A 57,671-nucleotide genomic window follows, 5' to 3' on the forward strand; every position below is an offset into this window, starting at 1 on the left:
GATGAGCCGGATGTGTCCGGCGGGGATGTCGAGGACGGCGGTGATCGGGGTGGGGGTGTCGAACTTCTGCATGGTGTCTGTTCTCCTGCTGTGCTTGTTGTTTCCGACTTCGCAAAAGCTACGTTGCGTTCAAGGATCACGCAACATGCTCGTTGCGCACAATCAGCATCAGTGCAGGTGAATGCCCAAGTATCGTTGCAACCGTTTTGGTTTTAACGCAACGACCCGAGCCCCGCTCGTTGCATTGGATGGAGAGTGAACGCTATGCTGGAGGCTCAGGGAAGCACGAAGGGAGATCGCGATGCCGGGAGGCAGGCTCACCCAGCAGGAACGCCAGCAGATCGCGCTGGGGGTGGCCGACGGGCTCGCCTACGCGGAGATCGCCAGACGTCTGGACCGGCCCACCTCGACGATCACGCGTGAGGTGATGCGCAACGGCGGCCCCACCGCCTACCGCGCCGACCTGGCCCACCGCGCCACCGAACGTCGGGCCCACCGGCGCAGGCAGGCCGCTCCCCGAGGGCCGCAGGAGCCCTCGCGGGCCCACGGACGCGACCCCGAGGCCGTGCGCGAGTACGAGGAGACGTTCACCACCCTCCTCATGGCCTCGGGCCTGCCCAAGATGATGTCCCGGGTGCTGACCTGCCTCTACACCACCGACGCGGGCAGCGTCACCGCGTCCGAACTCGTCCAGCGCCTCCAGGTCAGCCCGGCGTCCGTCTCCAAGGCGATCACGTTCCTGGAGAGCCAGGGCCTCGTCCGCCGGGAACAGGACGAACGCCGCCGCGAGCGCTACATGGTCGACGACGACGTCTGGTACCAGTCGATGATCGCCAGCGCCCGCACCAACGCCCAGCTCGCCGAGACCGCACGGCAGGGCGTCGGCGTCCTCGGCCCCGACACCCCGGTCGCCGCCCGCCTGGAGAACATCGCCCGCTTCCTCGACTTCATCGGCGAGAGCGTCACCCGCGCCGCGGAGCAGGCCCGCGAGATCCTCCACACGAAGCCCGAAACGACCTCGGGTGGCCCTGCCACGCCGGGTTCGGATCGCGGATAGCAGCACCGGGGCCGGTACGGGCCGAGTCCGTGGCCGGCGCGCCGCTACTCGCCGTCCGTGGGCCGGTCGGCTGCGGGGAGGGCGAGTTCGAGCCAGACGGTCTTGCCGACGCCGCCGGCTCTGGGCTGGATGCCCCAGCTGGCGGCAAGGGCGGTGACGAGTTCGAGGCCTCGGCCGGACTCGTCGTCCGGGTCTGTGCGGAGCAACCGGGGTTCACCGGCGCCGGGGTCGGACACCTCGATGCGCATCAGGCCGTCGAGCAGGACGAAGCGGATGCCGACTCGGCCGTCCGGCGGGACGCGGGCGTGCCGGCAGGCGTTGGTGACCAGCTCGCTCAGCAGGAGCACGGCGGTATCCGTCGGATCACCCGGCACCCCCCACGCCGCCGCCTGCTCGCGCAGCAGCGCGCGGGCGCGACCGGCGCTGCGGGCACGCAGCGGCAGCAGCCACTCCACCTGCGGCGGCCGGACGGAGGGGGCGCAGGTGGTGAGCGCGGGGGCGGGGACCGAAGCGGGTGCTTCGGGGACGGATCGTGCGGTCATCGCTGTCCTTGGTGCTCAGGCCGGTTGCCGGACGGTCGAGTGGCGCTCACCGGCGCGCCATTGCGCCGGTTGCCACTCCCAAGGTGCCGCCGGCGGCCTAGCCTCAGGAGTGACGCCACGGGTACAGAAGGCGTTCGTACCCGGGGCGTACCCGGATGGGACGGGGCCTGGTGATGACCGATACAGCTCAGCCGCCGATGGCGTGGCGCTACTGCGGCAACCAGATCAAGCTCTGGCGCACCCAGGCAGGCGTCAGCCGCGAGGGGTTGGGCAGGGCGGCCAACTACGAGCCGGAGAGCGTGAAGTCGATGGAACAGGGACGGCGGAGGCCGACCCCGCGGTTGCTCGAAGTGGCGGATGAGTTGTGTGGGGCGAAGGGGCTGCTTGCGGCAGCGTCGGGGTACCTCCAGCCGGAGAAGTACCCCGCTCGGGCGCACGAATACATGACCCTCGAAGCTGAAGCGATCGCCCTCGACTGGTTCGAAACACTCCTCATTCCTGGCTTGTTGCAGACAGAGGAGTACGCCCGGGCGCTGATGAGCGGCAGTGTCCGCCCGTGGAAGACGAGACGATCGAGGAACGTGTAGCGGCTCGACTGCAACGTCAGGAGAAGCTGGGCGGCAAGCCCACGACGCTATGCAGCTTCGTGCTCTGCGAGGCAACGCTCCGCACCCTCGTGGGCGGCCGGGATTCGATGACAAGGCAGCTTCAACACCTGCTGAATGTAAGCGAGTTGCGCAACGTGGCCATCCAGGTCCTTACCGCCGAGGCGGGTGCGACACGGCTCACTGATCCTTCTGGAGACACCCGAGCACGACCACTACGTCTTCACTGAAGGCCAGGAGACCAGTGTGCTCTCTGCCGACCCATAAAGGCTGAGCATCCTCACCCAGCGCCATGGAATGATCCGCATGCAGGCCCTCGGCGTTCAGGAGTCTGCGAACTTCATCAGGAAGGTGGCGGAGGAGCTATGAGCGGCACGGAACTTGCATGGTTCAAGTCCAGCTACAGCGATTCCGAAGGTAGCGCCTGCGTCGAAGTAGCTGCCTCCTGGCGGAGGTCCAGCCGCAGCGGCACCGAGGGCGGCGCCCGCGTCGAGGTCGCCGCGCGCCCCGACGCCGTCCATGTCCGGGACTCGAAGGACAGGAGCGGCCCGAAGCTCGACTTCACGCCTGCCGCTTGGGCCGACTTCGTGGCGTTTGCCGCGCGGCAGCCGCTGCCGTAGTACCGGCGCCCGAGGCTCAGCCGGCGGTGGGTGATCCCCGAGCGCTCTTTACAGTCGATCGGTTGGGAAAGCGTTCTTCCCACCCACCCACCCATGCGCCCAACTGTCCATGCGGTCAGCAGGTACGACTATTAGTCACCAGGTCGCCACGGTGTGCATCCGCCGTGTAGCGTGCGCAGCAAAGAACAACCCCCGCCGGTGCTTGCGACACCCCAGGCAGTGCTCACCCGCATCACCCGCGCTGCCCGCTCCGACGCGTACGAGGCGCTGGCCGGGCTCGGCCGGGCCGACTCCCGCATGGCGCTCTCGGCCTCGGAGTGCGCGGAACTGGAGGAGCTCGCCGGGCAGTGGCTGGCGCACGGTGCGACGATCCAGCACTTCACCACCGCCCTGACCGCCGGGCTGCCGCAGACCGTGCACTGCCCGGGCGCACTGGCCCGCAAGCGACTGGTGGCCAAGATGCCGCCCGCTCCCTTGCTCGGCCTGCGGGAGGCCGAGGGGCCGCGCCGTGAGAGGATCTTGGAGTGCGCCGACTGCGGCCGGCCGGGCCGCCCGGAGACGATGCCGCAGGGCAGCTGCCGCGACTGCCGCGAGGGCCGGGCGAACCCCGGCTCGCCCCATCCGGACCGGGAGGGCATCCGCGTCAGGGTCGAGCAACTGCGGGCCGCGATGCAGCGGGGGCGCGGGACGTTCGGGGAGGATCGGCCAATCCCCCCCTTTGGTGAATAATCGCAGGCCAGCACGTTAACCTATGCGAATTCCAAAGGTGAAATAGGTTACAAGCCTTCCAATCAAAGCCGCTCGGTTTGCCCACATGCTGAGATCCGTGCGATAGTCGAGGAAGTCCGGGCGCTGTGAAGCCCCGGGCGCGATCCACGGCCCACCCGACCTGGCGGCCGTCACACATCGCGCGGCACGCACCCCCTTGGCCGGCGCGATGACTTGCAGGGGCCCCCAGACGCCACATCACGGTGACGGGGGCCCCGCGTGGTTTCCAGGCCCGGTCGACCCAGACCCCCATGGCTCGGGCCTCCGGGCACCTCAGGCCCCAGGCACCTCAGGCCCGTTCGCGGATCCTCAGCTCGAACCAGACGCTCTTGCCGCGCGGCAGCAGATCCGCGCCCCAGCGGTCCGACAGCTCGTCCACCACCATCAGCCCACGCCCGGTCAGCCCGCCGGGCTCCGCGACGATCAGGCAGGGCAGCGCCCGCGAGGAGTCCCGCACCTCCACCCGCAGCCAGCCGGGCCGACGCTGCACCTGGAGACCGATGGTCCGCCCGCAGGCGTGCTTGACGGCGTTGGCGATCAGCTCGCCGGTCAGCAACTCTCCTGCCTCCAGCAGCTGGTGGAGCTCCCAGGACTGCAGCACCGAGAGGACCAGCCGACGGGCCAGCGACGCGGACTGCGGCCGGGAGGGGAGCCGGACCTCGTCCGACTCCGCCGGGTCGCACAGCCTGCCGAAGTACACCTGCTCCAACTCCTCGGAGCTGAGCCGTTCCAGGGCCGCGAGTGCCAGCGGCCCGCTCTCCGACGGAACGTCACCGGCCAGACCGGCCCCAGGATGTGCTGACTGATCTGCTTCGCCCCATCCCGCCATGGGCCCATCATTGCGGAACGCATGCGGCCGCGTACGGACAATGAGCAAACGATCACCGCCCGACCGGCATATGCCCGGAGCAACCCGGCGTCATGCCGGGCCGCCCCGTCGGGACCTCCCTGCTACCAGGCGCTCCAGTCCAGGTTCCAGCCACTCAGGCCGTTGTCCGGCTCGACCTGGCCGCGCGTGGAGTTGACCACCTTGACCACGTCACCGACCATCGAGTCCTCGTAGAACTTGCCGGCCACCGAGCTGTCGCTGCCGCCCTTGACGTCCTTGAGGCCGACGCAGCCGTGGCTGGCGTTCTCCTCGCCGAAGACGTTGCTCCAGTAGTTGCCGTGGACATACGTGCCCGTGTCGGTCAGCCGCATCGAGTGCGGCACCATCAGGTCGTACGGTGCTCCGGTCATCCCCGGCAGGGTGCTGGACTGCATCCGCACGATGCCCTCCTTGGCCGAGATCACCATCGTCCCGTTCCAGGTCGGGTGCTCGTCGGAGCCGGAGGTGATCGCGATGGTGGAGTTCTGGCCGCCGCGGTCCACCGTCATCTGGTGGGTCTTCGCGTCGACGGTGGAGACCTGGGAGCGGCCGATGGTGAACGGCTCGTCGCGGTCCACCCCGCCGTACACGCCGGGCGCGACCTCGACGCTCTTGAGGCGGTAGTGGACGGTCACCTTGGTACCGGGCTTCCAGTACCCCTCGGGGCGCAGGTCCAGCCGGCGGTCGCCGAACCAGTGGCCCTTCACCTGGGTGCCGTTGTCGGTGTCGAAGGTGATGTTCTTCGCGACCTCGGCCTTGTTCTCGATGTCCTTGTCGAACGTCACCGAGACGATCATCCCGACGCCGTAGGTGGCGTTGTCGGCGATGTTGTCGCTGGGGCTCGCCTCGTGCTGCGGGGTCAGCGTGGTGAAGCTGCTGTCCGCCGTGGTCGCCGTGCCGGCGTCGTCCGCCGCCTGCGCGCTCACCTTGTACGTCGTGCCGACCGCGAGCGCGGCGGCCGGTTGCCAGCTGCCGCCGTCGGCCGAGACGGCGCCGGCTATCTCCCGGCCGTCCTTGTCGGTGACCTTGACCTGGGTCAGCTTCCCCTTGGCCACCGAGACCTTCAGCGCGCCGCCGGGCGCCACGTCGGTGGCCCCGTTCCTGGGGGATATCTCCAGCACCGCCGCCGACACCTTCGGCTGCGCCGTGGCCGGTGCGGAGGCCGCCGGCGCGCCCGCCGCGTCCGCTCCCAGTGCCGCCTGGGCCCCCGTGGTGCTGCCACCCCCGCTGCACGCCGTGGTCAGTACCAGCACCCCGCCGAGCAGCCCCGCAGCCACACCCGCGCGTATCGACTTCACGTTCGTTCCCTCCCTCGTCCCCTGCTGGATACACGCCTCGGCGCGCGAAAAGGTTGCCCCGGTCGGGCCTCGGATCCGGCTCCGCCGCCGACTCCCGGGTCGGCGGGCCCCGGTGGTGACCCGGCACCCGTCCGGCAGCGGCCTGCCCCGGCCGGCCTGGCCCCATAGTGCACGGATGGACGAACGGCCCGGCCCCGCCGAAGCGGGACCGGGCCGTTCGTTATGGAACCGGGACTACCACTGGCTCCAGGGGAGCGTCCAGCCGCTGAGGCCGTTGTCCGGCTTCACGGTGGCGCTCTTGGAGTTCTCGATCTTCACGACGTCGCCGATCATCGAGTCGTTGAAGAACTTGCCCGCCACCGAGGTGTCGCTGCCCTCCTCGGTGTCCTGCATCGAGACGCAGCCGTGGCTGGCGTTGGTCTTGCCGAACGGGTTCGCCCAGAAGTTGCCGTGCACGAAGGTGCCCGAGTCGGTCAGGCGCATCGCGTGCGGGACGTTCGGGATGTCGTACTCCGCGCCCAGGCCGACGGTCGCCGAGTTCATCCGGGTGACCTTCTCCTTGCTGGAGATCACCATGGTGCCGTTCCACGACGGGTTCTTGTCGTCGCCGAGCGTGACCGGGATGGTCGTGCTCTTGCCGTCCCGGACCACCGTCATCTGGTGGCTGGCGGAGTCGGCGGTGGAGACCTGCGAGCGGCCGATGGTGAACGGCTCGTCCTTGTCCACGTCACCGTAGACGCCGGGCGAGACCTCGACGTTCTTCAGCTTGTAGTGGATGGTCACCTTGGTGCCGGGCTTCCAGTACTTCTCCGGGCGGAAGTCCACCCGCCGGGGGCCGAACCAGTGGCCCTTGACCGTGGTGCCGTCGCTGGCCTCGAAGGTGATCCCCTTGAGGACCTCCTCCTTGTTCTTGATCTCCTTGTTGAAGACCACCGAGACGATCATGCCCACGCCGTAGGTGGCGTTGTCGGCGATGTTGTCGTTGGTGGAGACCTTCTTCGCCGGGGTGAGCGTGGTGAAGGTGGTCGTGGACGCCGTCACCAGCCCGGCCGGGTCGGTGGCCTGCGCGTTCACCTTGTAGGCCATGCCGACGGTCAGCGCGGCGCTCGGCTTCCAGCCCGAACCGTCGGGCGCGATCGCCCCGGCCACGGCCTTGCCGTCCTTGTCGGTGACCTCGACGGTGGTCAGCTTCCCCCCGGCCACCGAGACCTTCACACCGTCGGTCGGGTTGACGTCGAGCGTGCCGTCCTTCGGCTCGACGTTCAGCACCGCCGCCGAGACCTTGGGGGTCTCCGGGGCCGCGGCCGACGCGCCGGCGGACGCCGCGCTGGCGGCACCGGCGTCGGTGCTACCGCCGGTGCCTCCCCCGTCGTCCTTGGACGTACAGGCCGAGCCGAACAGCAGCACCCCGCCCATCACCAGTGCCACGGCGGCGTTGCGACGCGCCCGTCGGGTGTTCGTACATATCGCGGCGTCGGCCGCCTGAACCGGCTTCACTCGGTCTCCCCTCCCGGTATTCACCCTGAATACGCGCTGGTGCCCGGGTTCGGTTGCACCGGACGGAGATCTTTCGCACCGCACATCGGCGCGCCCAGGCAGGATAACCGGGCTCGGTGAGTGAATCTTCGGCGGGAGGCCGGTGTCCTCTCAGTGAATCCCCAGCGTGCTGCCGCTCAACCACTGTGACCAGGGCAGGTTCCAGCCGTTCAGGCCGTTGTGAGGCGGGACACGCTCCCCCTGCGAGCCGCGCACCTCGATCACGTCGCCGGGGATGGTGTGCTCGTACAGCCAGCCGGCCGGGGTGTCCTTGCCGCCGCCCTTGGTGTCGGCGAGGCCGATGCAGCCGTGGCTGGTGTTGGCGGTGCCGAAGATCTGCGGGTCCGCCCAGTAGTTGCCGTGGATGAAGGTGCCCGAGGTGGTCAGCCGCATCGCGTGCGGGACATCCTTGATGTCGTACTCGTCACCCATGCCGACCGTCTGCGAGTTCATCCTGGTCACCCGGAACTTCTCCGAGACCACCAGCGAGCCCAGGTACGTGGTGTGCTCGGGGCTGCCGCCGGAGATCTTCAGGGTCTTCACCACCTTGCCGCCCTGGCGGACGGTGAGTGTGCGCGCGTCCAGGTCGGCCACGCTGACCTGGGAACGCCCCACCGTGAAGCGCACGTCCCTGGTCTGGGTGCCGAACTCGCCCGGCGACCCCTCGACGTCCTTGAACCGCATCGAGATGCTGACCTTCGTCCCCGGCACCCAGTACTTCTGCGGGCGGAAGTCCAGCCGCTGGTTGCCGAACCAGTGCGCGGCCACCGGCACGGCGGGCTCGGCGCTCACCCGGACCGCCCGCTCCACCGTCTCCCGGTCGGCGATCGGCCGGGAGAAGCGCAGCGAGACGGGCATCCCCACGCCCACCGTGCTGCCGTTCTCCGGGGTGAAGAAGGCCACGAAGGTGCGGGCGACCGCCACGCTGCCGAACGCCACGTGCCGCGAGGCCCGGACCCCGTGATCGTCCTCGGCGACGGCGTCCAGGCTGAACCGCCCCGCCAGCGGCAGCAGGCCGTCCACCGCCCAGGAGCCGCCGTCCTCCGCCACGGTGCCGGCCAGCTCCGCGCCCTTGGCGTCGGTCAGCCGCACCGACACCAGCCGCCCCTGCGCCACCGTGACCTTCACCGGGCCCTCCGGGGGCACCTCCTGGGTGCCGTCACCCGGCGTCGCCGTGATCACCGCCCGGGAGGCCGGCGGCGGAGGCACGGCGGGCGTGCCTGCTCCGGCGCCCGCGCCGGAGCAGCCGGTGAGCACGCAGAACGCGACCGCGGCCGCCCGCCGTGCCCAAACCCGCAGTCCGGGGCGCATCCCGGGCCTCCCGCTGTCCGTAAGACGCTCGTCCGACATCGGGGATAACGATGCTCCTCCCGGCTGGACACGACACGAGGGACACGCGCGGGCGCGCGGCCGGTCCCCCGACGGGACAGAATCGTCACCGTCCGTCACGAGATGATCCGCCACGTGACAGCGGCATCCGATCAGGGAACAAGTGTGGAACGGGGTACGGGACACCCCGTGCTGGGAGGGTGCGGCCATGACTGCATGGCAGGAGCTGGGACCGGGTGCACGACGGGGCGAGGCCGCCGACCGCGGCAGACCCGAACCGCGCCCCGCCGCGGCACGGCACGCCCCGGCACCGGCGGAGGCAGCCGGCCCGACGGCGGTCGGCCGGGCGACGGCCGGCCCCGAGCCCGCCACCCCCTGGCCGGGCAGCTGGCAGCCGCTCGGCGCGCGCTTTCGCACCGACCCGGCGGGCAACCGGGGCACCAACTTCGCACTCTGGGCGGCCGGCGCCGAGGCGGTGGACCTCTGCCTGTTCGACGAGGACGGCCGCGAGAGCAGGCACCGCCTCACCGAACAGAACTTCCAGATCTGGCACGGCTACCTCCCCGGTGTCCTGCCAGGCACCCGCTACGGCTTTCGGGTGCACGGCCGCTGGGACCCGTGGACGGGCGCCCGCTGGAACCCCGCCAAGCTGCTGCTCGACCCCTACGCCCGGGCCGTCGACGGCCGCTACCTCGCCCACGACGCCGTCTGCGGCTCGGTGCGCAACTGGCCGGAGCGGGAGGTCGCCGACACCGTCCGCGACAACCGGGACTCCGCCCCCTACGTCCCCAAGGGCGTGGTCGTCCACGACGACGACGACTGGTACGACGACCACCGCCCCAAGACCCCCTGGGCCGAGACCGTGCTGTACGAGCTGCACGTACGGGGCTTCACCATGCGCCACCCCGGCGTCCCGCCCGAGCTGCGCGGCACCTACGCCGGGCTCGGCCACCCCGCCGCGATCGAGCACCTGACCGGGCTCGGGATCACCGCCGTCGAGCTCCTGCCCGTCCACCAGTACGCGGACGAAGACCACCTGCAGACCCGCCGCCTCACCAACTACTGGGGCTACAACACCATCGGCTACTTCGCCCCGCACGCCGGCTACTCCTCCTCCGGCAGCCGCGGCCAGCAGGTGGGCGAGTTCAAGCGGATGGTGCGGGCCCTGCACGCGGCCGGCATCGAGGTCATCCTCGACGTCGTCTACAACCACACCGCCGAGGGCGGCGAACTCGGCCCCACCCTGTCGATGCGCGGCATCGACAACGCCGGGTACTACCGGCTGCCGCTCAACCGCCGGCGCGGCTACGCCGACTACACCGGCTGCGGCAACACCCTGGACACCCGCCAGCCCCAGGTGGTCCGGCTGATCACCGACTCGCTGCGGTACTGGGTCACCGAGATGGGCGTCGACGGGTTCCGCTTCGACCTCGCCGCGGCGCTGGCCCGCGGCAGCGACGGCGTCGAGATGCACCACCCCTTCCTCGCCGCCGTCTCCCAGGACCCGGTGCTCAGCCGGGTCAAGCTGATCGCCGAGCCCTGGGACGTCGGGGCCGGCGGCTACCAGGTCGGCGGATTCCCCCCGCTGTGGGCGGAGTGGAACGACAAGTACCGCGACACCGTCCGGGACTTCTGGCGCGGCGCCCGCCCCGATGTGCGCGAGCTCGGCTACCGGCTCTCCGGCTCCTCCGACCTCTACCAGCGCGGCGGCCGCCGCCCGTACGCCTCCGTCAACTTCATCACCGCCCACGACGGCTTCACCCTGCGTGACCTGGTCTCCTACCAGCACAAGCACAACGAGGCCAACGGCGAGGACAACCGGGACGGCACCAACGACAACCGCTCCGCCAACCACGGCGCCGAGGGCGAGAGCACCGACCCCGCCGTACGGGCGCTGCGCCGGCAGCAGCTGCGCAACCTGCTGGCCACCCTGCTGCTCTCCACCGGCGTACCGATGCTCACCGCCGGGGACGAGCTCGGCCGCACCCAGGGCGGCAACAACAACGCGTACTGCCAGGACAACGAGGTCAGCTGGCTCGACTGGTCGCTGCTGGAGGACCCGGGCTGGCGCTCGCTGCGGGACCTCACCGCGCGGGCCATCCGGCTGCGCCGGGAGCACCCGGTGCTGCGCCAGCGGGCCTTCTTCTCCGGACGGGCCACGACCCCGGGCGGCCGGCCCGACCTCGCCTGGTTCACCGCGCAGGGGCGGGAGATGACGGAGGCCGACTGGTTCGCGCCCACCGCCAGCCTCGGCATGCTGCTCTCCGGCACCGCGATGTCCGAGCGCGACCAGCACGGCGGCCCGCTGCGGGACGACAGCTTCCTGCTGCTGCTCAACGCCGCCGCGCGGCCCGTCCTGTTCACCCTGCCGGGCCGGCCGCACGGCGAGCTGTACGAGACGGTGCTCGACACCGCGCGTACCGACCGGCCAGATCCGGCCACCGGCCGGGGGGCCGCTCAGGTCACCGCACCGCCCACCCCACCGCCCACCGCACCGAGCGCCGATCCATATGCCGGGCAGCCCGCCGGGCCCTACGCCGCGCAGACCCAGCTGCCGCTGCCCGGCCCCTCGCTGCACCTGCTGCGGCTGCTCCCCGCGCCCACCAACGGCCTGCACCACCCCTGACCGCTTGCCGGCCGCCGACGGCCCACGGTGGCGGGCGGTGGCCGGTTCTCGCCGGTAGGTGCGGAAAACCGGGTGAGAAATGTCAGTGCACCGTCCTACCCTCTCCGCGATGGCCGAGAACCAGGAGTCCACGCCGCCGAAGTCGTCACCCCGACCAAGGCAGGAGGACCGGGACCAACCGGACCCGGACCCCGTCCGCCCCCGCGCAGGCACAGCCGCGCCCGCCGGGCAGCCCGGCGTGCCACGATCGACGGTGCGCTCGCTGCTGCGCCTGTGGCCCTACGCCAGGCCGATCCGCGGGCGGATCGCCGCCTCGGTGAGCGCCGCCATGATCGCCGCCCTCAGCGTGCTGCTCGTCCCGCTCGTCCTCGGCCGGATCGTCGACGGCCCGATCGCCCACCACGACATGGCCGCGCTCTGGCCGCCGGCCGGTGTACTGCTCCTGCTCGGTGTGATCGAGGCCGCGCTGTTCTACACCCGCCGGGTGATCCTGGCCCGGCCGCTGGCCGGCCTGGAGACGGCGATGCGCGGGGACCTCTACGCCAAACTCCAGCGGCTGCCGGTCTCCTTCCACGACCGCTGGGGCTCCGGCCAGCTGCTCTCCCGGGCCACCTCGGACATGTTCACCATGCGGATGTTCCTGACGTTCCCGCTGGTGTTCCTGATCGTCAACTCGGTGACGTTCCTGGCCGGCACCATCCTGATGTTCACCCTGGACTGGCGGCTCGCGCTGATCGCCCTGCTGCCCGCCGTGCCGCTGATCGTGCTGACCCGGCACTTCGAGGCGGGCTACTCCGAGGCCGCCCGCCGCGCCCAGGACCAGAACGGCGACCTCACCACCGTGATCGAGGAGTCCGTCCTCGGCATCCGCATCCTCAAGGCCTTCGGGCGCCACCGCACGATGGCCGAGCGCTTCCGCGCCCAGACCCACGAGTTGCGCGGCACCGAACTGCACAAGGCGGGCCTGCTGGCCAACCTCTGGTCGGTCATCGTCGGCCTGCCCGAGCTCGCCCTCGGCTGCGCGCTGGCCGTCGGCGCGTACCTGGTCGCCCACGACGAGCTCTCGGCCGGCACCTTGGTCGCCTTCCTCTCCACCGCGCTGGCGCTGCGCTGGCCGGTCGAGTCGCTCGGCTGGCTGCTCGCCTACTCCAACGAGGCGGCCACCGCGACGGACCGCTACTTCGAGGTCATGGACGAGCCGGAGGCCGAGCAGGCCCCGGCCCGCCCCGGCCCGCAGCTGCCGGGGGACGGCATCCGCCTGCGCGGGGTGCGCTTCCGCTACCCCGACGCCCCGGCCGGCACCCCGGACCTGCTCCAGGGGATCGACCTGCACATCCGCAGCGGCGAGACGATGGCCCTGGTCGGCGCGACCGGCAGCGGGAAGACCACCCTGACGGCGCTGCTCCCCCGCCTCTACGAGGCGACGGCCGGCGTGATCACCCTCGACGGACGGGACATCAGGGACATCCCCCGGGCCCGGCTGCGCGAGCTGGTCTCGGTGGCCTTCGAGGAGCCCACGCTGTTCTCCGCCTCGGTGCGCGAGAACATCCTGATGGGCGCCCCCGACGCCTCGCCCGAGCAGCTGCGGCAGGCGCTGGCGACGGCGCAGGCCGGCTTCGTCGAGCGGCTGCCCGCCGGCGCCGGGACCCAGGTCGGCGAGCAGGGCCTGAGCCTGTCCGGCGGCCAGCGCCAGCGCCTGGCCCTGGCCCGCGCCGTGGTCGGCGACCCGGCCTTCCTGGTGCTCGACGACCCGCTGTCCGCGCTGGACGTGCACACCGAGGCACTGGTCGAGCGGGCCCTGCGGCAGGTGCTCGGCTCCACCACCGCCCTGGTGGTCGCCCACCGGCCGAGCACCGTGCTGCTCGCCGACCGGGTGGCCGTACTCGCCGACGGCGTGATCGCCGCCGTGGGCACCCACCAGGACCTGTTGAAGACCTCCGCGATCTACCGAGAACTCATGTCGGGCGAGGCCGCCCCCGCGCTCGAAGGGAGCCCCGCCCGATGAGCACCAGCACCGTCAGCAGTACGAGCATCGCCACCGAGCCCACCGAGGAGGCCGAGGAGCTCGCGCCACCGCCGGCGGACGAGGAGGACATCCCCGTCCCGCCCGGCGCGGCCCGGACCCTGCTGGGCTCGCTGCTCGGCCCGCACCGCGGCAAGATCGTCCTGGCGATGCTGGTGATCCTGGTCCAGCAGGCCGCCCTCCAGGCCGGCCCGCTGCTGGTCGCCCTCGCGATGGACCGGGGCATCCCGGCCCTGCGCGAGAGCGACTCCGGCCCGCTGATCGCGGTGATCGCCGCCTATCTCGGCTGCGCGGCGCTGAGCACCGTGCTCCAGTGGGTGTTCATCCGGCTCAGCGCGCGGATCAACCAGGACATCCTGCTGGAGCTGCGCGGGCGGATCTTCCGGCACGCCCAGCGGCTCAGCCTGGACTTCCACGAGCGCTACACCTCCGGGCGGATCACCTCCCGGGCGACCAGCGACGTGGACGCGCTGCGTGAGCTGCTCTCCGAGGGCCTCCAGGAACTGCTGACGGTCTTCCTCTCGGTCTTCTACATCTCGGTGCTGCTGCTGGTGATGGACTGGCGGCTGGGCCTGGTCGCGCTGCTCTCCTTCCTGCCGCTCGCCCTGATCGCGCGCTCCTTCCGCCGGCGATCCCGCCGGGTCTACCGGCGCTCGCGGACGGCCGTGGCCACGCTGATCGTGAAGTTCACCGAGACCATGAACGGCATCCGGCCGGTGCAGGCGTTCCGCCGGGAGTCCGCCAACAACGCGGCCTTCGACGTGGTCAACCGGCAGTCGGCCTCCGCCACGGCGGACGGCCTGCTGGAGATCGCGCGCTTCGTCGGTCTCTCCCGCACCACGGCCAACGTGTGGATCACCGGCGTGGTGGTGCTGGGCGCGTTCATGGTCACCGACGGCAGCCTGGAGCTCGGCGCGCTCACCGGCTTCGTGCTCTACCTGCGCCGGCTGTACGACCCGATCGACCAGCTGGCGATGTTCCTGAACAGCTACCAGTCGGCGGCCGCCGCGCTGGAGAAGATCGCCGGTCTGCTCGCGCACGAGCCGACCGTGGCCGAGCCCACCTCGCCCGTCCCGCTGCCGCAGCGCGCGCCCCGGGCCGAAGGGCGCGCCGGTGAGGGGTCCGAGCTCCCGGGGTCGGGCGGGCAGGTGGCGGTGAAGGGCCGTGAGGTGGCCTTCCGGGGTACCCGCTTCGCGTACCGGACGGGCAAGGAGGTGCTGCCGCCGTTCGACCTCGTCCTGCCGGCCGGGCAGACCACCGCCGTGGTGGGTGCCACCGGCGCCGGCAAGTCGACCGTCGCCAAGCTGCTCGCCCGCTTCTACGACCCGACGGACGGCCGGATCACCCTCGACGGCGTCGACCTGCGCGATCTGACCACCGGTGACCTGCGGCGCGGGGTGGTGATGGTGACGCAGGAGTCCTTCCTGTTCTCCGGCACCGTCGCCGAGAACATCGCCATCGGCAAGCCTGGTGCCACCCGCGAGGAGGTCGAGCAGGCGGCTCGGGACATCGGCGCGTACGAGTTCATCGCGGCACTGCCGGACGGCTTCGACACCGACGTCCGCAAGCGCGGCGGCCGGATCTCGGCGGGCCAGCGCCAGCTGGTCGCCTTCGCCCGGGCGCTGCTGGCCGACCCGGCCGTGCTGATCCTGGACGAGGCCACCTCCTCACTGGACGTCCCCGGCGAGCAGGCCGTGCAGCGCGCCATGCGGACGGTGCTGGCCGGCCGGACAGCCGTGATCATCGCGCACCGGCTCTCCACGGTGGAGATCGCCGACCGGGTGCTGGTGATGGACCAGGGCCGCATCGTCGAGGACGGCACCCCCGCCGACCTCGTCGCCGGCGAGGGCCGCTTCGCCGACCTCCACCAGGCCTGGCGCGCCAGCCTGGTCTGACCACCCCGGCCCGGCCCGGACAGGCCGGCGGGCCGGGCGCGGCGGGGCCACACGACAACGCGGTGGAGAGCCGGCCGAACCAGGCTCTCCACCGCGTCACCACCGCTGCGGCCACCTCAGCGCAGCAGGCCCGCGTCCATTCCTGCCGACTCCGGTGGCAGGGCCACCAGGCCCAGCTCCGCCGGGAAGGCCAGCAGCGGATGAGCGGGGAGCACCCGGACGGTGTAGCCGAACGGGCCCGTCCGGCACAGCTCCAGCGAACCCTCGTACCTGGTCCGGCCGTCGATGTCGGGACCGCCGGAGGGCTTGAGGGCGAGGACGGCGGCATCGGAGATGCCGTCCGCGGCGTCGACCTGGCCGGAGACCACCTGGACCTCGACGTCGGTCGGCTCCAGCGGGCCGAGCGAGACCAGCACCCGCAGGGCCAGCGTGCTGCCCAGCTCCTGGGCCTCGTCCGGGCTCTCCGCCTCGACGTGCTCGACCCGCACGGCTGGCCAGGACTCCCGTACCCGGGCCTTCCACTGCGCCAGCTCGCGCGCCCCCTGGTAGGGCGGGCCCCCCTCCGCCGGGGCGGCCAGCTCGCGCTGGGCCAGCGCGGCGGGCGCGTACAGCCGCTCGACGTACTCCCGGACCATCCGCCCCGCCAGCACCTTGGGCCCCAGGGTGACCAGGGTGTGCCGGACCATCGAGATCCAGCGGTGCGGCAGCCCGTCCGAGCCTTGGTCGTAGAAGCGCGCGGCGACCTGGTGCTCGATCAGGTCGTAGAGCGCGGCCGACTCGATGTCGTCCCGCCGGTCGGCCTCCGCGCTGTCCGGGTCCAGCACCCCACCGACGCCGTCCGCGGTGGGGATCGCCCAGCCGTTCTGGCCGTCGTACCACTCGTCCCACCAGCCGTCGAGCACGGACAGGTTCAGGCAGCCGTTGAGCGCGGCCTTCATCCCGGACGTGCCACAGGCCTCCAGCGGGCGCAGCGGGTTGTTCAGCCATACGTCGCAGCCCGGGTAGAGGTGCTGGGCCATCGCCATGTCGTAGTCGGGCAGGAAGACGATCCGGTGCCGGACGGCCGGGTCATCGGCGAAGGCGACCATCTGCTGGATCAGCCGCTTGCCGCCGTCGTCCGCCGGGTGCGCCTTGCCGGCGACCACGATCTGCACCGGCCGGGTCGGGTGCAGCAGCAGCGAGCGCAGCCGCTGCTGGTCCCGGAGCATCAGGGTGAGCCGCTTGTACGAGGGCACCCGGCGGGCGAACCCGATGGTGAGCACCTCCGGGTCGAGCACCGAGCCCACCCAGCCGAGCTCGGCGTCGCCCGCGCCGCGCTGGCGCCACGAGGTGCGCACCCGGCGCCGGGCCTCGTCCACCAGCTGGGCCCGCAGGTTGCGGCGCAGCTCCCAGATCTCGCTGTTGCCGATCCGCTCCAGGCCCGTCCAGCGCTTGGCGTCGCCGGTGGTCATGGCGTCCTCGGCGCGCTCGGTGCCGATCTCGGCGGCGCCGAGCCGGACCACCGCCGGGTCGATCCAGGTCGGTGCGTGGACGCCGTTGGTGACGGAGTCGATCGGGACCTCGGCGGCGTCGAACCCGGGCCAGAGCCCGTTGAACATCGACCGGCTGACCGCGCCGTGCAGGGTGGAGACGCCGTTGGCGCGCTGGGCGAGCCGCAGGCCCATCGCCGCCATGTTGAACAGCTTGGGGTCACCGCCACGCCAGGACTCGGCGCCGAGCGCGAGCACCTGCTCGACCGGGACGCCGGGCAGCGCGGCGTCCCCGCTGAAGTGCCGGGCGACCAGGTCGCGGTCGAAGCGGTCGATGCCGGCGGGGACGGGCGTGTGGGTGGTGAAGAGGGTGCCGGCCCGTACGGACTCCAGCGCGGCCGCGAAGTCCAGGCCGCCGTCGGCCTTCTCCCGCTCGGTGACGGCGGTGCCGGCCGCGCCCTCGGCGGGGCCCGTGCTCCCCGCGCTCCCGCTGCCCTCGGCGATGAGCTCCCTGATCCGCTCCACGCCGAGGAAGCCGGCGTGGCCCTCGTTGGTGTGGAAGACCTCCGGCACCGGGTGCCCGGTGAGCCGGCAGTAGGTGCGCACCGCGCGTACGCCACCGATGCCCAGCAGCATCTCCTGGAGCAGCCGGTGCTCACTGCCGCCGCCGTAGAGGCGGTCCGTGACGTCCCGTTCCGCGGCGGAGTTCGCCTCCACGTCGGAGTCGAGCATCAGCAGCGGCACCCGTCCGACCTGGGCCTTCCAGACCTGGGCGGCGAGGGTGCGGCCGGCCGGCAGGGCGAGGTCGATCCGGCACGGGGCGCCGTCCGCCTCGCGCAGCAGGCTGACGGCGAGTTCGTCCGGGTCGAGCAGCGGGTAGCGCTCCTGCTGCCAGCCGTCCCGGCTGAGCGACTGCCGGAAGTACCCGTGCCGGTAGAAGAGCCCGACGCCGATCACCGGCACGCCCAGGTCACTGGCGGCCTTCAGGTGGTCGCCGGCCAGGATGCCCAGGCCCCCGGAGTACTGGGGCAGCGCGGCGGCGATCCCGTACTCCGGTGAGAAGTAGGCGATCGCGGCGGGCAGCGGCTCCTCCCCGGTGGGGGTGGCGGACTGGTACCAGCGCGGGCCCGCCAGGTACTCCCGCAGGTCGTCGGCGAGATCGCCGAGCCGGCGCAGGAAGCGGCGGTCGCCGGCGAGCGCGGCGAGCCTGGCCGCCGGGACCTCCCCGAGCAGGCGTACCGGGTCCTCGCCGGTGGCGGCCCAGACCTCGGGATCGACCGACTGGAAGAGCTCTCTGGTCTCCGAATGCCACGACCAGCGCAGATTGAGCGCTAGCTCGTGCAGTGGCTGGAGTTGTTCGGGCAGGACGGTGCGGACGGTGAATCTGCGGATTGCCTTCACGGCGTGAAGCGTAGACCCGGCCGTGGGGCCGATGGTGCGTCAAGTGGCCTATTGGGCCTCCGTTCGGCCTATTGATGAGATCGCATTCGGCGCATTGGACTGCGCGGGGGGCGCACGCAGGCGCACTTGAAGGGGCGCCGCGCTACCAGTGCGTGAACGCTGTGGAACAGCACGATTTCCGCTGGCGGATATACCTCCGGAGGGACCCGAAACTACTGTCGTACCGCTGCGTAGGTCTTGTCGGCGGTGCCACTATGAACAAAGGTCGTGGATGCCGTGGGGAGTGCGGCGACGGGTGGCGCCCCCCTAGATGCAGCACGTCCGGAACCATTTCCGCGTTGACCGACCCTCATCCTTCTTAGCCCATTCGGCGCTCGCCGCCAATCGAAGCGTGTCCTCGTGCGCAGCCCAGTCGTTCTCGGGTGGGTTGGGTCACTCTGGGGCGTGCCCCGAGAGGCGTGCGCCGGGACGCGCGCGGGCTCTCGGACTCTTGGCCACAGGCATGACCGGAGTCGGGCAGGTTGCCGGGCGCGGCGGCGTGGGCAGGCTCCGGGCGCACGTCCTCCACCCACCCAGCAGTTCCTCCCGGTACTCCCCTGGCCCCGGACCGGCCCGCGGGAGCTGCCGCCGATCTCGGGCAGGAGTTTGGCATGCACGGCGACACGCGGGACCAGTCCACACCGGTGGCCGAAACCCCAGGCGCAGCGGTCGCAGAATCCGCCGGACGGATGGATTCTGACAGTCAGGCAGACGCGACGATGCCGGGGCCCCGGGGCGCCGGAGCGCCCCGGACCGAGCAGCCCGCGACCGCCCGAGAACAGGCGACACCCCGCAAACGCACGACGCGTACGGCGACGGCGGGCGCCGCGGCCGGCAGCGTGGCCGGCACCGCGGCCGCGAAGAAGACCGCCGCGCCCCGCAAGTCGGCCGCGCCGCGCAAGACCGCCGACCGCAAGCCAGCCGCCCGCAAGACGACAGAGAGCGACACCGTGATCGGCCGCATCCCCGTCCTGGACGTCAGCCCCGTGATCGACGCAGGCCGCCGCCCGGCCAAGGCGGTGGTCGGCGAGACCTTCGAGGTCACCGCCACCGTCTTCCGCGAGGGCCACGACATGGTGAACGCCAACCTGGTGCTGCGCGACCCACGCGGGCGCAGCGGCCCCTGGACGCCGATGCGCGAGCTCGAACCGGGCACCGACCGCTGGGGCGCGAGCATCACCCCGACCGCCGCCGGGCGCTGGTCGTACCTGGTCGAGGCGTGGAGCGACCCGGTGGCCAGCTGGCGCCGGGTCGCCGCCGTCAAGCTGCCGGCCGGTATCGACACGGCGCTCGTCCTGGACGAGGGCGCGCAGTTGCTGGAGCGCGCCGCGGCGGGCGTACCGAAGAAGGAGGGCCGGGCGCACGTCCTGGCGGCCGTGGACGCGGTGCGCGACACCGGCCTGCCGCCGCTGTCCCGGCTGGCCGCCGCGCTCGCCCCCGAGGTGCTGGACCTGCTGGCCCGCTACCCGCTGCGCGAGCTGGTGAGCGCCTCCCGTCCGCTGCCGCTCCAGGTGGACCGTCGGCGGGCGCTGTACGGCTCCTGGTACGAGTTCTTCCCCCGCTCCGAGGGCGCGGTGGTCGACCCGTCCGGCGTGGAACCGCCGCGCTCGGGCACCCTGCGCACCGCCGCCGAGCGGCTGCCGGCCGTCGCCGCGATGGGCTTCGACGTGGTCTACCTGCCGCCGGTGCACCCGATCGGGCGGGCCTACCGCAAGGGCCCGGACAACACCCTGACGGCCTCCCAGCACGACGTCGGCTCGCCCTGGGCGATCGGCTCGCCCGAGGGCGGCCACGACGCGATCCACCCCGACCTCGGCACCATCGAGGACTTCGACCACTTCGTGGCCGAGGCCGAGGCCCTGCACCTGGAGGTGGCGCTGGACTTCGCCCTCCAGTGCTCCCCCGACCACCCGTGGGTGAACAAGCACCCCGAGTGGTTCACCCACCGCGCGGACGGCACCATCGCCTACGCGGAGAACCCGCCCAAGAAGTACCAGGACATCTACCCCGTCAACTTCGACCAGGACTTCGACGGCATCGTCAAGGAGACGCTGCGGATCCTGCGGTTCTGGATGGCGCACGGGGTGCGGATCTTCCGGGTCGACAACCCGCACACCAAGCCGGTGGTCTTCTGGGAGAAGGTCCTCGGGGACATCGCCCGCACCGACCCGGACGTCATCTTCCTGGCCGAGGCGTTCACCCGCCCCGCGATGATGCACACCCTGGGGAAGATCGGTTTCCACCAGTCGTACACCTACTTCACCTGGCGCACCACCAAGCAGGAACTCACCGAGTACCTCACCGAGCTCTCCGGCGACGCGGCCGCGTACATGCGCCCCAACTTCTTCGCCAACACCCCGGACATCCTGCACGAGTACCTGCAGAACGGCGGCCGGGCCGCGTTCGCGATCCGTGCCGCGCTGGCCGCCACGCTCTCGCCCAGCTACGGCGTCTACGCCGGCTACGAGCTGTACGAGAACGAGCCCGCCGAGGAGGGCTCCGAGGAGTACCTGCACTCGGAGAAGTACGAGCTGCGCCCGCGTGACTGGAGCCGCAGCGACTCCCTCGCCCCGCTGCTGACCGTGCTGAACCGCCTGCGCCGGCGCCACCCCTGCCTCCAGCAGCTGCGCGGCCTGCGCTTCCACCCGACCGACAACGAGCACGTACTCGCCTACTCCAAGACCGCCACCACCGAGGACGGCCTCACCGACCACGTGATCACGGTGGTCAACCTGGACCCGCACCACGTCCACGAGGCCACCGTCACCCTCGACGGGGACGGCCCGTTCACCGTGCACGACGAGCTGACCGGCGCCGCGTACACCTGGGGCCGGCACAACTACGTCCGACTCGACCCCTCGGCCGAGCCGGCCCACCTCCTCACGGTTCGGAGGAACCCAGCGTGACAGTCAACGAGCCCGTCCACGACACCTTCGCCGAGACCTCCAAGAAGCACCTGGACCCGGAGTGGTTCAAACGCGCGGTGTTCTACGAGGTGCTGGTGCGGTCCTTCCAGGACAGCAACGGCGACGGTGTCGGGGACCTGAAGGGGCTCACGTCAAGGCTCGACTACCTGCAGTGGCTCGGGGTCGACTGCCTCTGGCTGCCGCCGTTCTTCGCCTCCCCGCTGCGCGACGGCGGGTACGACGTGGCGGACTACAAGTCGGTGCTGCCCGAGTTCGGGGACCTCGCCGACTTCATGGAGTTCGTGGACGCGGCGCACGCCCGCGGCATGCGGGTGGTCATCGACTTCGTGATGAACCACACCAGCGACCAGCACCCGTGGTTCCAGGCCTCCCGGGAGGACCCGGACGGCCCGTACGGCGACTTCTACATGTGGGCCGACGACGACAAGCAGTACCCGGATGCCCGGATCATCTTCGTCGACACCGAGACCTCCAACTGGACGTACGACCCGGTCCGCAAGCAGTACTTCTGGCATCGGTTCTTCTCCCACCAGCCGGACCTCAACTACGACAACCCGCGGGTGCAGGAGGAGATGATCGCGGGTCTGCGGTTCTGGCTGGACCTCGGGATCGACGGGTTCCGGCTGGACGCGGTGCCGTACCTGTTCGCGCGCGAGGGCACCAACTGCGAGAACCTGCCGGAGACGCACGAGTTCCTCCAGCGGGTGCGCAAGGAGATCGACGCGGACTACCCGGACACCGTGCTGCTCGCCGAGGCCAACCAGTGGCCCGAGGACGTGGTCGACTACTTCGGCGACTTCGCCTCGGGCGGCGACGAGTGCCACATGGCGTTCCACTTCCCGGTGATGCCGCGGATCTTCATGGCGGTCCGCCGGGAGAGCCGCTACCCCGTCTCGGAGATCCTCGCCAAGACGCCGACCATCCCGGGCGGCTGCCAGTGGGGCATCTTCCTGCGCAACCACGACGAGCTGACCCTGGAGATGGTCACCGACGAGGAGCGCGACTACATGTACGCGGAGTACGCCAAGGACCCGCGGATGCGCGCCAACGTGGGCATCCGCCGGCGCCTGGCCCCGCTGCTGGAGAACGACCGCAACCAGATCGAGCTGTTCACCGCCCTGCTGCTCTCCCTGCCGGGCTCCCCGGTGCTCTACTACGGGGACGAGATCGGCATGGGCGACAACATCTGGCTGGGCGACCGGGACGGCGTGCGCACCCCGATGCAGTGGACGCCCGACCGCAACGCGGGTTTCTCCTCCGCCGACCCGGGCAGGCTCAGTCTGCCGCCCATCATGGATCCGGTGTACGGCTATCAGGTGACCAACGTCGAGGCGCAGCAAAGTAGTTCGAGCTCGCTGCTGCACTGGACGCGTCGCATGATCGAGATCCGCAAGCTCAATCCGGCGTTCGGCCTGGGCACGTACACCGAGCTGCCGTCCAGCAATCCCGCGGTACTGGCCTTCGTACGGGAGTACGAGGGTGACCTGGTCATGTGCGTGAACAACTTCTCGCGGTTCGCGCAGCCGACCGAGTTGGATCTGCGCCGGTACGGGGGGCGGTACCCGGTCGAGCTGATCGGCGGGGTGCGGTTCCCGTCGATCGGCGAGTGGCCGTACCTGCTGACCCTCGCCGGGCACGGCTTCTACTGGTTCCAGCTGCGCAAGCCGCCCCGCCTGAGCGGTTCCCGGCCCTCGGGGCCCGCTGGGCCGGGAGCGAAGTAACGATCCGTCAGGCACCAAACCCTCCGGGGGCGCGAGAGTTGAGCCCCGCGCCCCCGGAAGTCTCTCTGCACCACCGCGTACGGAGAACAGCCCAACGGCTACCCACACTATGGCGTGACACCCGAGCCCCGCTCGCGTGCCGTCGCCGCCGCGCCGCCGAAATCCGGAAGACTGACGGACCCGGCCAGACCCGTCGGGCAGTCGGCCCGCTTCCGGGGAAAGGGAGTCATGTCCGAAACCTCCCGTTCTCAAGCCCATGTGCATCGTGACACCCCCGGCGGCGCGGCCGCGCCGGCGGGAACGCGGGGCACCGGGGTGCGGAGAACCGCCCTGGGGGTCAGCGAGCTGGTCCACGCCGCGCTGCCGCTGATCTCCCAATGGCTCCCCACCCAGCGCTGGTACGCCGGGAAGGGGCGCGCCATCACCGGCCTCACGCCCGTCGTCGGCACCCCGCTCCAGGTCGGCGATCCCTCGCTGCTGCACCTGCTGCTGCGGGTCGAACACGCGGCCACCGGTGGCGCGCCGCACGGGGACATCTACCAGCTGCTGCTGGGCACCCGCTCCGAGGAACCGGCCGGCATCGCCCCGGGCGCCGTCCTGGGCCGGCTCAACCAGGGCCCGTACGACGGCGCGGTGCTCTACGACGCCGTGCACGACCCCGAGCTGACCGGGCGGCTGCTGGAACACCTGGCGACCGGCGACCGGTTCGGCTCGCTCTCCTTCCGCCGCACCCCGGGGCCCGGCCTGCCCGCCAACCTGCCCGGCCGGGCCTCCACCGCGGAGCAGAGCAACAGCTCGGTCATCTACGGCACCGACTTCATCCTCAAGCTGTTCCGCCGTATCAGCCCCGGCACCAACCCCGACCTCGAACTCTCGCTCGCTCTCTCCCGGGCCGGCTCCACCCGCATCCCCCGGGTCGCCGCCTGGTTCGAGAGCCGGCTGGAGCGGGCCGAGCCGGCCACCCTGGGCCTGCTCCAGCGCTACCTGCCGGACGCCGAGGACGGCTGGGAGCTGGCGCTGGACCAGGTCGGCCGGCTCAAGGGCGACCCGTCCCCGGGCAACTTCGCCATCGAGGCGCACCGGCTCGGCCGGGCCACCGCCGAGGTGCACCGGGTGCTGGCCCGCTCGATGCCGGTCGCCCGGCTCGACCGCGCGCAGACCAGGCAGCTGGCCGGTGCGATGGCCGACCGGCTGGACAGCGCCGTCTGCGCCGTACCCGGCCTGCTGCGCTACCGCTCCGCGCTGCGCAACGCCTTCCAGCAGCTGGCCGACGCCCACCCGGACGGCATGCCCGTCCAACGGATCCACGGCGACCTGCACCTGGGCCAGGCGATGCGCACCCCGCAGGGCTGGGTGCTGCTGGACTTCGAGGGCGAACCGGCCAAGTCGGTGGCCGAGCGGCGGGAGCCGCAGACCGCCCTGCGGGACGTCGCGGCGATGCTCCGCTCCTTCGACTACGCGGCCGCCCACCTGCTGGCCGGCGGCCCGGTCGACCCGGAGCTGGCCCACCTCGCCGCCGCCTGGGCCGCCCGCAACCGGACGGCGTTCTGCGCCGGCTACACCGCGGGCGGCGGTACCGACCCGGCGGCCTCGCCGGAGCTGATGCGGGCACTGGAGATCGACAAGGCGGTGTACGAGGTGGTGTACGAGGCCCGGCACCGGCCCAGCTGGCTGCCCATCCCGCTCGCCGCCATCAACCGCCTGGCCCTCACCGTCTGACGCCACCCCGCCGCCCGCAACCGAGCCACCCGCCGCCCGCCGCCCGCCGCCCGCCGACGCCACTCCCCCGACCCCGACGTCGACGCCGTACCGACCCCGCAGGAGGACCCCGTCGTGACTCCGCTCGACCTGCCCGGCCGCACCACCCCCGCTGTGCCCGCGACCTTCCTCGCGGGCAAGGACTCACCGAAGCGCGAGCCCGTGGTGCCGCAGCGGGCCGAGCCGGAGCACCCCGCTCCCGCCCGGGCCACCGCCACGGCAGGCGCCCTGCGCCTGCCCGAGGCGCCGCTGCCGCCCTCCGAGGTGGACCGCCTGGTCTGCGGCGCGCACCACGACCCGCACTCCCTGCTCGGCGCCCACCCCGTCAACGGCGGGACCGCGATCCGGGTGCTGCGCCCGTTCGCCGAACGGGTGGTGGTGGAGACCGACCAGGGCCCCGCCGAGCTGACCCACCAGCGGAGCGGCCTGTTCACCGGCCTGCTGGCCGGCACCGAGCTCTACCGCTCGGGTCTGGCCGACCACCGGCTGCTGGTCAGCTACCCCGGCGGCGAGCCGATCGCCCAGCACGACGGGTACCGCGCCGCGCCCACCCTCGGCGAGCTCGACCTGCACCTGATCTCCGAGGGCCGGCACGAGCAGCTCTGGCGGACGCTCGGCTCGCACGTACGCACCGTCTCGGGCGTGCCCGGCACCGCCTTCGCGGTCTGGGCGCCGAACGCGGCCGGCGTCCGGGTGATCGGCGACTTCAACCACTGGGACGGCACCGGCCACCCGATGCGCTCACTCGGCTCGTCCGGCGTCTGGGAGCTGTTCGTGCCCGGCCTCGCCGAGGGCACCCAGTACAAGTACGAGATCCACACCCGGCAGGGCTGGGTACTCGACAAGGCCGACCCGCTGGCGCGCGCCGCCCAGTGCCCGCCCGGCACCGCCTCGGTGGTCACCTCCTCCTCGTACGAGTGGCAGGACGGCGACTGGCTGGCCCGGCGGGCCCGCAGTGTGCACCACCGCGCGCCGATGTCCGTCTACGAGCTGCACCTGGCCTCCTGGCGGCCCGACCTCACGACCTACCGCGAGATCGCCGAGGAACTGCCCGGCTACCTCAAGGAGTTGAACTTCACCCACGTGGAGTTCATGCCGGTCATGGAGCATCCCTTCGGCGGCTCCTGGGGCTACCAGGTCTCCGGCTTCTACGCCCCGACCGCCCGGCTAGGCACCCCCGACGACTTCCGGTACCTGATCGACGCCCTGCACCGGCACGGCATCGGCGTGATCGTCGACTGGGTGCCCGCGCACTTCCCCAAGGACGACTTCGCGCTCGCCCGCTTCGACGGGGAGCCGCTCTACGAGCCCGCCGACCCGCTGCGTGCCGAACACCCCGACTGGGGCACACTGGAGTTCGACTACGGCCGCACCGAGGTCCGCAACTTCCTGGTCGCCAACGCGGTGTACTGGTGCGAGGAGTTCCACATCGACGGCCTGCGGGTGGACGCCGTCGCCTCGATGCTCTACCTCGACTACTCGCGCGAGGGTGGCGGCTGGACGCCCAACCAGTTCGGCGGCCGGGAGAACCTGGACGCGGCCTCCTTCCTCCAGGAGATGAACGCGACGGTCTACCGCCGCTGCCCCGGCGTCATCACCATCGCCGAGGAGTCCACCGCCTGGGACGGCGTCACCCGCCCCACCGACACCGGCGGCCTCGGCTTCGGCCTGAAGTGGAACATGGGCTGGATGCACGACTCGCTGGTGTACATCTCCAAGGAGCCGGTGCACCGCAAGTACCACCACAACGAGATCACCTTCTCGATGGTGTACGCCTACTCGGAGAGCTACATCCTGCCGATCTCGCACGACGAGGTGGTGCACGGCAAGCAGGCGCTGGTCTCCAAGATGCCCGGCGACTGGTGGCAGCAGCGCGCCAACCACCGCGCCTACCTCGGCTTCATGTGGGCCCACCCCGGCAAGCAGCTGCTCTTCATGGGGCAGGAGTTCGCCCAGGGCGGCGAGTGGCACCACGAGCAGGGCCCGCAGTGGTGGGTGCTCGCCGACGACTGGCCGGCCGCCGCCGACCACCACGGGGTACGCGACCTGGTCCGGGACCTCAACCGGGTCTACCTGGACGCCCCCGCGCTGTGGGAGCAGGACACCACCCCCGACGGCTTCCGCTGGCTGGACGGCGGCGCGGCCGAGGACAACCTGCTCTCCTTCGTCCGCTACGCCGCCGACGGCACCCCGCTGGTCGCCGTGTGCAACTTCTCCCCCGTCGTGCGCCACGGCCACCGGATCGGCCTGCCCGCACTGCCCGGCCGCCGCGAGCAGCTCTGGGAGGAGGCCCTCAACACCGACGCCGAGGCCTACGGCGGCAGCGGGGTCGCCAACTCGCACCCGGTCAAGGCCGAGCCCAGCCCCTGGCACGGCCAGCCCCGCAGTGCGGAACTGGTCCTGCCCCCGCTCGCCACCCTCTGGCTCCGCCCCGCCTGAGCCGCGCCACCGCACGCCGCACGCCGGGAGGGCCCACGAGCGCCCCTCCCGGCGCGCGGTGCTTCCACAGCGCGGTCACCCTTTCACCCGGGGTGAGGAACCCCCGGCCCTCGCGATCGGGCGGGGAGGCGTTCGCCCACTGCCCCCTTCGGCGTCATCCGGGTGCACACGGATGGGCGAAATGCGAATGTAGGGTCGAAGTGGCTCCCGCCAACGACGAGCGGGGAGCGGCCGTCCCGAACGAACGGAGACACCCACGTGGCGCGCAGCGTGTACGTGACCGGGATCGACCGGGGGGACGGCCGGCAGGCCGTCGAACTCGGGGTCATGGAACTGCTCACCCGCCAGGTGGACCGCGTCGGGGTGTTCCGGCCGCTGGTGCACTCCGAGGGCCCCGGCGCACCCGGCTCCGACCACGTCGTCGAGCTGCTGCGCGCCAGGTACCGGCTCGACCTGCCCGCCGCCGACCTCTACGGGCTGACCTACGAGGAGGCCGCCGCGCTCCAGGCCGCGCAGGGGCAGGACGAGCTGGTCTCCACCCTGGTCGACCGGTTCCGGGCGGTGGAGCGCAGGTGCCAGGCGGTGCTGGTGCTCGGCACCGACTTCGCCGACACCAACATCCCCGACGAGCTGGCCTTCAACGCGCGGCTGGCGAACGAGTTCGCCGCCGCCGTGCTGCCCGTGGTGGGCGGGCACGACGAGGACCCGCTGGCGGTGATCGCCGAGGTGCTGGGCGCCCACCGGGCGTACACCGACCTGGGCTGCGCCACCCTGGCGATGATCACCAACCGGGTCGCCCCCGGCGCGCTCCAGCAGATCCGCCAGACCCTCGGCGAGAAGCTGCCGATCCCGGCGTACGTGATACCCGAGGAGCCGGCGCTCGCCGCGCCGACCGTCGCCCAGCTGGTCGAGGCGACCGGCGCCGAACTGCTGATCGGCGACGCCGCCGGTCTGGCCAGGGACGTCCGGAGCTTCGTCTTCGGCGGCGCGATGCTGCCGACCTTCCTCACCGCGCTGACCGAGGGCGCTCTGGTCGTCACCCCCGGGGACCGCGCCGACCTGGTGATCGGCTCGCTGGCCGCGCACGCCGCCGGCGCCCCGCCGATCGCCGGCGTCCTGCTGACCCTCGGGCAGCACCCCGGGGCCAACGTGCTGGCGCTGGCCGCCCGACTCGCCCCCGGCACCCCCGTCGCGGTCGTCCCCGAGGGCAGCTGGATCACCGCCGCCGCGCTCACCCACCTGGAGGGCAAGCTCGGCGCCGCCAGCCCCCGGAAGGCCGAGGTCGCCCTCGGGCTCTTCGAACTGCACGTCGACACCGCCGAGTTGACCGAGCGGATCGAACTCAGCCGCTCCGAGCGGGTCACCCCGATGATGTTCGAGCACGAGCTGCTGGAACGCGCCCGGGGAGGCGCAGCGCGCGCGTCCGCCGCCGGCGGCGGTGAGGGCGGCGGCACCCGCGGCGGCCGGCGGCACGTCGTACTGCCGGAGGGCGCCGAGGAGCGGGTGCTGCGCGCCGCCGAGGTGCTGCTGCGCCGCAACGTCTGCGACCTCACGCTGCTCGGCGAGGCCGACACGATCCGGCGCAAGGCCGCGAGCCTGGGCATCGGCCTCCCGCTGGAGGAGGGCACCGCGGACCGCGCCCAGGTCCGGATCGTCGACCCGGCGACCAGCCCGCTGCGCCAGCAGTTCGCCGAGCTGTACGCCAGGCTGCGCGCGCACAAGGGCATGACCGTGGAGCTGGCGCTGGACGTGGTGACGGACGTCAGCTACTTCGGCACCCTGATGGTCCAGGAGGGCATCGCCGACGGCATGGTCTCGGGCGCGGTGCACTCCACCGCCGCGACCATCCGCCCCGCCTTCGAGGTGATCAAGACCTCGCCCGGCGCCGCGATCGTCTCCTCGGTCTTCTTCATGTGCCTGGCCGACAAGGTGCTGGTGTACGGCGACTGCGCGGTCAACCCCGACCCGGACGCCCAGCAGCTCGCCGACATCGCCATCCAGTCCGCCGGGACGGCCGCCCGGTTCGGCATCGAGCCCAGGATCGCGATGCTGTCGTACTCGACCGGCACCTCGGGCTCGGGCGCGGACGTCGACAAGGTCCGCAAGGCGACCGAGCTGGTCCGCGAGCTGCGCCCGGACCTGCTGGTCGAGGGCCCGATCCAGTACGACGCGGCGGTGGACGCCCATGTCGCGGCCACCAAGCTGCCGGGCTCGGCGGTGGCCGGACGGGCGACGGTGCTGATCTTCCCCGACCTGAACACCGGCAACAACACCTACAAGGCCGTGCAGCGCTCGGCCGGCGCGGTGGCGGTCGGACCGGTCCTGCAGGGGCTGCGCAAGCCGGTCAACGACCTGTCGCGCGGTGCGCTGGTGGAGGACATCGTGAACACGGTGGCCATCACCGCGATCCAGGCCCAGTCGCAGGGCCCCGGCCCGGAAGGCCGTACCGAAGGCAGCACCGAAGGCCGTACCGAGAGCACTGCGCGCAGAGCGGTGCCGAAGGAGCAGCGCAGTGAGTGAAGGCACCCGCATCCTCGTCCTCAACGCCGGATCCTCGTCGCTGAAGTACCAGCTGATCGACATGCTCGACGGCTCCCGGCCGGCCTCCGGCCTGGTCGAGCGGATCGGCGAGGCCAACGGGCGTCTGCTGCACACACCCCGCGGCGGCGCCGCGCGAGAGACGCTCCAGGTCTTCCCCGACCACGACGCCGCGCTGAAGGCCGTCGCCGAGGAGCTGGCCGCCGACGGGCTCGGCCTGGACTCCCCCGAGCTGGCCGCGATCGGGCACCGGGTGGTGCACGGCGGGCAGCGCTTCACGGCGCCGACCGTGATCACCGACGAGGTGCTGGCCGAGATCCGCCGGCTCATCCCGGTCGCGCCGCTGCACAACCCCGCCAACATCACCGGGATCGAGGTGGCCCGGGCGCTGCGCCCCGACCTGCCGCAGGTGGCGGTGTTCGACACCGCCTTCCACGCGAGCATGCCGGAGCACGCGGCCAGGTACGCGATCGACAAGGCCCTCGCGGACGAGCACCGGGTGCGCCGCTACGGCTTCCACGGGACGTCCCACCAGTACGTGGCGCGGGCGACCGCCCGGCTGCTCGGCAAGGACCCGGTCGGGCTGAACGTGATCGTGCTGCACCTGGGCAACGGCGCCTCGGCCTCGGCGGTGGCCGGCGGGGTCTGCGTGGAGACCTCGATGGGCCTCACCCCGCTGGAGGGCCTGGTGATGGGTACCCGTTCGGGTGACATCGACGCGGGCGTGGTGTTCCACCTGCACCGCGTCGGCGGCCTGTCCGTCGACGAGATCGACGACCTGCTGAACCGCCGCAGCGGCCTGCTGGGCCTGTGCGGGGACAACGACATGCGCGAGATCATGCGACGGGCCGAGGCCGGTGACGAGGACGCCGCCCTGGCGTTCCGGACGTATGTGCACCACCTGCGCAAGTACATCGGCGCGTACTACGCCGTGCTCGGCCGGGTGGACGCGATCGCCTTCACCGCCGGTGTCGGGGAGAACGCGGCGCCGGTCCGGGAGGCGGCGACGGCGGGCCTGGAGGAGCTGGGCATCGCGGTGGACCCCGAACTGAACTCGATCCGATCCGGCGAGGCACGGGTCATCTCGCCGCGGTACGCGCGGGTGACCGTCGCCGTCGTCCCCACCGACGAGGAACTGGAGATCGCTCAGCAGTGCTTCGCGCTCGTCCACCAGGCGGTCTGAGGTGCTGACGGGCCGTTGTCCCAAGCCTCGGAATGCTTCGTTGGCGATACCTCACTATTCGGGCCGAACGTACCTATAACACGAACGGATAGACTGATACATATGCGCCGAGCGAAAATTGTCTGCACCCTGGGTCCGGCGACGGACTCCTACGAACAGCTGAAGGCCATCGTCGAGGCGGGCATGAACGTCGCCCGACTGAACATGAGCCACGGCTCCCACCCGGAGCACGAGGAGCGGTACCGCAAGGTCCGCCAGGTCTCCGAGGACACCGGCCGTGCGATCGGCATCCTGGCCGACCTGCAGGGCCCGAAGATCCGGCTGGCGACCTTCGCCAACGGTCCGGTGACCGTCGACAACGGCGACGAGTTCACCATCACCACCGAGGACGTCCCCGGTGACCAGCACATCTGCGGTACCACCTACAAGGGCCTGCCCGGCGACGTGAAGCCCGGCGACCCGGTCCTGATCAACGACGGCGTCATCGCCCTGGAGGTCGTCAGCGTCGACGGCCCGCGGGTGAAGACCGTGGTCGTCGAGGGCGGCGTGCTCTCGAACAACAAGGGCATCAACCTCCCCGGCGCGGCCGTGAACGTGCCCGCACTGTCCGAGAAGGACAAGGAGGACCTGCGCTTCGCCCTGGAGCTGGGCGTCGACATGGTCGCGCTCTCCTTCGTCCGCAACGCCGCCGACATCGACGACGTGCACAAGGTGATGGACGAGGTCGGCATCCGCGTCCCGGTCATCGCCAAGATCGAGAAGCCGCAGGCCGTCGAGGCGATGGAGGAGATCGTCCTCGCCTTCGACGCGATCATGGTGGCCCGTGGCGACCTCGCCGTCGAGTACCCGCTGGAGCGGGTGCCGCTGGTGCAGAAGCAGCTGATCACGCTGGCCCGGCGCAACGCCAAGCCGGTCATCGTCGCGACCCAGATGATGGAGTCGATGATCCACGCCTCGCGGCCGACCCGCGCCGAGGCCTCGGACGTCGCCAACGCCATCCTGGACGGCGCGGACGCGGTCATGCTGTCCGCCGAGTCGAGCGTGGGCAAGTTCCCGGTCGAGACGGTCAAGACCATGAGCCGGATCGCCGAGACGGCCGAGGAGGCACTGCTCGCTCAGGGCCTGCAGCCGCTGAACCCGGGCCGTAAGCCGCGCACCCAGGGCGGCTCGATCGCCCGCGCCGCGTGCGAGCTGGGCGACTTCCTGAACGCCAAGTCGCTGGTCGCGTTCACCAAGTCCGGTGACACCGCCCGCCGGCTCTCGCGCTACCGCTCGCCGATCCCGGTGATCGCCTTCACCCCGGACGCCGCCACCCGCAACCAGCTGTCGCTGAGCTGGGGCGTCGAGTCGCACGTGACCGAGCAGGTCGGCTCGACCGACGAGATGGTGCTCCAGGTCGACCGCGAGCTGCTGACGATCGGCCAGCTCTCCGAGGGTGACACCGTCATCGTCACCGCCGGTTCGCCCCCCGGTGTCCCCGGCAACACCAACATGGTCCAGGTGCACCACCTGGGCACGCGCGGCGCCTGAGGCCCCGTCCGGCACCGGACCGCCCGGTCAAGGGCGGTCCCGCCCAGGACGACCCGGGACCGGCCGGGATCGTGCCGGCCGAGGCGGCGACGCGAACGCCCGAGGGGCGGCTCCTCCGATCCGGAGGGGCCGCCCCTCGGGCGTTGCCGTGCGGTGCGAGGGGGCTCAGCCCTCGTAGGGCTCGTCGTCGTTGTACAGCTTCATGCCCTTGATGGAGAGGGTGCCGCCGAACTGGCCGGCCTGGACGGCCTTCACGCCGGTCAGCTCCAGGTCGAGCGGGATCGGTATGGCGCCGATCAGGTCGTAGAGCCAGCGCGGCAGGGTGTCCGGGGTGAGGGTGAGCTGCCCCAGGTCGATCGGGATCGGCAGGCCGAGGATCTTCGACAGATGGCCGGAGAGCAGCTCGACGTACATGGTGATCGGGCCGTTGCGCATCGTCGAGGTGGTGCCGGGGGCGCCCTTGACGTGGAAGGTCTTGCCGTTGCCCTCAAGTGTCGACATATCGAGGTTCTCGATGTCGACGCTGCCGACGGTGAACTTCAGGACCCGCTTCGTCCCGTTGACCATGTCGACGTCGTAGACGCCGTTGAACACCGCGTGATGCAGACCGAGGCGGCTGGTGCGCAGCGTCCAGTTCTGCTCGGGGACGACGTCCTTGCCCTCCTTCTGGGCGGTCAGCCCGCGGGCGTCCACCGCGCAGTTCGCGTCGGCACCGGCCGAGGGCGAGGCCGAGGGCGCCGCGGTGGTGCTCGGCGCGGCCGACTCCTTGGGGGTGGCCTTGGTGCTGCCGGCGGGCTTGGGCGTGGCCTTGGCGCTCGCCGAGGGCTTCGGTGCGCTCGGCGCCGGGGCTGTGGGCACCGCCGGGGCGGAGCCGGCCTGCTCGGTCGCCGGCTGCCCGGCGGCGGGCGGCGCCGGCGTGGCGGCGGTGGACGGGGCGGTGGTCGCGGCGGCGCCGCTCGGCGAGGCCGTCGGGGACGCCGCCACGCGCGGGTCGGCGGCGGGCGCCGTGCTCGCGGACGCGGAGGGGGTGGCCTTGGCACCCGGGAGGATCAGGTTGCCGATGCCGCCGAGGACGTCACCGATGATGCCGCTCTGCACCGTCGCGGGGGCCGCGCCCTGGTACACGGCGCTGACCACCTGGCCGCCGGTCGCGGTGCCCGGGGCGGCCGCCTTGACGGTCGGCGCCTGGGTGGGCACCTGTGCGGGCTGCTGCGCCGGACCGGCCGGGGTGGCGGTGGCGGCGGGCGTCGCCGGGGCCGTGGTGGCGGCGGCGGTGCTGCCCGCGGCCGGCTCCTCGGCCGGAGCGGTCGCCAGCGCGGACGGCGGAATCGAGGGGCCCGGCAGCGGCGTCAGCTCGCTCTTGGGGACGGGCGTCTCCTGGAGCGGGGTGTCCGGCGCGCTCGCGCACGGCTTGCCCACCGAGGGGTCGGCGACCGCGAACGTCGGCGAGTACACCGCGCCCATCAGCAGGGCGGTCGGCACCGCGGCGATGGCCAGTGCCTTGCCCCGCAGCCGGCTGCGGGCCGGTATCCGGGGGGAGGCGTGGCGAGGGCCGCGACCCTCGCGCTGCGCCGGGAGCCCGGATGCGGCTCCGTCATGCTCAGTCACCGCGCCTCCCCTGGGTTCACGGCCCGGTGTTCGGCGCTCTCGATGTCCGGCGCACCGGCCGCGGCCGGGATCACCGGCAGGACGGCCGTCCCGGCGGTGTCGGCCTCCGCGGGCTCCGCGGGCTCCGCGGACAGCGCCGGTTCGGCCTGCGCCTCGGCGGTGTTGTGGGCGCTGTCCTCGGCGAGCTCGACGGCCTTCGGCTCCGGCAGCGGCGCCCAGGTCATCATCATCGCGCCGCCGACCAGGCCCGGAACCAGGGCCATACCGAAGCCGGCCAGGTTCGAGACGGGGATGGAGACCAGGGTGAGCAGCGTGGTCGCGACACCGGCGAAGACCCGTACGGCGGGCTGGAACCAGGCGGTGAGGCCGAGCAGCATCATCAGCACGCCGATGATCAGCGAGCCGGCACCCGCCGTGGTGGACATGGCGATGGTCACGCCGCCGAGCGAGAGGTGCGCGTAGGGGAAGTAGAGGATCGGAACGCCGGCGATCATGGCCAGCAGGCCGCCCCAGAATGGCCTGGTGCGGCGGAATTCCCGATACTTCCGCCGTAGCCAGACGGCGGGGGTCTCGTCGCGGGGCCGCACGTGGGCCGTTGCGCTGGACATGATGCAGCTCCTCGATGATCTCTACGAGGGAAGAACCTTGATGTGCGGCCGGGAGCGGCAGTCGCCTGCCGCCCCCGGCCCTGGGAGACCCGTCCGATCGGGTGCGCCGGACGGCGCGCCCTCAGCCGGGGCTCAGAAGCACTCGTTGCCCGCGCCGTCGCCGTTCTTGAGCGACAGGCTCAGGTTGTTGAGCACGAAGGTGCCGGCCGAGGTCGCGCGCGCGGTCTGCGTCACGTTCGTCAGGTCGGCCTCCTCGGCGGCCTGGGCGAAGCCCGTGGCGCCGGTCGGGAGCTTCTTGCCCGCGTCCTTGAGCGCCGGGTGGCCGTGCCAGCCCTGGGTCGCCGAGCCCGTCAGGGTGGAGGCGTCCTGGCCGATGTTGATGTTCTTGAACGTCGCGTCGGCGTCCAGCTGCTCAAGGTCGATCAGCAGGTTGTGCGCGACGACCGGCTTGTCCTTGGCGGTACCGGCGTTCAGCTGAAGAGTGATCTTGCCGAGGCCGAGCGCGGACAGGTCGGTGACGACCGACTGGCACAGGTTCTCGATGGTGGCGTCGTCGAAGGCCGAGACGGCGACCGGGTGCGGCTTGCCGTTGGCCTCGATGTCGACCGTGCCGAACTGCGCGAAGTTGGTTCCGTGCAGGTGGCTGGTCTTCACCTTGAACTGCTGGCCGGAGATGCTGAACGACGCGGCGAGCGCGCTGTTGGCGATGCTGACGCCGACCGCGGCGGTGGCCGCGAGGCTCGGCACCATCACCAGGGCGAAGCGCTTCCAGCGAGTCTTACCGAAAGTCTGGGACATGCGTGGTCCTCCTTCTAGGACGTACATCTCCGGCACTTCCCGGTGCTTCCCGCACCGGAGGTGGCCTGGGATGGGAGAGAGCTACGTCCTCGGTAGCGGAGAGCGCCTTGGGCGTCGTCGGACGCGGGCGTGGCCGTCAAAGCGGCACTCCCGTTTCGGCACCGGCCGCCTGTGGGGCGGCGGGCAGGACCGACGACATCGGCGATCACCCCCGAGCGACAACCAGCGACCGCGCGGGCCGCGCGGCCGTGTGGAGGAAGCAGGAACCGCCGTGGGACGCGGATACCCCCCTGCCCTCCCAGCCGGCGGCCGGGGCCGTCGGCTGCCCGGTGGGGATCCCTAGCTCCGCGCTGCGCCGACCGGCTGTCGGCGGGAGTGAAGTGTGGGGACCGGGCAGCGCCGATCGTGCTTGAATCCCGGGCGAAGCACAAGGGGTTCATTACTGACGGGTAATCCAACATCGACTGCCGATGATCATGGAATCCGCAGACCGAGCACCCTGTGTGACGAAATGAAGGATTGGTGCGGAGGAAATCCCCCTGAAACACGGGCGAAACACCCCTGGCCGATCACCTGAGGTGATCGGCCAGGGGTGTTGTCAAGATTTGGTAAACCTGGACCGGGTTGACCGCATTGTCGCCAAATCAACGGCGACACCGCAGGTCACCCGCCGTGCCAACAGCCGGCCCGCCGGCCGTGCTCCGGCGCCGTCCGGCCGGTGGTGCGGACCGCTCGCGCGGCGGTCACGGACCGTGGCTCAGAACAGCACGCGGGCCAGTGCGCCGCGGGCCGCCGTGACCCTCGGGTCCTCCGGACCGATCACCTCGAACAGCTCCAGCAGCCGCAGCCGCGCGCTGTCGCGGTCCTCGCCGAAGGTCCGGCCGACGGTGGAGACCAGACGCCCGAAGGCGTCCTCCACATGCCCGCCCACCAGATCGAGATCCGCCGCCTCCAGCTGCGCCGCGACGTTCTTGGGATCGGCCGCGGCCGCCGCCCGGACGGCCTGCGGGTCCATGCTCTCCACCCGGCGCAGCAGCTGTGCCTGGGCGAGGCCGAGCTTGGCCTCGGTGTTGTTCGGCTGGTCGGCCAGCACGTTCTGGTACGCCTGCACGGCGCCACCGAGATCCCCGCGGTCCAGCGCCTCGTGCGCGGCGGAGAGCGCCGGGTCCTCGGGCTCGTACGACGCGGCCCCGCCCTCGGCGGACAGGCCCGCACCGGCACCCGCACCCGCACCGCCGGCGACGCCGAAGCGCTGCTCGGCGACCAGGATCAGCTGATCGAGCACCTTGCGGACGTTGGCCTCGTTCTCGGCGCCCTGGAACAGCGGCACCAGCTGGCCGGCCACCACGGCCATCACGGCCGGGATGCCCTGGATGCCGAACTGCTGGGCGATCAGCTGGTTGGAGTCCACATCGATCTTGGCGAGCACGATCCGGCCGGCGTACTCCTCGGCCAGTCGCTCCAGGATCGGGCTGAGCTGCTTGCACGGGCCGCACCACTCGGCCCAGAAGTCGACGACCACCGGCACCTCGGTGGAGCGCTGGACGACCTCGGCTTCGAAGGTGTCCTCGGTGACGTCGATGACGAGCGGGTAGGCCGGCCCGGCCGGGGCGACCCCGGCGGCCTCGGCCTCCGCCGCCTGGCGGGCCCGCTCGGCCCGAGCCTGCTCGGCCTTCTGGGCGGCCTCGCCGGCGGCCTTCACCGCGGCGAGGTCGACCGCACCTCGCAGGGCGGAGCTGTTGAGACGCGAATTCCGTGGCTGCATGGCACTATCCTCCCCCGTCCGCGCTGGTGTCGGGCGCCATCCGCCGGGAAAGTCGCGCCTCGCCGGTTGCGAGGGGCGTACCGCCCGCGCGGGAGTCCCACTCCCGTAGCCTGATCCGTTCGGCGCGGATCCCCACCCGCACCGTGCGCCGCCTCGTCCCCGAAGGTACCGGCGCCTGGTTGTCGCTCTTTCGCTACGAGTCGTAGCGTAACTGCACCGACGGCCCCCGCCGCAACCCCCACCGGGCATCCCGGGACGTGAGCTGCCCCACTTTCACGCCCGCTGCGGCTGCCGCCGGAGGCGATCTGAGGCTACCGTTACCATCCACCGGCCAAGTTACCAACCGGTAAACCGCGAGGAGGCGACCGGTGTCAACCGACCAGAACCCCCCGGCGCCGACCGTCCGGAACCCCCCGGCGCCGACCACCCGCGCCAAGGGGCGCCCGCGCAGCGCGGCCGCCGACCGGGCGATCCTGGACGCCACCCGCGAGACGCTCGCCGACCTCGGCTGGGGCGGGTTGACGATGGGCCACGTCGCGACCAGGGCGGGGGTCGCCAAGACCACCCTCTACCGGCGCTGGCCGTCCAGGAACGAGCTGGTGGTCGACGCGGTGGCCAGCCTGTTCGACGAGCTGGTGATGGCGGACCTGGGCAGCCTGCGGGCCGACATCGAGGCCGTGGTGGAGCAGTTCGCTGCGCTGCTCTCGCGCCCCGAGACGCAGGCCGCGCTGCTCTCCCTGTTCGCCGAGGGCTCCCGCGACCCGCAGCTGCACCGGCGCATCCGGGAGGCGATCGTCGACCCGCAGAAGCAGCTGGTGCAACAGGGCCGGCGCAACGCCCAGGCCCGCGGCGAGCTCGCGCCGGACCTCGACGAGGCGGCCGCCTGCGAGGAGATCGACATCATCTTCGACACCATCGCGGGCACCGTCGAGCACCGCATCCTGGTCAGTGGCGAGCCCGTCACCGCCGAGTGGATCCGCCGCTTCACCACCCTGCTGCTCGGCCCCTTCCCCAGCCTCGCCGACCCGGCCGCGCACAGCCTGCCGCAGCCCACCGTCGACGGCCTCCCGCGGCCCACCGCGCCCGGCGTCGCCGAGCCCGCCGCGCGCTGAGCCGACGAAGGCACGCCGGGCCCGGGGGCCACGCAGCGCCGGGTCCGGGCACGCCGAAGCCCGGGGCCGGCCCCGCTGGTCGCGGGCGGCCCCGGGCGGGGCTTGTGCTGGAGGGCGGAGGGAGGGGGCCGGTCAGAAGACGGCGGACTCCCGGTAGGTGCCCCACTCCTCGCGCAACGCGTTGCAGATCTCGCCGAGGGTCGCCTCGGCCCGGACGGCGTCCAGCATCGGCGGGATCATCGACTCGCCCGAACGCGCCGCCGCGATCATCGCCGCCAGGCCCGCCCGCACGGCCTCCTCGTCCCGCGCCGCCTTGCGGGCCGCCAGCACCCGCACCTGCTCACGCTCGACCTCGTGGCTGACCCGGAGGATCTCCAGCTCGGGGGTGACGCTCCTGGGGTGGCAGTTGACGCCGACGACCCGCTTCTCACCCTTCTCCACGCCCTGCTGGTACGCGAAGGCGGCCTCGGCGATCTCGCCGGTGAAGTAGCCCTCCTCGATACCGCGCAGGATGCCCGCCGTCATCGGACCGATCGGGTGGTCCTCCCGGCCCTTCGCCAGGATCCGCGCGAAGATCTCCTCCGCCTGCGCCTCGATCTTGTCGGTCAGCGCCTCGACGTACCAGGAGCCGCCCAGCGGATCGGCGACGTTGGCGACGCCGGTCTCCTCCATCAGCACCTGCTGGGTGCGCAGGGCGATCTCGGCAGCCTGCTCGGAGGGCAGTGCCAGGGTCTCGTCCAGGGCGTTGGTGTGCAGCGAGTTGGTGCCGCCGAGCACCGCCGAGAGCGCCTCCACCGCGGTGCGGACCACGTTGTTGTACGGCTGCTGGGCGGTCAGCGAGACACCGGCCGTCTGGGTGTGGAAGCGCAGCCACTGCGCCTTGTCGGTCTTGGCGCCGTAGCGCTCGCGCATCCAGCGGGCCCAGATCCGGCGGGCGGCGCGGAACTTGGCGATCTCCTCGAAGAAGTCCAGGTGCGCGTCGAAGAAGAACGACAGCCCGGGCGCGAAGACGTCCACGTCCAGCCCGCGCGACAGGCCGAGCTCCACGTACCCGAAGCCGTCCGCGAGCGTGTACGCGAGCTCCTGCGCGGCCGTCGCCCCCGCCTCGCGGATGTGGTACCCGGAGACCGAGAGCGGCTTGTAGGCGGGGATGCCCTTCGCGCAGTACGCCATCAGGTCGCCGATCAGGCGAAGGTGCGGCTCGGGCGCGAAGAGCCACTCCTTCTGGGCGATGTACTCCTTGAAGATGTCGGTCTGCAGGGTGCCGTTGAGCACCGCGGGGTCGACGCCCTGGCGCTCGGCGGCGACCAGGTACATGCAGAACACCGGCACCGCCGGGCCGCTGATCGTCATCGAGGTGGTGACCTCGCCGAGCGGGATGCCGTGGAAGAGCACCTCCATGTCGGCCGCCGAGTCGATGGCCACCCCGCAGTGACCGACCTCGCCCAGCGAACGGCCGTCGTCGGAGTCGTAGCCCATCAGGGTCGGCATGTCGAAGGCGACCGAGAGGCCGCCGCCGCCCGAGTCCAGGATCATCCGGTAGCGCTCGTTGGTCTGCTGGGCGTTGCCGAACCCGGCGAACTGGCGGATGGTCCACGTCCGGCCGCGGTAGCCGGTGGCGTGCAGGCCGCGGGTGTAGGGGTACTCCCCCGGCCAGCCGATCCGCTCGAATCCCTCGTACGCCTGCCCGGCGGGCGGGCCGTAGACGGGCGCGACCTCCTCGCCGGAGAGGGTGGTGAAGTCCGCGTCCCGCTTGCGCGCGCGGTCGTACCGCTCTTGCCAGCGCTGGCGGCCACGCTCGATGTCCTCGGCGTCCATGTGCCCGAACTCCGCTCCGTACGGCCGCCTTGTCGTCTTGGCGTCCGGGCGGCTCAGCTAGTAGGACGTCCTACTAATTTACTCGGACGTCCTAGCATTTGTCGACGTCCGCCGCGCGACAAACGCCGGATCCCGCGCGCGGACAGACGAAGGGCGGCCCTCCCCCGGTGGGGAGAGCCGCCCTTGCGACACACACATGAGGTCAGACGCCGGCCGGCTCCTGCTGGGCGGCGACGGCCGGCGACTGGGCGGCCGCGTCACGCACCACCCGGCGCTCGGCCACGAACGAGGCGAACGGGATGCAGCCCGCGGCCAGGGTGAAGACCAGCCGGCCGACCGGCCACTTGAGCTTCTGGCCGAGCAGGAAGGTCACCACGAAGTACCCGATGTAGAGGTAGCCGTGCAGCATCGCGACGTAGGTGGTGAGTTCCTCGGCGGCACCGAAGCCGTACTTCGCGACCATGAAGCCGCAGAAGATCAGCAGCGCGGTGCCGGTCGCAATGGCCAGGGCCCGGTACCAGCCCAGCAGGGGGGTCGCCTTCATGCTCTACATCGCCTCGCTTGGCAAAGATCGTCCGGTACGTCCGGATCTGCGCACCGCTCCCCCGAGGGTAGCCGGAGGAACAGGTTGATCTACGCGCACCCCTACCCCTGGGCGGAGCCGTGGGCGGCGGCCTGACCGGGCGCCTGAGCGGGCGCCTGGGCCGGGGCGAAGTCGCCCGCGGCCACCCGCAGGGGCCTGAGCAGCTCGAACACCTGGCGGCACTGTTCGGCGTCGTACTCCTCCAGGCCGAACTCCATCGCCATCAGCTCGTGCGTCGCCTTCTCCACCACCTGCCGGCCGCGGTCGGTGATCGCGGCGAGCACGCCCCGGCCGTCCAGCGGGTTGGGCCGGCGGGCGACCAGTCCGGCCCGCTCCAGGCGGTCGACCGTGTTGGTGACGCTGGTCGGGTGGACCATCAGCCGCTCGCCGATCTTGGAGAGCGAGAGCTCGCCGGTCCGGCTGAAGGTGAGCAGCACCAGCGCCTCGTAGCGGGCGAAGGTCAGCCCGTACGGCTTGAGCACCGCGTCCACCCGGGAGAGCAGGATCTGGTGCGCGCGCATGATCGAGGTGATCGCCGCCATGGAGGGGGCGCCGCCCCAACGGCGGGCCCAGAGCTCGTCGGCGCGGGCGATCGGATCGAAGTCGAGTGCGAGGGGCTTGGCCACACTGCTTACCGTACCGGCGCCCGGTCCGGCGGGTAGCAGCGTCCCTGATGGTGGACAAGTGGGCCATCCTGGCGGGATCCCGCCAGCCCCGGGCGAAGGTGCATACCAGGACATTGCCGCAGTGTGAACCGGCGTCAACTGTCAAGTGACGTCCAGGATCCGGGCAGCACCGGCGCCCAGCCACGCTGGTTCGTATCGGAACTCCTGCCCATTTGACCGGTTCGCGGCGCTTTGGGGGTCCCGTTCACAAAGCGTCCGCCTGGCGAGACTCTGCCAACTACTGAGCGAGACCTGTCATTTCATCGGCTGCATTGTCATGCTTCTGGCCAGCCCCGTACCGCACCCGCCACCCCCACCCACGGCAGGTGCCGCATGACCGCACGGAGCAGCACGTAGCGCTCGTTCCGCCCCATCAGGCACTAACCCCAGTGCCCCGGAGCGAAGCGCGACCGCGCACACGCGGTTGTACCGGAAGGAACCCGTACGTGAAGCGAAAGCTCGCAGCCGGCGCCGTACTCTCCACCGCCGCCCTCCTCACCGGCATCGTCCAGGCCGGTGCCGGATCGGCCCAGGCCAGCACCGCCCCCGCCGCCCAGGTGGAGGCCGCCCAGCAGCGCGCCGCCCTGATAGCCGTGGCCAACGGCCAGTCCGTGCCGCTGGCGAAGGCGCTGGCGCTGGGCGGCCAGGAGCAGCTGGTCGCCAAGGACGCCGTGGTGGACGCCGACGGCACCCGCCACCTGCGCTTCGAGCGCACCCTCGGCGGGCTGCCCGTCCTCGGCGGCGACCTGATCGTGCACCAGGCCGCCGACGGCGCCGTGGAGTCGGTGGACAAGGCCGTCACCGAGCAGCTGTCACTGCCGAGCTTCACCCCGAAGCTCTCGGCCGACAAGGCCGCCTCGCAGGCCTCCGGCGCCGTCCAGGCGACCGTGGGCATCGCCGCCGACAAGGACGAGCAGCCGCTGAAGGAGGTCGGCCAGGCCGGCACCCCGCAGCTGGTCGTCTGGGCTGCCGACGGCAGCCCGCGCCTGGCGTACCGCACCGTGGTCGAGGGCCTGCGCGCCGACGGCACCCCGAGCCGGCAGACCCTGGTGACGGACGCCGCCAGCGGCGACGTGCTCTCCACCCACGAGGACATCCAGACCGCCGCCGGCACCGGCAAGGGCGTGTTCGTCGGCTCCGTCCCGCTGACCACCACGCAGAGCGGCTCGAGCTATCAGCTGAAGGACGCCACCCGCGGCGGCCAGTACACCAGCGACCTCAAGCACCGCACCTCGGGCTCCGGCACCCTCTACACCGACGCCGACAACGCCTGGGGCACCGGCAGCGCCTCCAACGGCCAGTCGGCCGCGGTCGACGCCCAGTACGGCGCCTCCGCCACCTGGGACTACTTCAAGACCAGCTTCGGCCGCAACGGCATCAAGAACAACGGCGTGGGCGCCGCCAGCCGGGTCCACTACGGCAACAACTACGTGAACGCCTTCTGGGACGACGCCTGCTTCTGCATGACGTACGGCGACGGCTCGGGCAACGCCAACCCGCTGACCGAGCTCGACGTGGCCGGCCACGAGATGAGCCACGGCGTCACCTCGGCGACCGCCAACCTCAACTACTCCGGCGAGTCCGGCGGCCTCAACGAGGCCACCTCGGACATCTTCGGCACGATGGTCGAGTTCTACGCCAATCTCGCCGCCGACAAGCCGGACTACCTGATCGGCGAGGAGATCGACATCAACGGGGACGGCACCCCGCTGCGCTACATGGACAAGCCCTCCAAGGACGGCGGCTCGGCCGACGCCTGGTACTCGGGCGTGGGCAACCTGGACGTCCACTACTCCTCGGGTGTCGCCAACCACTTCTTCTACCTGCTGGCCGAGGGCAGCGGCGCCAAGGTGATCAACGGCGTCAACTACAACAGCCCGACCTCCAACGGCAGCACGGTGACCGGCATCGGCCGCAGCAAGGCCGCGGCGATCTGGTACCGCGCGCTGACGGTGTACTTCACGTCCACCACCAACTACAAGTCCGCCCGGACCGGCACGCTGAAGGCGGCGTCGGACCTGTACGGCGCCACCTCGGCGGAGTACAAGGCGGTGGCGGCCGCCTGGAGCGGCGTCAACGTCAACTGACGCGCTGAACGCGAAGGTGCCGGGGCCCCTCTGGGGGGAGCCCCGGCACCTTCGCGTTCCGTCGTTGCGTCGTTCCGTGCAGGCGCACCGCGACCGCGCCGCCCGCAGCCGCGCTCAGACGGCGGCGGGCTCGCTCTCGGCGTCGGCTGCGGCCGGGTACTCGCCGCGCTCCTCCTTGGCGAGCATCCGCTCGGCGAAGAAGCCGCCGGCGGGCAGCACGGAGAGGGCGAACAGCAGGATCCCGCGCTTGGCGTCCCACTTCTGCTGCTGCCAGGCCAGGATCAGGAAGACCACGTAGATGAGGAACAGCGTGCCGTGGATCGGCCCCAGCACCGGCACCGCGTTGAACTCGGTCTTGCGCTTGAGCACCGCGCAGACGAGCAGCAGGATGAAGGACAGGCCCTCGGGGCCGGAGACAAGGCGCAGACGGTGGACGGCGCTGCTGGTCTTCACGTTCGATACCTCATTGCGGCGGGGGCGGCTGGCGTTGGACGGGCGCGCTTGTGAACCGGCTCACAAGCTACGGGACCATTATCACCGAGCGCTCGCCACGGGCCGCGCACGGGGGCCCGGGCGTGCCCGAGGTCACACCCCGGACCCCGCTCGCGGCGCGGGCGCGTCGGCGCTCCGCCCCCGTGACGTCACAGCCGCGCCACAACAATCACCCCGGGGGGCGCCGGCCCGTCGCCCGGCGGCCCTATCCTGCTGCGGCGCGGCCTCACTCCGGGGCAGGCCGCAGACCCATCGCACGGGGGAAGAACCGAATGCTCAAGCTGGACTGGAACCGACGGACCTGCTCACGGCGTGGCCACATCACCTACGCGCCCACCGAGCCCGACCTGCGCCGGCGCCTGCACGCCGCGACCGCGCTCGGCGACGCCTGGCGCTGCCTGCGCTGCGGGGACTTCGCGCTGGGCGAGCCGCACGGCTCGGGCCCGGCCGAGGACGCCCCGCTGGTGCCCCGCGGCAAGGCCCTGCGGGACCTGTTCATCCTGCGCTTCCTGGCGGTCGAGCGGGCGCTGCGCGGTCTGCTGATCATCGTGGCGGCCTGGGCGGTCTGGAAGTTCTCCAACAGCCAGGACGCCGTGCGCCGGCTGTTCGACGAGAACCTGACCGTCTTCAAGCCCGTCACCGACCACTTCCACTGGGACCTTGAGCACTCCCCCATCGTGGACACCATCCGCAAGACCTTCGACTACCACCACAACACCCTGCTGATCGTGGCCGGGGCGCTGCTGGCGTACGCGGTGATCGAGATCGTCGAGGCGGTCGGGCTCTGGCTGGGCCGGCGCTGGGCCGAGTACCTGACGGTGGTCGCCACCGCCGCCTTCCTGCCGCTGGAGGTGTACGAGCTGCTGCACCACGTCAGCGCGCTGAAGATCGGCACACTGGTGCTGAACATCATCGCGGTGCTGTGGATCCTGCTCTCCAAGCGGCTCTTCGGGCTGCGCGGCGGTGTGGTGGCGTTCGAGGCCGAGAAGCACTCCGCCTCGCTGCTGGAGGTCGAGCAGGCGGCCGGCACGGTGCCCACCCCGGTGTGAGCCGACCGGGCCGATTTGTCGCAGCTGCGTACCGATCGGGCGTCGCCCTCTCCCCGGATGTCACGTGGGCCCGCTACATTCGGCCGGTGGCACAGTTTCGACTCCAGGGGTCCAAGGTGCTCGCCGTCGACATGACAGGCGACGCCGTCAAGGCCAGAAATGGCTCAATGGTCGCGTACAACGGCCAGATGTCCTTCAAGAAGCTCAGCGGCGGCGGTGACGGCCTACGTGGCATGGTCACCCGCCGGCTGACCGGCGAGCAGATGGTGGTGATGGAGGTGAAGGGGCAGGGCACCTGCTACTTCGCCGACAAGGCCACCGAGATCAATCTGGTGCGGTTGAACGGCGAGACGCTCTACGTCGAGTCCGACAACCTGCTCTGCACCGAGGCGACGCTGCGCACCGGCACCAGCTTCACCGGTCTCAACGGAATCTCGTCCGGCAACGGCCTGTTCACCACCAAGGTCGAGGGGCACGGCTGGGCCGCGCTCACCTCCAAGGGCCCGGCGATCATCCTTCGGGTCTCGCAGGGCACTCCGCTGCGGGTGGACCCGGGTGCGTACGTCGCGCACACCGGCAGCCTCAACCGCAGCCTGAAGTCGGGCGCGGGCTGGACGACCCTCATGGGCGAGGGCGGCGGCGAGGCGGTCCAGGTGGAGTTCTCCGGCGAGGGCCTGGTCTACGTCCAGCCCTCCGAGAAGCTGACCGTCGGGGGCGACGTCTGATGCCGTTCACGAAGATCAACAACAAGATGATCGAGGCGCAGGTCCTCCCCGGCCAGCGGCTGTTCAGCCAGCGCGGGGCGATGCTCGCCTACCGGGGCGAGGTCAGCTTCACCCCGAACATCACCGGCGGCCAGGGCGGCCTGATGTCGATGATCGGGCGGCGGGTGGCCAACGAGGACACCCCGCTGATGACGGTCGAGGGCCACGGCACCGTGATGTTCGGCCACGGCGGCCACAACATCCAGGTGATCGACCTGACCGGCGACACCCTGTACGTCGAGGCGGACCGGCTGCTGGCCTTCGACGGCTCGCTCCAGCAGTCGACCATGTTCATGGGCTCGCAGGGCGGCGTGATGGGCATGGTCCGCGGCCAGGTCACCGGCCAGGGCCTGTTCACCACCCAGCTGTCCGGCCACGGCTCGGCGGCGGTGATGGCGCACGGCGGCGTCGTCGAGCTGCCGATCACCCCGAACCAGCCGGTCCACGTGGACCCGCAGGCGTATGTCGCGCACCGCGGCGACATCCGCAACAAGCTGTCCAGCGCGCTGGGTTGGCGCGACATGATCGGACGCGGCTCGGGCGAGGCGTTCCAGCTGGAGCTGTCGGGGCACGGCATGGTGTACGTGCAGGCGAGCGAGGAGAAGCTCTGATGTCCTACCCGCCGCAGCAGCCCCCGTACGGGCAGCCCGACCCGTACGGCCAGTCCCCGTACGGCCAGCAGCCGTACAACCAGCCGACCCAGCCCGGCTTCCCGGCCCCGCCGCCCGGCTACGGCGCCCCGCAGGGGTACCCGCCGCCCCCGCCGCAGGGGTACCCGGCCCAGCCCCAGCAGCAGTACGCCCAGGAGCAGTTCGGCGGCGCGCAGGCGCCGCTGCCGAAGGCGCAGGACGGCTCGGGCCCGGTGGTGCACGACGCGCACACCCTGCCGGTCAACGACAACGTCAACCCGTACGCCTTCTCGGTGGACCTGAACGGGTCGTACTTCCTGCAGAAGGGCAAGATGATCGCCTACTACGGCGACATCTCCTTCAAGGGCGTCGGCGCGGGCGCGGTGGACCGGATGCTCGGGCGAAACTTCAACTCGCCGCTGCACGCCTCGGACTGGGTGGTCGCCCAGGGCCACGGCAAGATGCTGCTGGCGGACCGCGCGTTCGACCTGAACTCCTACGACCTGGAGGACGGGAACCTGACGGTCCGCTCGGGCAACCTGCTGGCCTTCGAGCCGACGCTGGCGCTCAAGCAGTCGATCATCCCCGGCTTCCTGACGCTGATCGGCACCGGCAAGTTCGTGGCCGCCTCCAACGGCCCGGTGCACTTCGTGGAGCCGCCGATCCGGGTGGACCCGCAGGCCCTGGTCGGCTGGGCCGACTGCCCGGCGCCGTGCCACCACTACGATCACGACTACATGCACGGCGTGATCGGCGGCCTGCGCCGGCTCACCGGCGTCGGCGGGGCCTCCGGCGAGGAGCACCAGTTCGAGTTCATCGGCACCGGACAGGTGCTGCTGCAGTCGACCGAGGTGCTGATGGCCGAGCGCTCGGTCGGCCAGGTGCACGCGGAAGCGGGCGTGCCGATGGGCGGCGTGCCCTCCCAGGCGGCGACCGCGCACGGCGGCCAGCAGCTGCCGAACATCAACGTGCCCGGGCTCGGCAACCTGGGGGACCTCGGGCGCCGGTTCGGCCTCTGAGCTCCGCATGGGCCTGCGGCCCACGCCCCGATCTCCGGGCGGGACCGGAGATTTGTACAAAGTTTAACTAATTGGGCTATGCTGTGACCATGGACACGCAAGCCACCGTCGCCGCCGACGTCTCCTCCTCCCGGCCCGCGGAGGAGGAGACGCCCTGGCTCAGCGCCCGGGAGCAACGGCTCTGGCGCGCCCACCTGGAGGTCAGCCGGCTGCTGGAGTACCAGCTCGGCCGGGAGCTCCAACCGCACAACCTCGCTATCAACGACTACGAGATCCTGGTCGTGCTCTCCGAGTCGCCCGAGCGACGGATGCGGATGACCGACCTCGCCACCGCGACGCTCCAGTCCAAGAGCCGGCTCTCGCACCAGATCACCCGGATGGAGACGGCCGGGCTGGTGCTGCGCCAGGAGTGCCCGGGCGATCGCCGCGGCCTCTACGCGCACCTGACCGAGCACGGCTGGCAGACCATGCAGCAGGTCGCCCCCGACCACGTGCGCAGCGTCCGCCACCACTTCATCGACCGGTTCACCCCGGAGCAGATCGACGCCATGTACCAGGCGCTCGCCCCGATCGCCGAGCACCTGCGCGGCGTACGCGGCCGGGCCTGAGCCACCGCCCGTGGGCCCGGGCCGGGCCCACGGGCGCTCAGTTCTCGCCCGACTCCGTCAGCCCGGCGACCAGCTCGTCGGCCGCGCCGTACGGGTCGATCCGGCCGGCCACCACGCTCTCGGCGAGGGCGTGCAGGTGCCGGTCCCCGCGCAGGTCCCCGATCCGGGCCCGCAGCGCGGACAGCGCGATCGCCTCGATCTCGTCCGCGGCCCGTCGCCGGCGGCGCACGGCCAGCTCGCCGTGCTCCTCCAGCCAGGCCCGGTGCTTCTCCAGCGCCTCGACGACCTCGTCCACGCCTTCGCCGCGCGCGGCGACGGTCTTGATGATCGGCGGGCGCCACGCCCCCGCCTCGCGGGCCTCGCCGAGGCCCAGCATGTGGTTGAGCTCCCGGGCGGTGGCGTCCGCGCCGTCCCGGTCGGCCTTGTTGACCACGAAGACGTCGCCGATCTCCAGGATCCCGGCCTTGGCGGCCTGGATCCCGTCGCCCATCCCGGGCGCGAGCAGCACGACGGTGGTGTCGGCCTGGGCGGCGACCTCCACCTCGGACTGCCCGACGCCGACGGTCTCGACCAGGATCACCTCGCAGCCGGCCGCGTCCAGCACCCGCAGGGCCTGCGGAGCCGTCCAGGACAGCCCGCCCAGGTGCCCGCGGGTGGCCATCGAGCGGATGAACACCTCGGGGTCGGTGGCGTGCTCCTGCATCCGCACCCGGTCCCCCAGCAGCGCGCCGCCGGAGAACGGCGAGGACGGGTCGACGGCCAGCACCCCGACCCGCTTGCCGAGCCGGCGGTAGGCCGAGACCAGGGCCGAGGTGGAGGTGGACTTGCCCACCCCGGGCGAGCCGGTCAGCCCGACCGTGTAGGCCTGCCCGGTGTACGGGGCGAGCGCGGCCATCGCCTCGCGCAGCTGCGGGGCGGCGTTCTCCACCAGCGAGATCAGCCGGGCCACCGCACGCGGCCGGCCCGCGCGGGCCTGCTCGACCAGCGTCGGGACGTCGATCATGAGCGTGCTCCTCGGTTCGCACCGCCGTACGGCGGGTGGGGCCGCGATCCGCCGGCAGCGGTTCGCGGCCCCGAAGGTACGTCAGATGATCAGGCCTTGGGAACCCGGACGATCAGGGCGTCGCCCTGGCCGCCGCCGCCGCACAGCGCGGCCGCGCCGACACCGCCGCCACGGCGCTGGAGCTCCAGCGCCAGGTGCAGCACCACGCGGGCGCCGGACATGCCGATCGGGTGGCCGAGCGCGATGGCGCCGCCGTTGACGTTGACCTTCTCGTCGGTGACGCCCAGGTCCTTCATCGACTGGTGGGCGACGGCCGCGAAGGCCTCGTTGATCTCGATCAGGTCGAGGTCCTCGACACCGATGCCCTCCTTGGCGAGCGCGTGCTCGATCGCGTTCGACGGCTGCGACTGCAGCGAGTTGTCCGGGCCGGCCACGTTGCCGTGCGCGCCGATCTCGGCGATCCAGCTCAGGCCCAGCTCCTCGGCCTTGGCCTTGCTCATCACGACCACCGCGGCGGCGCCGTCGGAGATCTGCGAGGAGGTGCCGGCGGTGATGGTGCCGTCCTTGGCGAAGGCCGGGCGCAGCTTGCCGAGGGTCTCGACGGTGGTCTCGGCGCGGATGCCCTCGTCCTGGCTGAAGAGGACCGGCTCGCCCTTGCGCTGCGGGATCTCGACCGGGACGATCTCCGCCTCGAAGACGCCGTTCTGCTGCGCCTTGGCGGCGCGCTGGTGCGAGGCCGCGGCGATGGCGTCCTGCACGTCGCGGGCGATGCCCAGCCGGGTGTTGTGCTTCTCGGTGGACTCGCCCATCGGGATGTTCTCGTACGCGTCGGTCAGGCCGTCGTAGGCCATCGCGTCGAGCATCTCGATCGCGCCGTACTTGAAGCCCTCGCGGGACTTCGGCAGCAGGTGCGGGGCGTTGGTCATCGACTCCTGGCCGCCGGCCACGACGATGTCGAACTCGCCGGCGCGGATCAGCTGGTCGGCGAGCGCGATGGCGTCCAGTCCGGAGAGGCAGACCTTGTTGATGGTCAGCGCCGGGACGTTCATCGGGATGCCGGCCTTGACGGCGGCCTGGCGCGCGGGGATCTGGCCGGCGCCGGCCTGGAGCACCTGGCCCATGATCACGTACTGGACCTGCTCGCCCGTGATGCCGGCCCGTTCCACGGCCGCCTTGATCGCGAAGCCGCCGAGCTCGGCACCGGAGAAGCCCTTCAGGGAGCCGAGCAGCCGGCCCATCGGGGTGCGTGCGCCTGCAACGATCACAGAGGTGGTGTTGGTCATGGGACGGGCCCCTTCGCACGTCGTGGCCAGGTGGAGGATGCCGCTCAATGTACTGACCCGTAACCCGTCCGTCACCGGAGCCGCGGTGTGATCAGGCGCACTGGCACTGTCCAGTCAACACCGTGTCAGGCCGGGCCGGGTGAATTGTGAGCAGGCTCGCACGCGGCGCTATGGCGTGGCCGGAGCCGGATGCGCTGCACTGGGGACCGCCCGCACCCACCCGTCCGTCGCCCGTCGTCGTCCTGCCCAGGGCGCGGCGATGCGACACCTTCCCTCTGGAGGCCGCAGTGCTGACCCGTATCGACCACATCGGCATCGCCTGCTTCGATCTCGACAAGACCGTCGAGTTCTACCGGGCCACCTACGGCTTCGAGGTGTTCCACAGCGAGGTCAACGAGGAGCAGGGGGTGCGCGAGGCGATGCTGAAGATCAACGACACCGGCGACGGCGGCGCGTCCTACCTCCAGCTGCTGGAGCCGACCCGCGAGGACTCCACCGTCGCCAAGTGGCTCGCCAAGAACGGCGAGGGCGTGCACCACATCGCCTTCGGCACGGGTGACGTGGACGCGGACGCCGCCGCGATCAAGGGCAAGGGCGTCCGGGTCCTGTACGAGGAGCCGCGCCGCGGCTCGATGGGCTCGCGGATCACCTTCCTGCACCCCAAGGACTGTGGCGGGGTGCTCACCGAGCTGGTCACCTCCGCGGCGCCCGCCGAGGGCGCCGAGCACTGATCCCGCGCGTGGCCCAGGCCGGGTGCCGCCGCCGACGGGCGGCGGCACCGGCCCGCACGCCCGGGAACCGCGTCCGCCCGGCGCGACCGCTCCGTCCGGCTCAGCCGCGTACCGGGCCGGCCCCCGTATACCCGACCGAAGGCCCGGATCGCGGGTGACCCGTCGGTAACCTTGCCGGGAGGCGCGAAAACACCCACGCGCCCGTTCCGCTGTGCCGCGCGCCCACTACAATGCCGAGGTGCGCGAAGGTCTCGGGGAGGACCGGGGTCCGGCGGGCACAGCCGAAGGCGAGTCAGACCGACCGATGCAGGTCTGTCCCGTCGCAGGGGAGTCCACTACGCGGGCACGGCTGAACAGTCGCAGTTCTGATCTGTCACCATTCTCCACAAGGCAAGAGTTCGCCCAGGAGTCCACCCGGACGGGGGAGCGCGGAAGCACCGCGCACCACCGACCAGGATTCCGACCGTGGCGGACGACCCCCGCACGTCAGGGGGCGTCCACCGGCCGCGGATGCAAGGACCAGTCGGACCGGCTCCCGGGCAGGTGGGGGGCACGGGTGCGGCCGGGTCGAGGACGCGACCAGGAGATGGATGGGACCGCGGAGTGCGGGGCTACGACCGCTACGAGGTTGAGGATCACCTCTCCCAGTTCGAGGCCGAGATGGATCGGACTCGCAAGGAGCGGGACAAGACCGTCGAGCATGCCGAGGACCTCGCCTACCAGGTGGAGGTGCTTCGGGCCAAGCTGCACGAGGCCCGTCGGCAGCTCGCTCAGCCGCGCGCGTTCGACTCCGTCTCCGGACAGGCCGAGCAGCTCCTGCGCAACGCGGAGATGCAGGCCCAGCAGCTGCGCGCGGACGCCGAGCGCCAGCTGAGGGAGTCCCAGGCGGCCACCCAGCGGCTGATGGCCGAGGCCGCCGAGCGCACCGCCCGGCTGGAGGCCGAGCTGGCCGCCCGCCGCCGCCAGCTCGACGACGAGCTCGGCGAACTGCGCCGCAGCGCCGAACGGCACGTCAACGAGAACGTCTCCTGGGCCGAGCAGACCCGCGCCGGCACCGAGCAGGAGGCCCAGCGCCTGCTCCAGGAATCCCGCGCCGAGGCCGACCGGCTGATCGCCGCCGCCCGCGCCGAGGCCGCCGCCATCTCCGACCAGGCCCGCGCCCAGAGCGCGGCCGACGTCGACGCCGTCCGCGGCGAGGCCCAGGCCGCCGCCGAGGCCGCCCTCCAGCGCGCCCAGAACGACGCCGAGCGCCTGCTGCGGGCCGCCTCCGAGCAGGCCCAGCAGGCCGTCGGCCAGGCCGAGGAGCTGCGCGGCAGCGCGGCCAACGAGGCACAGCAGCAGCTGGCCGGCGCCCAGGCCGCCGCCGAGCAGCAGCTCGCCGTGGCCCGCGCCGAGATCGACCGGCTCAAGCAGCAGGCCGCCGAGGATCAGCAGCGGGCCACCGAGGCCCTCAACCTGGCCCAGGCCGAGATAGAGCGGCTGCGCGCCGAGGCCCTCGCCGAGGCCGAGCGAGCCCGCCAGGAGGCCGCCGAGCTGCGCGCCCAGGCCGAGCGGGCCGCCGAGCAGCTCCAGGCCGACGCCGAGGCCTTCGCCGAGCGCCGGGTCGCCGACGGCGAGGCCGCCAGCGAGCAGCGCTCGCAGACCGCCAAGGCCGAGATCGCCCGGATGGTCGCCACCGCCACCAAGGAGGCCGACCGGATCAAGGCGGAGGCCGCCAACGCGAAGGCCGAGGCGGACGCCGCCAAGGCCGCCGCCGCCGAGGAGAGCGAGCGCCTGCGCGGCGCCGCCGAGAGCGTCGCCACCCAGTTGCGCGAGGAGGCCGAGGCCGCCATCGCGGAGCTGCGCGCCGCCGCCGAGCGCGACACCGCAGACCTGCGTGCCCAGGCCGAGGCCGCCGCCGAGCAGCTGCGCAACGAGGCCCGCGAGGCGGGCCTGGCGGAGGGCGCCAAGGACGCCACCGTGCACCTGGCCAAGGCCGCCAAGTCGGCCGAGGAGATGCTCTCCCGCGCCAACAAGGACGCCGAGACCGCGCGCGGCGAGGCCGCCGCCGAGGCCGAGCGCATCCGCGGCGAGGCCGCCGCGGAGGCCGAGCGGCTGCGTGAGCAGGCCCAGGCCGCCGTCGAGCAGGCCCAGAACGCCGCGCTGGACGACGCGGCGGGCATCCGCGAGCGGATGCAGCAGATGCAGGACGAGGCCGCCAGGCTGCGCGCCGAGGCCGAGGAGCTGCGCGCCCAGGCCGCCGCCGAGGCCGAGCGGGTACGCGGCGAAGCCCGCCGCCAGGCCGTCGTCCAGATCGAGGAATCGGCCAAGAGCGCCGAGGAACTGCTCACCCGTGCCAAGGCCGACGCGGACGAGCTGCGCGCGGGCGCGGCCGACGAGGTGCGGCGACAGCGCGAGCAGGCCAAGGAGCAGGCCGCCGAGACCCAGGGCCGGGCCGAGCAGACCCTCACCAGGGCCCGGGCCGAGGCCGAGAAGCTCACCGCCACCGCCGAGCAGCAGGGCCAGGACGCCCTGACCGCCGCCAAGGCCGCCGCCGCCGAGAACCGCGCCGCCGCCGAGCGGGAGACCGCCGAACTGCGCCGCGAGGCAACCGAGTTCGACCAGCTGGTCCGTGGCGAGGCGAGCATCGCCGCGCAGGAGGTACGGGAGGCCGCGGCCGCCGAGGCCGAGCAGCTGCGCGCCGCCACCGAGGCCGAGCTGGCCAGGCTGCGCGCCGAGGCCGACGCCGCAGCCGACGCACTGCGCGAGGAGAGCCGCCGCGAGCGCGAGGAGGCGTCCGCCGGTCTGCTCCGCGAGCGCGAGGAGACGGCCGAGCAGCTGGCCGCCGCCCAGGCCGCCCGCGAGCAGGCCGAGACCGCCGCCGTGGAGCTGGCCGAACGTACGGCCACGGAGAGCGCCGCCGTACGGGCGGCCGCCGAGACCGAGGCCGGGCAGCTGATCGCCGAGGCACAGGCCCAGGCGACCGAGCTGACCGAGCGCGCCGCCGCCGAGACCGACCGCCTGCACACCGAGGCGCTGCAGGCCGAGGAGAGCGCCCGGGCCGGCGCCGCCGAGCAGCTGGCCGAGGCCGACGCCGCCGCCCGCGCACTGCGCGAGGAGGCCGCCCAGGACCTCGCCGCCGCCAAGGAGCAGGCCGACGCGCTCGCCGCCGAGGCAGCCACCGCCGCCGAGGCGCTCCGGGCCGAGGCCGAGGCCGCGCTGCTCGCCGCCAAGGAGCAGGCCGACGCCCTGACCGCCGGCGCGCGGGAAGCCGCCGACGCCGTCCGGGCCGAGGCGGACGGGCAGCTGGAGCAGGCCCGCACCGAGGCCGAGGAGCTGACGGCCGCCGCCGGACACCGGGCCGCCGAGCTGGTCACCGCCGCCGAGGACGAGGCCTCCGAGGTCCGCCAGTCGGTGGCCGGGATGCACGAGTCCGCGTCCCAGCAGGTCGCCGAGCTGCGGGCCACCGCCGAGCGCGAGGCCGCCGAGGCCAGGGAGCTGGCCGCACTGGAGGCCGCCGAGCTGCGCGAGAGCGCCGACCGGGACACCGCCGAACTGCGCGCCGAGACCGACCGCGCCGTCGCCGAGCTGCGCGAGGCCGCCGAGCGGGAGACCACCGAGCAGCGGGAGCTGGCCGAGCGGGAGACCACCGAACTGCGCGCGAGCGCCGACCGGGACACCGCCGAACTGCGCGCCTGGGCCACCGCCGAGGTCGCCGCCCTGCGCGAGCAGACCGAGCTGGAGCTCACGGCCGAACGTCGGGCCGTGGAGGCCGAGCTGGGCAGGCTGCGAGCCGAGGCCCAGGCCTACGACGAGCGGCTGCGCGCCGACGCCGAGGCCGAGCTTCAGGCCGCCCAGGAGGCCGCCGAGCAGCACCGGGCCGAGGCCCAGGCGCAGGCGCAGCGCACCGTCCGCGACGCCGAGGACTTCGCCGCCGGACTGCGGGCGGAGGCCGAGGAGTACGCGCTGGCCACCCGCACCCTGGCGGAGGAGTACGACGCGGACATCCACGCCCGCGCCGACGCCTTCGACCGGGATACCCGCGAGCAGGCCGAGCAGTTCGACCGGGCCACCCGTGAGCAGGCGAAGTCCGTCCTGGAGAAGGCCTTCGCCGACGCCGAGGCGCTCGGTGAGGACGCCCAGACGACCGCGCTGGCCACCACCGCCGCCGCCGAGGAGCAGGCCGACGCGATGGTCGCGGCGGCTCGCAAGGAGGCCGACCGGCTGGTCGCGGCCGGCGAGAGCGCCGGGCAGGCCGAGGTGGAGCGGGCCCGCGCCGACGCGGACGCGCTGCTCTCCGAGGCCCGCCGGGACGCCACCGCGATCCGCGAGCGCGCCGAGGAGCTGCGCGAGCGCACCGACGCCGAGGTCGAGGCGCTGCACGAGCGGGCCCGCAAGGAGAACGCGCAGGCCATGAAGTCGGCCGGCGAGCGGGTGGACGCGCTGGTCACGGCGGCGCAGGAGCAGCTCACCGAGGCCGAGGAGCAGGCGGTGGCCACCGTCACCGAGGCCGAGGAGCGCGCGGCGGCCCTGATCGAGGCGGCCGAGGAGCGTGCGTCCGAGCTGACCTCGGAAGCCTCCGCGGAGGCCAGCAAGGTCCGGATCTCGGCCGTCCGCAAGGCCGAGGGCCTGCTGAAGGAGGCCGAGTCGAAGCTCGCGGACTCCACCGACCGGGCCGAGAAGCTGATCGTCAAGGCCGAGGCCAGGCTGAAGGAGTCCCAGGACGAGGCCGAGGAGCGGATCGAGCAGGCCTCGGCCGAGGCCGAGAAGCGCCTGCGCACCGCGGAGGAGAGCGCCGAGGAGCAGCTCGCACTCGCCAAGGAGGAGGCCGAGCGCCTTCGCACCGAGGCCAGGACCGAGGCCGAGCGGATCACCGACGAGGGCCGGCGCGAGCTGGACGAGCTGGTCCGGCGCCGCAAGGACATCAACACCGAGATCTCCAGGGTGCAGGACGTACTCTCCGCGCTGGAGGCCTTCGAGGCACCGTCACCGGTGGCTCAGAGCAACGGGGGAAGTGGCAGCAAGAAGGACGGGGCGTCCAAGGCCGGTGCCGGCGTCGGCGGTCCCCGGTCGGGTGGCAATCGCTCCGGTGGCGCACCACCCGATTGAGCGGACATTGTCCGTGAGACATCGGCATTTCGCCGACGACACTCCGATAACGTGTCAGGATTCCCTCAACCACCTCAGCGGTCAGACGACAGGAAGCCCAGAACCCCATGAGCGACAGTCACTCCCCACACGGCTTCGACCTGGTGCGCCGTGGGTACGAGCGTGCCCAGGTCGACGAGCGGATCACCAAGCTGGTGGCCGACCGTGACAGTGCCCTGACCCGGATCGGTGCGCTGGAGAAGCGCATCGAGGAGCTCCACCTGGAGACGCAGAGCGCCCAGGCCGCGGTCACCGAGTCCGAGCCCTCGTACGCCGGTCTCGGCGCCCGGGTGGAGAAGATCCTGCGGCTCGCCGAGGAGGAGGCCAAGGACCTGCGCGACGAGGCGCACCGCGCGGCCGAGCAGCACCGCGAGCTGGCCGAGGCGGCCGCCCAGCAGGTGCGCTCCGAGGCGGAGAACTACGCCAAGGACCGCAAGGCCAAGGCCGAGGACGAGGGCCTGCGGATCGTCGACAAGGCCAAGAGCGACAGCGCCCAGCTGCGCGCCGAGGCCAACAAGGACGCCCAGAACAAGCGCGAGGAGGCGGACGCCCTCTTCGAGGAGACCCGCACCAAGGCCGCCCAGGCCGCGCTGGAGTTCGAGACCAACCTGGCCAAGCGCCGTGAGCAGTCCGAGCGGGACTTGGCGGCCCGTCAGGCCAAGGCCGAGAAGCGCCTGGCCGAGATCGAGCACCGGGCGGAGCAGCTGCGCCTGGAGGCCGAGAAGCTGCGCACCGACGCCGAGCGCCGTGCCCGCCAGACCGTCGAGACGGCCCAGCGCCAGTCCGAGGACATCGTGGCGGACGCCAACGCCAAGGCCGACCGGATCCGCAGCGAGTCCGAGCGCGAGCTGGCGGCGCTCACCAACCGCCGCGACAGCATCAACGCCCAGCTGACCAACGTGCGCGAGATGCTCGCCACGCTGACGGGCGCGGCCGTGGCCGCCGCCTCGCTGCCGACCGACGACACCCTGGGCGTCCCCGCCCAGCAGTCGCGCTGACGATCGCGCATCGGCGGGCCCTCACCCCTCGGGGTGAGGGCCCGCCGTGCTGTGCGCGCACACCGCGGCGGGCGCCCGGGCGGGAGGTCGACCGGGCCTGCCTCCCACTCCGGCGGCTCACCGCGGGTAGGCCCCGTCGGGGCGCTGGTGGCCGCAGCTCAGCTGGTTCCCGTCGTCGTCCGAGACGGTGCCGAACCAGGAGGTGCACCAGACCGAGACGGAGTCCGGCCAGTACTGCATCTCGAAGGGGTGGCCGGAACCGTAGTCCCCGTACGAGGTGACGACGAAGGTCTCCCCCGGCTTGAGCCAGTAGTCCTCGCCGAGCGGTTCGAGGGTGAGTTCCATCAGCTCCTCGCCGCGGTTGGTGACGGGCATCCGGCCGGAGACCTCCAGTGCCGAGAAGTCCCAGCCGCCACCCGGCTCCGCCGTCATCCGGCCACCCTGGCGAGCAGCCGGCGGACGGCCGCGTTGAAGGCCTCGGGGGCCTCCAGCGCACTGAGATGACCCGAGCCGGGGATGACGGTCAGCTCGGCGGCGGGCAGCGCGTCGGCCATCAGCCGTGCCTCGGCGGGCGGCGTGATGCCGTCCTGCTCGCCGACGATCACGGCGGCGGGCACGGCCACGCCCGGCAGCACGTCCGAGCTGTCGGGCCGGGCGGCCATCGCGCGCTGGGCCCAGGCCACGGCCTGCGGCGGCGCCTGGGCGATCATCGCGCGTACGCGCTCGGCCAGCGGCCCGGAGCCGGGGCCGAG

42 protein-coding genes and 1 pseudogene (1 of these 43 running past the window's edge) are annotated in these 57,671 nt (G+C 72.1%); 25 read left to right on the forward strand and 18 right to left on the reverse strand.

Annotation, left to right across the window (positions count from 1 at the left end; all coding sequences use genetic code 11):
* Both ACIBH3_RS00005 and ACIBH3_RS00010 read left to right on the forward strand, forming a co-directional pair.
* The coding region (locus ACIBH3_RS00005; protein WP_396309518.1) for a hypothetical protein at positions 1 to 216 on the forward strand (216 nt) is incomplete at its 5' end.
* An 85-nt stretch (positions 217 to 301) separates the two neighbouring features.
* Positions 302 to 1,057: a helix-turn-helix domain-containing protein gene (locus ACIBH3_RS00010; protein ID WP_396309519.1), complete on the forward strand. Its 756-nt coding sequence runs from the start codon at positions 302 to 304 to the stop codon at positions 1,055 to 1,057.
* 44 nt (positions 1,058 to 1,101) lie between these two features.
* Here ACIBH3_RS00010 and ACIBH3_RS00015 read toward each other — a convergent pair whose 3' ends face one another.
* Positions 1,102 to 1,599: an ATP-binding protein gene (locus tag ACIBH3_RS00015; protein WP_396309520.1), complete on the reverse strand. Its 498-nt coding sequence runs from the start codon at positions 1,597 to 1,599 to the stop codon at positions 1,102 to 1,104.
* A gap of 197 nt (positions 1,600 to 1,796) precedes the next feature.
* Between ACIBH3_RS00015 and ACIBH3_RS00020 the strand changes: the two are divergent.
* The 3 genes and pseudogenes from ACIBH3_RS00020 (at position 1,797) to ACIBH3_RS00030 (ending at position 3,553) form a co-directional block, all read left to right on the forward strand.
* A pseudogene (locus ACIBH3_RS00020) lies at positions 1,797 to 2,434 on the forward strand (helix-turn-helix domain-containing protein).
* Positions 2,435 to 2,569: 135 nt separating this feature from the next.
* A complete protein-coding gene (locus ACIBH3_RS00025) occupies positions 2,570 to 2,824 on the forward strand; it encodes a DUF397 domain-containing protein (RefSeq protein WP_396309521.1) in 255 nt (84 codons plus the stop codon).
* A gap of 219 nt (positions 2,825 to 3,043) precedes the next feature.
* Positions 3,044 to 3,553 carry a hypothetical protein gene (locus tag ACIBH3_RS00030; RefSeq protein ID WP_396309522.1) on the forward strand — a complete coding sequence of 170 codons (510 nt, stop codon included), beginning with the start codon at positions 3,044 to 3,046 and terminating at the stop codon, positions 3,551 to 3,553.
* Between the two features lie 328 nt (positions 3,554 to 3,881).
* Here ACIBH3_RS00030 and ACIBH3_RS00035 read toward each other — a convergent pair whose 3' ends face one another.
* The 4 genes from ACIBH3_RS00035 to ACIBH3_RS00050 form a co-directional block, all read right to left on the reverse strand.
* On the reverse strand, positions 3,882 to 4,421 hold the full coding sequence (locus tag ACIBH3_RS00035; RefSeq protein ID WP_396309523.1) for an ATP-binding protein: 540 nt from the start codon (positions 4,419 to 4,421) through the stop codon (positions 3,882 to 3,884).
* A 122-nt stretch (positions 4,422 to 4,543) separates the two neighbouring features.
* Positions 4,544 to 5,758 carry an Ig-like domain-containing protein gene (locus ACIBH3_RS00040; RefSeq protein WP_396309524.1) on the reverse strand — a complete coding sequence of 405 codons (1,215 nt, stop codon included), beginning with the start codon at positions 5,756 to 5,758 and terminating at the stop codon, positions 4,544 to 4,546.
* Between the two features lie 234 nt (positions 5,759 to 5,992).
* Positions 5,993 to 7,255, reverse strand: coding sequence for an Ig-like domain-containing protein (locus ACIBH3_RS00045; protein WP_396309525.1), 1,263 nt, complete (start codon positions 7,253 to 7,255; stop codon positions 5,993 to 5,995).
* A gap of 150 nt (positions 7,256 to 7,405) precedes the next feature.
* Positions 7,406 to 8,605, reverse strand: a complete 1,200-nt coding sequence (locus ACIBH3_RS00050; RefSeq protein WP_396309526.1) for an Ig-like domain-containing protein — start codon at positions 8,603 to 8,605, stop codon at positions 7,406 to 7,408.
* 226 nt (positions 8,606 to 8,831) lie between these two features.
* Between ACIBH3_RS00050 and glgX the strand changes: the two genes are divergently transcribed.
* The 3 genes from glgX to ACIBH3_RS00065 all read left to right on the forward strand — a co-directional run bounded on the left by glgX (position 8,832) and on the right by ACIBH3_RS00065 (position 15,167).
* Positions 8,832 to 11,249 carry a glycogen debranching protein GlgX gene (gene glgX / locus ACIBH3_RS00055; protein ID WP_396309527.1) on the forward strand — a complete coding sequence of 806 codons (2,418 nt, stop codon included), beginning with the start codon at positions 8,832 to 8,834 and terminating at the stop codon, positions 11,247 to 11,249.
* Between the two features lie 109 nt (positions 11,250 to 11,358).
* The gene (locus ACIBH3_RS00060; RefSeq protein ID WP_396309528.1) at positions 11,359 to 13,254 is read left to right on the forward strand and encodes an ABC transporter ATP-binding protein; all 1,896 of its coding nucleotides are present in this window, start codon (positions 11,359 to 11,361) and stop codon (positions 13,252 to 13,254) included.
* Positions 13,251 to 15,167 (forward strand): ABC transporter ATP-binding protein, encoded by a 1,917-nt coding sequence (locus ACIBH3_RS00065; protein WP_396309529.1) that lies wholly within the window; start codon positions 13,251 to 13,253, stop codon positions 15,165 to 15,167. The genes ACIBH3_RS00060 and ACIBH3_RS00065 overlap by 4 nt, the downstream gene beginning before the upstream one ends.
* Positions 15,168 to 15,283: 116 nt before the next feature.
* Here the strand turns inward: ACIBH3_RS00065 and glgP are convergent, their stop codons facing one another.
* Entirely contained in the window at positions 15,284 to 18,037 is a 2,754-nt protein-coding gene (glgP, locus tag ACIBH3_RS00070) for an alpha-glucan family phosphorylase (protein ID WP_396309530.1), read from the reverse strand.
* A 989-nt stretch (positions 18,038 to 19,026) separates the two neighbouring features.
* Between glgP and ACIBH3_RS00075 the strand changes: the two genes are divergently transcribed.
* From ACIBH3_RS00075 to pyk, 7 genes are all read left to right on the forward strand, one after another.
* A complete protein-coding gene (locus ACIBH3_RS00075; protein WP_396309930.1) occupies positions 19,027 to 20,982 on the forward strand; it encodes an alpha-1,4-glucan--maltose-1-phosphate maltosyltransferase in 1,956 nt (651 codons plus the stop codon).
* Positions 20,979 to 22,724 (forward strand): maltose alpha-D-glucosyltransferase, encoded by a 1,746-nt coding sequence (treS, locus tag ACIBH3_RS00080; protein WP_396309531.1) that lies wholly within the window; start codon positions 20,979 to 20,981, stop codon positions 22,722 to 22,724. Before ACIBH3_RS00075 ends, treS begins: the two co-directional genes overlap by 4 nt.
* 228 nt (positions 22,725 to 22,952) lie before the next feature.
* On the forward strand, positions 22,953 to 24,443 hold the full coding sequence (locus ACIBH3_RS00085; RefSeq protein WP_396309532.1) for a phosphotransferase: 1,491 nt from the start codon (positions 22,953 to 22,955) through the stop codon (positions 24,441 to 24,443).
* A 114-nt stretch (positions 24,444 to 24,557) separates the two neighbouring features.
* Positions 24,558 to 26,921: a 1,4-alpha-glucan branching enzyme gene (gene glgB, locus ACIBH3_RS00090; RefSeq protein ID WP_396309533.1), complete on the forward strand. Its 2,364-nt coding sequence runs from the start codon at positions 24,558 to 24,560 to the stop codon at positions 26,919 to 26,921.
* A gap of 258 nt (positions 26,922 to 27,179) precedes the next feature.
* Entirely contained in the window at positions 27,180 to 29,441 is a 2,262-nt protein-coding gene (gene pta, locus ACIBH3_RS00095; protein WP_396309534.1) for a phosphate acetyltransferase, read from the forward strand.
* Positions 29,434 to 30,642, forward strand: coding sequence for an acetate kinase (locus ACIBH3_RS00100; protein WP_396309535.1), 1,209 nt, complete (start codon positions 29,434 to 29,436; stop codon positions 30,640 to 30,642). The genes pta and ACIBH3_RS00100 overlap by 8 nt, the downstream gene beginning before the upstream one ends.
* Positions 30,643 to 30,744: 102 nt before the next feature.
* Entirely contained in the window at positions 30,745 to 32,172 is a 1,428-nt protein-coding gene (gene pyk / locus ACIBH3_RS00105; protein ID WP_396309536.1) for a pyruvate kinase, read from the forward strand.
* A 165-nt stretch (positions 32,173 to 32,337) separates the two neighbouring features.
* Here pyk and ACIBH3_RS00110 read toward each other — a convergent pair whose 3' ends face one another.
* The 4 genes from ACIBH3_RS00110 to trxA all read right to left on the reverse strand — a co-directional run bounded on the left by ACIBH3_RS00110 (position 32,338) and on the right by trxA (position 36,951).
* The gene (locus tag ACIBH3_RS00110; protein WP_396309537.1) at positions 32,338 to 33,780 is read right to left on the reverse strand and encodes a hypothetical protein; all 1,443 of its coding nucleotides are present in this window, start codon (positions 33,778 to 33,780) and stop codon (positions 32,338 to 32,340) included.
* Positions 33,777 to 34,388 carry a DUF6114 domain-containing protein gene (locus ACIBH3_RS00115; protein ID WP_396309538.1) on the reverse strand — a complete coding sequence of 204 codons (612 nt, stop codon included), beginning with the start codon at positions 34,386 to 34,388 and terminating at the stop codon, positions 33,777 to 33,779. Before ACIBH3_RS00115 ends, ACIBH3_RS00110 begins: the two co-directional genes overlap by 4 nt.
* Before the next feature lie 132 nt (positions 34,389 to 34,520).
* Complete coding sequence (locus tag ACIBH3_RS00120; RefSeq protein ID WP_396309539.1) at positions 34,521 to 35,186, reverse strand: DUF6230 family protein; 666 nt, start codon at positions 35,184 to 35,186, stop codon at positions 34,521 to 34,523.
* 757 nt (positions 35,187 to 35,943) lie between these two features.
* On the reverse strand, positions 35,944 to 36,951 hold the full coding sequence (gene trxA, locus ACIBH3_RS00125) for a thioredoxin (protein WP_396309540.1): 1,008 nt from the start codon (positions 36,949 to 36,951) through the stop codon (positions 35,944 to 35,946).
* 368 nt (positions 36,952 to 37,319) lie between these two features.
* Between trxA and ACIBH3_RS00130 the strand changes: the two genes are divergently transcribed.
* Positions 37,320 to 38,063 carry a TetR/AcrR family transcriptional regulator gene (locus ACIBH3_RS00130; protein WP_396309541.1) on the forward strand — a complete coding sequence of 248 codons (744 nt, stop codon included), beginning with the start codon at positions 37,320 to 37,322 and terminating at the stop codon, positions 38,061 to 38,063.
* A 132-nt stretch (positions 38,064 to 38,195) separates the two neighbouring features.
* On the opposite strand, the gene ACIBH3_RS00135 is transcribed toward ACIBH3_RS00130, so the two are convergent.
* The 3 genes from ACIBH3_RS00135 to ACIBH3_RS00145 all read right to left on the reverse strand — a co-directional run bounded on the left by ACIBH3_RS00135 (position 38,196) and on the right by ACIBH3_RS00145 (position 41,090).
* Complete coding sequence (locus ACIBH3_RS00135) at positions 38,196 to 39,881, reverse strand: methylmalonyl-CoA mutase (RefSeq protein ID WP_396309542.1); 1,686 nt, start codon at positions 39,879 to 39,881, stop codon at positions 38,196 to 38,198.
* Between the two features lie 202 nt (positions 39,882 to 40,083).
* Entirely contained in the window at positions 40,084 to 40,425 is a 342-nt protein-coding gene (locus ACIBH3_RS00140; RefSeq protein ID WP_396309543.1) for a DUF3817 domain-containing protein, read from the reverse strand.
* A gap of 101 nt (positions 40,426 to 40,526) precedes the next feature.
* Positions 40,527 to 41,090, reverse strand: coding sequence for a MarR family winged helix-turn-helix transcriptional regulator (locus tag ACIBH3_RS00145; RefSeq protein WP_396309544.1), 564 nt, complete (start codon positions 41,088 to 41,090; stop codon positions 40,527 to 40,529).
* A gap of 485 nt (positions 41,091 to 41,575) precedes the next feature.
* On the opposite strand from ACIBH3_RS00145, the gene ACIBH3_RS00150 reads away from it, so the two are divergent.
* Entirely contained in the window at positions 41,576 to 43,216 is a 1,641-nt protein-coding gene (locus tag ACIBH3_RS00150; RefSeq protein ID WP_396309545.1) for a M4 family metallopeptidase, read from the forward strand.
* A 114-nt stretch (positions 43,217 to 43,330) separates the two neighbouring features.
* Here the strand turns inward: ACIBH3_RS00150 and ACIBH3_RS00155 are convergent, their stop codons facing one another.
* Entirely contained in the window at positions 43,331 to 43,669 is a 339-nt protein-coding gene (locus ACIBH3_RS00155) for a DUF3817 domain-containing protein (protein WP_396309546.1), read from the reverse strand.
* Positions 43,670 to 43,980: 311 nt separating this feature from the next.
* On the opposite strand from ACIBH3_RS00155, the gene ACIBH3_RS00160 reads away from it, so the two are divergent.
* From ACIBH3_RS00160 to ACIBH3_RS00180, 5 genes are all read left to right on the forward strand, one after another.
* Positions 43,981 to 44,757, forward strand: a complete 777-nt coding sequence (locus ACIBH3_RS00160; RefSeq protein ID WP_396309547.1) for a DUF2127 domain-containing protein — start codon at positions 43,981 to 43,983, stop codon at positions 44,755 to 44,757.
* Between the two features lie 86 nt (positions 44,758 to 44,843).
* Complete coding sequence (locus ACIBH3_RS00165) at positions 44,844 to 45,482, forward strand: AIM24 family protein (RefSeq protein WP_396309548.1); 639 nt, start codon at positions 44,844 to 44,846, stop codon at positions 45,480 to 45,482.
* Complete coding sequence (locus ACIBH3_RS00170) at positions 45,482 to 46,132, forward strand: AIM24 family protein (RefSeq protein ID WP_396309549.1); 651 nt, start codon at positions 45,482 to 45,484, stop codon at positions 46,130 to 46,132. Before ACIBH3_RS00165 ends, ACIBH3_RS00170 begins: the two co-directional genes overlap by 1 nt.
* Before the next feature lie 221 nt (positions 46,133 to 46,353).
* Entirely contained in the window at positions 46,354 to 47,169 is an 816-nt protein-coding gene (locus ACIBH3_RS00175; protein WP_396309931.1) for an AIM24 family protein, read from the forward strand.
* A gap of 89 nt (positions 47,170 to 47,258) precedes the next feature.
* Complete coding sequence (locus ACIBH3_RS00180; protein ID WP_396309550.1) at positions 47,259 to 47,777, forward strand: MarR family winged helix-turn-helix transcriptional regulator; 519 nt, start codon at positions 47,259 to 47,261, stop codon at positions 47,775 to 47,777.
* Between the two features lie 37 nt (positions 47,778 to 47,814).
* Here the strand turns inward: ACIBH3_RS00180 and meaB are convergent, their stop codons facing one another.
* Together meaB and ACIBH3_RS00190 are read right to left on the reverse strand one after the other, a co-directional pair.
* Positions 47,815 to 48,780, reverse strand: a complete 966-nt coding sequence (gene meaB, locus ACIBH3_RS00185) for a methylmalonyl Co-A mutase-associated GTPase MeaB (protein ID WP_396309551.1) — start codon at positions 48,778 to 48,780, stop codon at positions 47,815 to 47,817.
* Between the two features lie 89 nt (positions 48,781 to 48,869).
* Positions 48,870 to 50,063: an acetyl-CoA C-acetyltransferase gene (locus tag ACIBH3_RS00190; RefSeq protein ID WP_396309552.1), complete on the reverse strand. Its 1,194-nt coding sequence runs from the start codon at positions 50,061 to 50,063 to the stop codon at positions 48,870 to 48,872.
* Positions 50,064 to 50,350: 287 nt separating this feature from the next.
* Here ACIBH3_RS00190 and mce point away from each other — a divergent pair, with 287 nt between their 5' ends.
* From mce to ACIBH3_RS00205, 3 genes are all read left to right on the forward strand, one after another.
* Entirely contained in the window at positions 50,351 to 50,794 is a 444-nt protein-coding gene (mce, locus tag ACIBH3_RS00195; protein ID WP_396309553.1) for a methylmalonyl-CoA epimerase, read from the forward strand.
* 603 nt (positions 50,795 to 51,397) lie between these two features.
* Positions 51,398 to 55,882, forward strand: a complete 4,485-nt coding sequence (locus ACIBH3_RS00200; RefSeq protein WP_396309554.1) for a hypothetical protein — start codon at positions 51,398 to 51,400, stop codon at positions 55,880 to 55,882.
* 107 nt (positions 55,883 to 55,989) lie between these two features.
* Positions 55,990 to 56,919: a cellulose-binding protein gene (locus ACIBH3_RS00205; protein ID WP_396309555.1), complete on the forward strand. Its 930-nt coding sequence runs from the start codon at positions 55,990 to 55,992 to the stop codon at positions 56,917 to 56,919.
* Positions 56,920 to 57,036: 117 nt separating this feature from the next.
* Here ACIBH3_RS00205 and ACIBH3_RS00210 read toward each other — a convergent pair whose 3' ends face one another.
* Positions 57,037 to 57,351, reverse strand: a complete 315-nt coding sequence (locus ACIBH3_RS00210) for a hypothetical protein (protein WP_396309556.1) — start codon at positions 57,349 to 57,351, stop codon at positions 57,037 to 57,039.
* On the reverse strand, positions 57,348 to 57,671 hold the 3' portion of the coding sequence (locus ACIBH3_RS00215; RefSeq protein WP_396309557.1) for an alpha/beta fold hydrolase. Its footprint extends 471 nt past the window's final position; only the last 324 of its 795 coding nucleotides appear in the window; its start codon lies beyond the right edge, outside the window; the stop codon is at positions 57,348 to 57,350. The genes ACIBH3_RS00210 and ACIBH3_RS00215 overlap by 4 nt, the downstream gene beginning before the upstream one ends.

Source organism: Kitasatospora sp. NPDC050543 (assembly GCF_044457565.1).
Taxonomy (GTDB): domain Bacteria; phylum Actinomycetota; class Actinomycetes; order Streptomycetales; family Streptomycetaceae; genus Kitasatospora.

Coding starts and splice junctions, on each gene's coding strand:
- trxA (WP_396309540.1), bottom strand. CDS start 36,951: ATGCAGCCACGGAATTCGCGTCTCAACAGCTCCGCCCTGCGAGGTGCG.
- ACIBH3_RS00015 (WP_396309520.1), bottom strand. CDS start 1,599: ATGACCGCACGATCCGTCCCCGAAGCACCCGCTTCGGTCCCCGCCCCC.
- ACIBH3_RS00190 (WP_396309552.1), bottom strand. CDS start 50,063: ATGACCAACACCACCTCTGTGATCGTTGCAGGCGCACGCACCCCGATG.
- ACIBH3_RS00120 (WP_396309539.1), bottom strand. CDS start 35,186: ATGTCCCAGACTTTCGGTAAGACTCGCTGGAAGCGCTTCGCCCTGGTG.
- ACIBH3_RS00025 (WP_396309521.1), top strand. CDS start 2,570: ATGAGCGGCACGGAACTTGCATGGTTCAAGTCCAGCTACAGCGATTCC.
- ACIBH3_RS00180 (WP_396309550.1), top strand. CDS start 47,259: ATGGACACGCAAGCCACCGTCGCCGCCGACGTCTCCTCCTCCCGGCCC.
- ACIBH3_RS00060 (WP_396309528.1), top strand. CDS start 11,359: ATGGCCGAGAACCAGGAGTCCACGCCGCCGAAGTCGTCACCCCGACCA.
- ACIBH3_RS00065 (WP_396309529.1), top strand. CDS start 13,251: ATGAGCACCAGCACCGTCAGCAGTACGAGCATCGCCACCGAGCCCACC.
- ACIBH3_RS00010 (WP_396309519.1), top strand. CDS start 302: ATGCCGGGAGGCAGGCTCACCCAGCAGGAACGCCAGCAGATCGCGCTG.
- ACIBH3_RS00205 (WP_396309555.1), top strand. CDS start 55,990: ATGAGCGACAGTCACTCCCCACACGGCTTCGACCTGGTGCGCCGTGGG.
- ACIBH3_RS00135 (WP_396309542.1), bottom strand. CDS start 39,881: ATGGACGCCGAGGACATCGAGCGTGGCCGCCAGCGCTGGCAAGAGCGG.
- ACIBH3_RS00115 (WP_396309538.1), bottom strand. CDS start 34,388: ATGTCCAGCGCAACGGCCCACGTGCGGCCCCGCGACGAGACCCCCGCC.
- ACIBH3_RS00160 (WP_396309547.1), top strand. CDS start 43,981: ATGCTCAAGCTGGACTGGAACCGACGGACCTGCTCACGGCGTGGCCAC.
- meaB (WP_396309551.1), bottom strand. CDS start 48,780: ATGATCGACGTCCCGACGCTGGTCGAGCAGGCCCGCGCGGGCCGGCCG.
- pyk (WP_396309536.1), top strand. CDS start 30,745: ATGCGCCGAGCGAAAATTGTCTGCACCCTGGGTCCGGCGACGGACTCC.
- ACIBH3_RS00050 (WP_396309526.1), bottom strand. CDS start 8,605: ATGCGCCCCGGACTGCGGGTTTGGGCACGGCGGGCGGCCGCGGTCGCG.
- ACIBH3_RS00085 (WP_396309532.1), top strand. CDS start 22,953: ATGTCCGAAACCTCCCGTTCTCAAGCCCATGTGCATCGTGACACCCCC.
- glgX (WP_396309527.1), top strand. CDS start 8,832: ATGACTGCATGGCAGGAGCTGGGACCGGGTGCACGACGGGGCGAGGCC.
- ACIBH3_RS00035 (WP_396309523.1), bottom strand. CDS start 4,421: ATGGCGGGATGGGGCGAAGCAGATCAGTCAGCACATCCTGGGGCCGGT.
- ACIBH3_RS00170 (WP_396309549.1), top strand. CDS start 45,482: ATGCCGTTCACGAAGATCAACAACAAGATGATCGAGGCGCAGGTCCTC.
- ACIBH3_RS00210 (WP_396309556.1), bottom strand. CDS start 57,351: ATGACGGCGGAGCCGGGTGGCGGCTGGGACTTCTCGGCACTGGAGGTC.
- ACIBH3_RS00140 (WP_396309543.1), bottom strand. CDS start 40,425: ATGAAGGCGACCCCCCTGCTGGGCTGGTACCGGGCCCTGGCCATTGCG.